The following is a 57671-nucleotide window of genomic DNA, read 5'->3' as shown; positions in this document are numbered from 1 at the left end:
TCTACAAGGGCGGTCTCAATCGCGCGCTGTTCCTGCCGTTCATCGCGCAGATCTCCGACCACATGGACGTGCTGCGGCTCGATGCGCGCACCGACTTCCGGCTGGAGAAACTCGTCGGCGTCAAGATGTGGCTGGTGCCCGCGGATGAGGCGGCCGATGCCGCGCTCAACGCGGCCTGGCGCAAGATGACCGGCAATGCCCCGTGCAAGGCGCGCCTCATTCCGATCAAGGGACGCATCCTGAACGTGCCCTGCTCGGCGCACGGCGTCGCGCGCTTCAGCTTCATGGACATCTGCGAGAAGCCGCTGGCCGCGTCCGACTATCTCAGGCTCGCGCACGACTACCATACGATCCTGATCGACCACATTCCGGTGATGGACTACGCCGAGCGCAATGCCGCCAAGCGCTTCATCTCGCTGATCGACACGCTCTATGACAATGCCGTGAAGCTGATGGCCTCGGCCGAGGCCGATCCGGTGTCGCTGTACCTTGCGACCGACGGCGTCGAAGCGATGGAGTTCAAGCGCACGTCCTCGCGCCTGATCGAGATGAGTTCGGAATCCTACCTGGCGCTGCCGCACGGTCGGAAGGACTCCTCCGCGAGCGGCGCGTCGACCGGCCTGGTCGAGACCTGAAATTTCAGCCTCGAAATTTCGTCTTGCGCGCGGTCCGGTTCGGAGCAACTTTTCGTGTCTCCGGGGCGGATGTTGCTGGCATGCCTGATCGAATTCCAGGCAGGGCCCGCAATCGGGCAGGCCGCGACTTGAATGGATCATTCGAAAGGGATAACCACCCTTGCAACCGACTTCCCTCCCTCCCGTACACAGTTCAAAGGACTGATTTCCCATGGCACGCGACAAGATTGCTCTGATTGGCTCCGGACAGATCGGCGGAACGCTGGCGCACCTCGTCGGCCTTAAGGAACTCGGAGACGTCGTGCTGTTCGATATTGCCGAGGGCGTGCCGCAGGGCAAAGCGCTCGACATCGCGCAGTCGTCGCCGGTCGACGGTTTCGATTCCAATCTGGTCGGCGCAAATTCCTATGAAGCGCTCGACGGCGCCAAGGTCTGCATCGTCACCGCCGGCGTGCCGCGCAAGCCCGGCATGAGCCGCGACGATCTCCTCTCCATCAACCTCAAGGTCATGGAGCAGGTCGGCGCCGGCATCAAGAAGTACGCGCCCGACGCGTTCGTCATCTGCATCACCAACCCGCTCGACGCCATGGTGTGGGCGCTGCAGAAGGCCTCGGGCCTGCCGCACAAGAAGGTGGTCGGCATGGCCGGCGTGCTCGACTCCGCGCGTTTCCGCTATTTCCTGGCCGACGAATTCAACGTCTCGGTCGAGGACGTCACCGCTTTCGTGCTCGGCGGCCATGGCGACACCATGGTGCCGCTGACCCGCTACTCGACTGTCGCCGGCATTCCGCTGCCCGACCTCGTCAAGATGGGCTGGACCTCGCAGACGCGCATCGATGAGATCGTCGATCGCACCCGCAACGGCGGCGCCGAGATCGTCAACCTGCTCAAGACCGGCTCCGCATTCTACGCGCCGGCCGCGTCCGCGATCGCGATGGCCGAGAGCTATCTGAAGGACAAGAAGCGCGTGCTGCCCTGCGCCGCCTATCTCAACGGCGAGTACGGCGTGAAGGACATGTATGTCGGCGTGCCGGTCGTGGTCGGCGCCAAGGGTGTCGAGCGCATCGTCGAGATCGAACTGGCGGGCAAGGACCGCGAGGCTTTCGACAAGTCGGTCGGTGCGGTGCAGGGCCTGGTCGACGCCTGCAAGAAGATCGCGCCCGATCTGCTCGGCAAGTAATCTCGAATGGCAATGACCCGATAGGCGGTTTCAATCGTCTATCGGGTGCAAGGCGATGAAATTCCGGCGGATTTTTTAGTTGCGCGAGCTTTGGTATATGGTATGCCAGTCTCAAGGCTGACGTAAAAGGTCGCCGCACGAGGGTTTGGGAGCGTCTTTCCATGAATATCCACGAATACCAGGCCAAGGCTTTGCTGCATGAATTCGGCGTGCCGATCTCGCGCGGCGTGCCGGTGCTGAAGCCGGAAGAGGCCGACGCCGCGGCCAAGCAGCTGCCCGGCCCGATCTGGGTGGTGAAGAGCCAGATCCATGCCGGCGGCCGCGGCAAGGGCAAGTTCAAGGAAGCATCGGCCGGCGACAAGGGCGGCGTCCGCATCGCCAAGTCGGCCGCCGAGGTCGGCGAATTCGCCAAGCAGATGCTCGGCGCGACGCTGGTCACGGTGCAGACCGGTCCGCACGGCAAGCAGGTCAACCGCCTCTACATCGAGGAAGGCTCCGACATCGACAAGGAGTTCTACCTCTCGATCCTGGTCAATCGCGAGACCTCCGAAATCTCCTTCGTGGTGTCGACCGAAGGCGGCGTGAATATCGAAGAGGTCGCGCATTCGACCCCGGAAAAGATCGTCTCGTTCTCGGTCGATCCCGCGACCGGCATCATGCCGCATCACGGCCGCACGGTTGCCAAGGCGCTGAAGCTGACCGGCGATCTCGCCAAGCAGGCCGAGAAGCTGACCGGCCAGCTCTATGCCGCCTTCGCCGCCAAGGACATGGCGATGCTCGAGATCAATCCGCTCGTCGTCACCAAGCAGGGCCAGCTGCGCGTGCTCGACGCCAAGGTGTCGTTCGACAGCAACGCGCTCTATCGTCATCCGGACGTGGTCGCGCTGCGCGACGAGACCGAGGAAGACGCCAAGGAGATCGAGGCGTCGAAATACGACCTCAACTACGTCGCGCTCGACGGCACGATCGGCTGCATGGTCAACGGCGCCGGCCTCGCCATGGCGACCATGGACATCATCAAGCTGTACGGCATGGAGCCGGCGAACTTCCTCGACGTCGGCGGCGGCGCCAGCGTGGAGAAGGTCGCGGCCGCGTTCAAGATCATCACCGCCGATCCGAACGTGAAGGGCATCCTGGTCAACATCTTCGGCGGCATCATGAAGTGCGACGTGATCGCCGAGGGCGTGGTCGCCGCGGTGAAGCAGGTCGGCCTCAAGGTGCCGCTAGTGGTGCGCCTTGAAGGCACCAATGTCGAGCAGGGCAAGAAGATCATCCGCGAGAGTGGCCTCAACGTCCTGCCCGCCGACAACCTCGATGACGCTGCACAGAAGATCGTGAAAGCCGTCAAGGGAGGCTAACGATGGCCGATCATCTCGACGCTCCGACACCGCTGGACGAACACCGCAAGCTCGCGGCGTTTGCGGGCGAGTGGAGCGGCGAAGAGATGGTCTATCCGTCGCGCTGGACCGCCGGCGGTCCGGCCACCTCGCATGTCGTTGCGCGCATCGCGCTCAACGGCTTCTACCTGATCCAGGACAGCGTGCAGACCCGCGACGGCAAGGAGAGCTTCGCCACCCACGGCGTGTTCACCTACGACCGCGACGATCGGGCCTACAAGTTGTTCTGGCACGACTCGCTCGGCTACTACCCGCCGTCGCCGGCGTCCGGTGGCTGGGCGGGCAAGTCGCTGATCCTGGTGCGCGGCTCGCTGCGCGGCAATGCCCGTCACGTCTACGAGGTCGTCGACGACAACACCTACAACATGAAAATCCAGTTCTCGCCTGATGCGGAAGGGTGGGCCGACGTGCTCACCGGCGTGTACCGGCGTGTTCACTGAAACCCTTCACCGATCGTCTCGCGAAAGCATCTCGAACCATGTCCATTCTGATCGACAAGAACACCAAGGTCATCTGCCAGGGCTTCACCGGCAAGAACGGCACGTTCCATTCGGAAGCGGCGATCGCTTACGGCACCAAGATGGTCGGCGGCGTGGCGCCGGGCAAAGGCGGCTCGACGCATCTCAACCTGCCGGTGTTCGACACCGTCGCCGAAGCGCGCGAGAAGACCGGCGCCGACGCCAGCGTGGTCTATGTCCCGCCGCCGGGCGCGGCGGACGCGATCTGCGAGGCGATCGACGCGGAGATCCCGCTGATCGTCTGCATCACCGAGGGCATCCCGGTGCTCGACATGGTGCGCGTGAAGCGCTCGCTGTCGGGCTCGAAGTCGCGGCTGATCGGGCCGAACTGCCCCGGCGTGATGACCGCCGGCGAATGCAAGATCGGCATCATGCCGGCCAACATCTTCAAGCCCGGCTCGGTCGGCATCGTCTCCCGCTCCGGCACCCTGACCTATGAGGCAGTGTTCCAGACCACCCAGGAGGGCCTCGGCCAGACCACCGCGGTCGGCATCGGCGGCGACCCGGTCAAGGGCACCGAGTTCATCGACATGCTGGAGATGTTCCTGGCCGACGAGAAGACCAAGTCGATCGTGATGATCGGCGAGATCGGCGGCTCGGCCGAGGAAGACGCCGCCCAGTTCCTCAAGGACGAGGCCAAGCGCGGCCGCAAGAAACCGATGGTCGGCTTTATTGCCGGTGTCACCGCACCTCCCGGCCGCCGCATGGGCCATGCCGGCGCGATCATCTCGGGCGGCAAGGGCGACGCCGGTTCCAAGACCGCGGCGATGGAAGCCGCCGGCATCAGGGTGTCGCCGTCGCCGGCGCGCCTCGGGCACACGCTCGCGGAGATGCTGAAGTAACCGCCGTCCGGCGAAGTTCCCTTCCAGATTTGGCGTGTTTCGGGCGGGTTCTCCTTGGGGAACCCGCTTTTTTATTGCGTTTTGTCGCCAGAATACCGATCACTAAAAAATGAAAACAAGTTCATTTCTTAGTTCTTTTAGGCAGGAATATCTGTCCTAGATAGGGTAAAGGGTATCAATCCAGCCGGCGCACTTCCAGACCGGCATCAGCGCCGTCTCCTACGCGCGAACCGAAAAAATCACCAGGACTGCCCATGTCTCGCCAAGACGCGAACGCCGCTTTTGCACTCTCATCATTCCTGCAGGGCACCAACGCCGCCTACATCGACGACCTCTACGCCCGCTACGAGCAGGACCCGTCGTCGGTCGACGCCGAATGGCAGGATTTCTTCAAAAGCCTGAAGGACGCCCCGGCCGACGTCCAGAAGAACGCCGAGGGCGCCTCGTGGGGCCGCGACAACTGGCCGGTGACGCCGCGCGACGAGCTGACCTCCGCGCTCGACGGCAACTGGGCCCAGGTCGAGAAGGCGGTCGGCACCAAGCTCGCGGCCAGGGCGCAGGCCAAGGGCGCCGAGCTGTCCGATGCCGACGTCCATCAGGCCACCCGCGATTCGGTTCGCGCGCTGATGCTGATCCGCGCCTACCGCATGCGCGGCCATTTCCACGCCAAGCTCGATCCGCTCGGCATCGAGGCGCCGCGCGACCGCGAGGAGCTCGATCCGCGCTCCTACGGCTTCACCGAGGCGGACTTCGATCGCAAGATCTTCCTCGACCATGTGCTCGGCCTCGAATACGGCACGCTGCGCGAGATCGTGCAGATTTGCGAGCGCACCTACTGCCAGACGCTCGGCGTCGAGTTCATGCATATCTCCAACGCCGCCCAGAAGGCGTGGATCCAGGAGCGCATCGAGGGGCCGGACAAGGAGATCTCGTTCACGCCCGAGGGACGCCGCGCGATCCTCAACAAGCTGATCGAGGCGGACGGCTTCGAGAAGTTCTGCGACACCAAGTTCACCGGCACCAAGCGCTTCGGCCTCGACGGCGGTGAATCGCTGATCCCGGCGCTCGAGCAGATCATCAAGCGCGGCGGCAATCTCGGCGTAAAGGAGATCGTGGTCGGCATGCCGCATCGCGGCCGCCTCAACGTGCTGACCCAGGTGATGGGCAAGCCGCACCGTGCGCTGTTTCATGAATTCAAGGGCGGTTCGGCCAATCCGGATTCGGTCGAAGGCTCCGGCGACGTCAAGTATCACCTCGGCGCCTCCTCGGACCGCGAGTTCGACGGCAACAACATCCATCTGTCGCTGACCGCAAATCCGTCGCATCTGGAAATCGTCGATCCGGTCGTGATGGGGAAGGTGCGCGCCAAGCAGGACCAGCACGGCGATCCGCCGGATATGCGCATCTCGGTCCTGCCGCTTTTGATGCATGGCGACGCGGCCTTCGCGGGCCAGGGCGTGGTGGCGGAATGCTTCAGCCTGTCGGATCTGAAGGGCTACCGCACCGGCGGCTCGCTGCACTTCATCGTCAACAACCAGATCGGCTTCACCACCTATCCGCGCTACTCGCGTTCGTCGCCCTATCCGTCCGACGTGGCGAAGATGATCGATGCGCCGATCTTCCACGTGAATGGCGACGATCCGGAGGCCGTGGTGTTCGCGGCCAAGGTCGCGATCGAATTCCGGCAAAAATTCCACAAGCCGGTCGTCATCGACATGTTCTGCTACCGGCGCCACGGCCACAACGAGGGCGACGAGCCGGCGTTCACCCAGCCGGTGATGTACAAGAAGATCGCGTCTCACCCGTCAACGCTGGAGATCTACGCCAAGCGGCTGGTCGCTGACGGCGTGTTGACCGAGGGCGAGGTCGAGAAGGCCAAGGCCGACTGGCGCGCGCGGCTCGACGCCGAGCTCGAAGCCGGCGCCGGCTACAAGCCGAACAAGGCCGACTGGCTCGACGGCAAGTGGGCGGGCTTCAAGATCGCCGACCAGGAAGAAGACGCCCGCCGCGGCGTCACCGGCGTCGACCTTACGGTGCTCAAGGACATCGGCCGCAAGATCACCAGGGTGCCGGACGGCTTCCGCGTCCACCGCACCATCCAGCGCTTCCTCGACAATCGCGCCAAGGCGATCGACAGCGGTGTCGGGATCGACTGGGCCACCGGTGAGGCCTTGGCGTTCTGCACGCTGCTGCAGGAAGGCCATCATGTGCGCCTGTCCGGGCAGGATTCCGAGCGCGGCACCTTCTCGCAGCGCCATTCGGTGCTGATCGACCAGGAGGACGAGAGCCGCTACACGCCGTTCAACCATCTCGGCGGCGAAGACACCGGCCACTACGAGGTCATCAACTCGCTGCTGTCGGAAGAGGCGGTGCTCGGCTTCGAATACGGTTACTCGCTGGCCGAGCCGAACGCGCTGGCGCTCTGGGAAGCGCAGTTCGGCGACTTTGCCAACGGCGCGCAGGTGGTGTTCGACCAGTTCATCTCGTCGGGCGAACGCAAGTGGCTGCGCATGTCGGGCCTCGTCTGCCTGCTGCCGCACGGCTACGAAGGGCAGGGACCGGAGCACTCCTCCGCGCGCCTCGAGCGTTACCTGCAGATGTGCGCCGAAGACAACATGCAGGTGGTCAATCCGACCACGCCGGCGAACTACTTCCACGTGCTGCGGCGCCAGCTGCATCGCGAAATCCGCAAGCCGCTGATCTTGATGACGCCGAAGTCGCTGCTGCGCCACAAGCGCGCCGTGTCGCAGCTCGAGGAGCTCGGCAAGAACGCCACGTTCCACCGCATCCTGTACGATGACGCGCAGATGCTGCCGGACGAGAAGATCAAGCTGGTGCCGGACGACAAGATCCGCCGCGTCGTGCTGTGCTCCGGCAAGGTCTATTACGATCTCTACGAGGAGCGTGAGAAGCGCGACATCGACGACATCTATCTGATGCGCGTCGAGCAACTCTATCCGGTGCCGCTGAAGGCGCTGGTGCAGGAGCTCGGCCGCTTCAAGAACGCCGAAGTGGTCTGGTGCCAGGAGGAGCCGCGCAATATGGGCTCCTGGCACTTCATCGAGCCCTATCTGGAATGGGTGCTCAACCAGATCCACGCACCCAACAGGCGTCCGCGCTATGCCGGCCGTCCGGCATCGGCGGCAACCGCGACTGGCCTAATGTCGAAACATCTGGCGCAGCTCAAGGCGCTGCTCGACGACGCACTGAACTAACGACCTTCATTGACCATGCCCCGCGAAAGCGGGGCATCCGGTATCCCGCGTCATCCAGCAGAAGTGCTGTCGTCACGGAGTACCGGATCGCTCGCTTTGGCGGGCGGTGGTGGACAGTTTCACGACTGCCAATTTTGCGACCGCAAGGTTATCGAGGAAAAGACCATGACTGAAATTCGCGTTCCAACGCTCGGCGAATCCGTGACCGAGGCCACGATCGGCCGCTGGTTCAAGAAGGCCGGTGAAGCCGTCGCGGTGGACGAGCCGTTGGTGGAGCTGGAGACCGACAAGGTCACGATTGAGGTGCCCGCGCCGGTCGCCGGCACGCTCGGCGAGATCATCGCCAATGACGGCGAGACCGTCGCCGTCGGCGCGCTGCTCGGCCAGATCAATGACGGCGCGGCCGCGGCCAAGCCCGCTGCCGCCGCTGCTGCTGCTCCCGCCAAGGCCGCTGCGCCGGCTGCTGCCGCCGCGCCGAAGGCGCCGCCGGCGGATGCGCCGCTGGCACCCTCGGTCCGCAAGCTGTCCGCCGAAAGCGGCATCGATGCGTCCACCGTACCCGGTTCGGGCAAGGACGGCCGCGTGACCAAGGGCGACATGCTGGCCGCGATCGAGAAGGCCGCCTCGGCGCCGACCCCGGTCAACCAGCCGGCCGCCGCCGTGCAGGTTCGTGCGCCCTCGCCGGCCGACGATGCCGCGCGCGAGGAGCGCGTGAAGATGACGCGGCTGCGCCAGACCATCGCGCGCCGCCTCAAGGACGTGCAGAACACCGCCGCGATGCTGACCACCTTCAACGAGGTCGACATGACCGAGGTGATGAAGCTGCGGGCCCTCTACAAGGACACGTTCGAGAAGAAGCACGGCTCGAAGCTCGGCTTCATGGGCTTCTTCACCAAGGCGGTGGTGCAGGGGCTGAAGGACATTCCGGCGGTCAACGCCGAAATCGACGGCAGCGACCTGATCTACAAGAACTACTATCACATCGGCGTTGCGGTCGGCACCGACCGCGGCCTCGTGGTGCCTGTGGTGCGCGACTGCGACCACAAGTCGATCGCCGAGATCGAGAAGTCGATCGCCGACTACGGCCGCCGCGCCCGTGACGGCCAGCTCAAGATCGACGAGATGCAGGGCGGCACCTTCACCATCACCAATGGCGGCATCTACGGTTCGCTGATGTCGACGCCGATCCTGAATGCGCCGCAGTCCGGCATCCTCGGCATGCACAAGATCCAGGAGCGGCCGATGGTGGTCGGCGGCAAGATCGAGGTGCGGCCGATGATGTATCTGGCGCTGTCCTACGACCACCGCGTCATCGACGGCAAGGAAGCGGTGACCTTCCTGGTGCGCGTCAAGGAGAGCCTGGAGGATCCGGCCCGCCTGGTGCTGGACCTCTAAGGTCGTATCGCGCGCGGCGTCCGATTGGGCGCCGCGATCTGTTGGGTGCTCACATTTGGGGATCAAAGTGACGGATAAGGTCGTTGTCATCACCGGCGGCAGCCGCGGCATCGGCCGCGCCACCGCGCTCGCTGCCGCCGCGCGCGGCTATCGCATCGTGGTCGGCTATGCATCCAACAAGACCGCGGCGGACGAGGTCGTCGCCGCGATCGAGGCCAAAAACGGCAAGGCGATCGCGGTGAAATGCGATGTCGGCAGCGAGCAGGACATCCTGGCGCTGTTCAAGGCGGCCGACGGCTTCGGCACGCTCGGCGCGCTCGTCAACAATGCCGGCATCGTCGGCAAGAGCGGCGTGCGCGTCGACGAGATGTCGGCCGAGCGCATCCAGCAGATGATGGCGGTGAATGTCACCGGCAGCATCCTGTGTGCGCGCGAGGCGGTGAAGCGCATGTCGACCAGGCATGGCGGCAAGGGCGGCGTCATCGTCAACCTGTCCTCGGTCGCGGCAAAGCTCGGCGCGCCCAACACCTATGTCGACTATGCCGCCTCCAAGGGCGCGATCGATTCCTTCACGATCGGCCTCGGCTACGAAGTCGCGAATGAGGGCATCCGCGTCGCCGGCATCCGGCCCGGACTGATCGACACCGACATCCACGCCGCGGGCGGCGAGCCCGATCGCGCGCATCGGCTTGCCCATATGGTGCCGATGAAGCGTGTCGGCACGGCCGATGAAATCGCCAACGCCATCGTCTGGCTGATCTCGGACGAGGCTTCCTATGTCACCAGCGCGATCCTCGACGTGTCGGGCGGTCGCTAGCACACGATCAAGAGCGGGCGGCGGTCTGCCGTCACGATCGCGCCCGCGTAATTGTCACAGAGCTTAGCTACAGGACCTTCTATCATGGCTTCTTACGATCTCGTCGTCATCGGCACCGGCCCGGGCGGATATGTCTGCGCGATCCGCGCGGCGCAACTCGGCATGAAGGTCGCCGTCGTCGAGAAGGACGCGACGCTGGGCGGCACCTGCCTCAATGTCGGCTGCATGCCGTCGAAGGCGCTGCTGCACGCCTCCGAGATGTTCGAGGAAGCCGCGCACTCCTTCGCCAAGATGGGCGTCAGCGTCTCGGCGCCGAAGCTCGATCTGCCCTCGATGATGAATTTCAAGCAGCAGGGCATCGACGGCAACGTCAAGGGCGTCGAGTTCTTGATGAAGAAGAACAAGATCGACGTGCTCAAGGGGACCGGCAAGATCCTCGGTGCCGGCAAGGTCGAGGTCTCCGGCGGCGGCAAGTCCGAGACCGTCGAGACCAGGAACATCGTGATCGCCACCGGCTCCGATATCGCCCGCCTGAAGGGCATCGACATCGACGAGAAGCGCATCGTGTCGTCGACCGGCGCGCTGTCGCTGGAGAAGGTGCCGGAGAAATTGTTGATCATCGGCGCGGGGGTGATCGGCCTCGAGCTTGGCTCGGTCTGGCGGCGTCTCGGTGCGGACGTCATGGTCGTGGAATTCCTCGACCGCATCCTGCCCGGCATGGATGGCGAGGTGGCAAAGCAATTTCAGCGCATGCTCGAGAAGCAGGGCTTCGTCTTCAAGCTCGGCGCCAAGGTCACCGCGGTCGATACCTCCGGCAAGACGCTGCAGGTCAAGGTCGAGCCGGCCGCCGGCGGCGCTGCGGAAACTATCGAAGCCGACGTCGCGCTCGTCTGCATCGGCCGCGTGCCCTACACCGAGGGCCTCGGGCTGAAGGAGGCCGGCGTCGCGCTCGACAATCGCGGCCGCGTCGAGATCGACGCGCACTTCTCGACCAACGTGAAGGGCATCTATGCGATCGGCGACGTCGTGGCCGGGCCGATGCTCGCGCACAAGGCGGAAGACGAAGGCGTTGCTTGCGCGGAGATCATCGCGGGCCAGGCCGGCCACGTGAACTACGACGTCATCCCAGGTGTTGTGTATACCACGCCGGAAGTGTCGTCGGTCGGCAAGACCGAGGAAGACCTCAAGCAGGCTGGCGTCGCATACACCGTCGGCAAATTCCCGTTCACGGCGAACGGCCGGTCCAAGGTCAATCAGACCACCGATGGCTTCGTGAAAATTCTCGCAGATGCGAAGACGGATCGGGTGCTTGGCGTCCACATCGTCGGCCGCGAAGCCGGCGAAATGATCCATGAAGCCTGCGTTCTGATGGAATTCGGCGGATCGGCCGAGGATCTGGCACGCACCTGCCACGCGCACCCGACCCGTTCGGAGGCGATCAAGGAAGCCGCGCTTGCGGTGGGCAAGCGCGCCATCCATATGTGATGATCGAACGTCCGGCGTCAGCCGGGTTGAGATCATAGCGATGCTGCGCCGCCTGCTTCAGCCGTTCTGGGTCCTGCTTGCGATCGTCTTCCTGGTCGAGGCTTGGCTATGGGACCACCTCGAGCCGATCGTGGCGCGGGTGGTCGCGTGGATTCCGCTCCGCGCGCTCAAGCAATGGCTTGCCGACCGGGTCGATTCGCTGTCGCCGGCGATGACGCTGATCGTCTTCGTCGTGCCGGTCATCCCGCTGTTTCCGCTCAAGCTGATCGGGCTCTGGCTGCTGGCGAACCAATACTGGTTCAGTGCGGTCTCGCTGATCCTGTTCGCCAAGTTCGTCGGTGTCGGCGTGACGGCCTTCCTGTTCGACGTGACGCGGCCGAAACTGCTGGAGATGCCCTGGTTCGAGGCGCTCTATAATTTCGTGATGGCACTGCGGGCCAAGGCCACCGCGCTGGTCGAGCCGACCAAGCGACGCATTCGCGAGATGATCCGTGGCGACGGCGAGGGCTGGGCGGCCCGCACGCTGCGCGTGATCGCGCGCTTCCGCAAAAGCGTGCATCAGACCAGCAAGCCTCTTTGATCAAAACTTTCTATTCCGTCATCCTGAGGAGCGCGTAGCGCGTCTCGAAGGATGCACGGCCCGGCCGGTGGCCGTCGATCCTTCGAGACGCGCGCAAGGGCGCTCTCCTCAGGATGACGGTTCGAAAGCGGCGCGCTGCACTCAATGCAGATGAAGCAAGTGCGGCTGGAACAGGCCGAGCGCCGTCATCACGATGCCGGCGAGCGTCACCAGGCCGGACACCCAGGCCAGCGCGAGGATGCCCGTGATGATGGTCGCCGATGCCAGCACGATGGCGATCTGGAACGCAGCAGAGGCAAGCTCGAAATGATGATATTTCGCGGTGGCCTCGTCGCGCTCATGCTCGGCGTGCTTGGCGCGTTCGGAGAGCTGCTCTGAACCCTCGCCGGTTTCCGGCTCTGAGCGGTAGCGCGCCGCGGTCTTCTGCCAGTCGTCGATCTGCTTCTGCAGCGCAGCCCTGGCCGCCTCGTCGGTGGTGGTCGCGAGGTTCAGCTTGCCCTGTTCGGCCGCGGTCTGCACCGCGGTCCGGCGGATGCTCTTGGCCTGGAAGAAGGCCCACAGGTTGGAGGCCTCGACATTCTTGCTGATCGATTCGGTCTGGGCGCCCTTGCCGAGCGTTTCCGACAGCGCCAGGCACAGGGCGATCACGGCGATCAGGAGCGCGATCTTCTTGTTCTCGCCCGAAGCATGCTCGGCATGCTCCGCGTGCTCCATACTTTCATGTGCGCTCATGATTCCCCTCCAGATGCGACTGCGCCACGATTGCCGAATGCGGTGCACAAGGCAAGGGGCGGGCGGCTTGGAGTAGCCGTCTGAAGATGAACGGCGCATGACGGCGGGCCAAAGCTCGCGCTTTATTTTGAATCCAGACCTGGGTGCTCAGCCGCGCGGATGCGCGGAGCGATAGACTTCGAGCAGGCGCTCGCTGTCGATGCCGGTGTAGATCTGCGTGGTCGACAGCGATGCGTGGCCGAGCAATTCCTGGATCGCGCGCAGATCGCCGCCACGGCTGAGCAGATGCGTGGCGAAGGAGTGCCGCAGCGCATGCGGCGTTGCGCTGTCGGGCAGGCCGAGCGCGCCGCGCAGCCGTTCCATGGTGAGCTGGATGATGCGCGGGCTCAAGGGGCCGCCGCGCGCGCCGACGAACATCGGCCCCGCGGGGCTGAGCTGATGCGGGCAGATCGCCGCATAGTCCGCGATCAATTGCAGCACGTTCTGCAGCACCGGCACCATGCGGGTCTTGTTGCCCTTGCCGGTCACCACGAGCACGTCGCCTTCGCCGGGCTTCGGCACGTCGCGGCGCTTCAGCCCCAGTGCCTCGGAGATGCGCAGGCCCGAACCATAGAGCAGCGCCATGACGGCGGCGTCACGCACCAGGATCCAGGTCTCGCGGGTCTCGTCCGCGCGCTCGTCGGCATCGGCAAAGCGTTTCGCTGCTTCCATGTGAATCGGCTTCGGCAGGCTCTTCGCCACCTTGGGCGCGCGGATCGCCGAGAGCGCGCCGACTTTGCCCTTGCCTTCGCGTTCCAGGAAGCGTCCGAACGAGCGCAGGCCCGCCAGTGCCCGCATCAGCGATCGCCCGCCGATCTCCTCGGTTCGGCGCATCGCCATGAAGGCGCGCACATCGCTTGCCTCGAGCGCGGAGAATGCCTTAAGCGTCACCCGCGCGCCCCAGTGCCCGGCCAGGAAGGCGAGGCATTGGCGCACGTCGCGGGCATAGGCCTCGAGCGTCTTCGGCGACAGCCGCCGCTCGGCACGCAGATGCGACAGCCAGCGCGTCATCTCCTGCGTGACCGATGCGTCGGCGCAGTCGAGTTCGAGCGGTGGGATGGGCTGATCGGTCCGGGCCATCTCTTAAGGGCTATTGGCGCTGCGATTCTCCTGATTATATCGCACTGCCTTCGTTTACCGATCGCTAAGACCGCAAGGCGGTGCTAGCCCGGTGCAACGTTCGGACTCCAAGGCTCTGATTCAATGGACCATACCACGCGCCCCGGCCCAGCCTCCGCATCGACGACTCGTGTCGTCGACGTGCTGGTGCCTGTCGCGCTGAACCAGACCTATTCCTACCGCGTTCCGCGCGGCATGGAGCTTGTGCCGGGCGACGTGATCGGCGTTCCGCTCGGGCCGCGCGAGGTCGTTGCGGTGGTGTGGGCGGAAAACGCCAATCCGGATCCGCGGCTGCACAACCGGCTCAAGGACGTCAGCGAGAAACTCGATGTCCCGCCGCTGAAGCCGGAGCTGCGCCAGCTGGTCGACTGGGTCTCCAATTACACTTTGTCGGCACGCGGCATGGTGCTGCGGATGACGCTGCGGATGGGTGACAATCTCGGGCCGGAGCGGACGCGGCTCGGCGTGCGGCTGGTCGGCGAGCCGCCGCGGCGCCTGACGCCGGCGCGCCGGCGGGTGATCGAGGTGCTGTCGGACCGGTTGCTGCACGGCAAGTCGGAGGCGGCGCGGGAGGCCGGCGTCAGTTCCGGCGTGATCGACGGCCTGGTCGACGAAGGCACTCTCACGGTCGAGGCGATGCCGCCGCCGGCACCGCCGCCCGTTCCGGATCCCTCCTACGCGCAGCCGGATTTTTCGCGCGAGCAGCGCAGTGCCGTCGACGTGATGCGGACGCTGGCTGCGAGCGGCAGCTTTCACGTCGCGCTGCTCGACGGCGTCACCGGTTCCGGCAAGACCGAAGTCTATTTCGAGGCGATCGCCGAAAATATCCGTCGCGGCAAGCAGACGCTGATCCTGATGCCGGAGATCGCGCTGACCGGCCAGTTCCTCGACCGTTTCGCGCAGCGCTTCGGCGTGCGGCCACTGGAATGGCATTCGGAGCTGACGCCGCGCACGCGCGCGCGCAACTGGGCCGCGATCGCCGAGGGCAAGGCGCCGGTCGTGGTCGGCGCCCGCTCCGCGCTGTTCCTGCCCTATGCCGATCTCGGCCTCATCATCGTCGATGAGGAGCACGACCAGGCCTACAAGCAGGACGACGGCGCGCATTATCACGCCCGCGACATGGCGGTGGTCCGCGCCCATATCGCCAGGATCCCGATCGTGCTGGCCTCAGCCACGCCGTCGGTCGAGAGCGAGGTCAATGCGCGCAAGGGGCGCTACCAGCGCGTGGCGCTGCCGTCGCGGTTCGGCGGTCAGCACATGCCGCATATCGAGGCGATCGACATGCGCCGCGCGCCGCCGCCGCGCGGCCGCTTCATTTCGCCGGTGCTGGCCGAGCAAATTCGCCATGCGATCGAGCGCCGCGAGCAGGCGCTGCTGTTCCTCAACCGCCGCGGTTACGCGCCGCTGACGCTGTGCCGCGCCTGCGGCCACCGCTTCGCCTGCACGATCTGCGATGCGTGGCTGGTCGATCACCGGTTCCGGCAGCGGCTGGTCTGTCATCACTGCGGCTTCTCGATGCCGCGCCCGAATATCTGCCCGCATTGCGCGGCCGAGGAATCGCTGGCCGCGGTCGGTCCCGGCGTCGAGCGCCTGCAGGAGGAGGCCGCCCACATCTTCCCCGAGGCCCGGACGATGGTGCTGTCGAGCGATCTCATCACCTCGATCGAGACCATGCGAAGCGAGCTCAACGAGATCGCCGAGGGCCGCGTCGACATCATCATCGGCACCCAGCTGGTGGCGAAGGGCCACAACTTCCCGCGGCTCAATCTGGTCGGCGTCATCGATGCCGATCTCGGCCTGAGCAATGGCGATCCGCGCGCCGCCGAGCGGACGTTCCAACTGCTGAACCAGGTGGTCGGCCGCGCCGGCCGCGAGCAGGGCCGCGGCGTCGGCTTTCTGCAGACCCACCAGCCGGAGCATCCGGTGATCAAGGCCCTGATCGCCAATGACCGCGAGGCGTTCTATGCCAGCGAGATCGAGATTCGCGAGCGCACCGGCTACCCGCCGTTCGGCCGGCTGGCGAGCCTGATCGTCTCCGCCGGCGACCGTCCGACTGCGGAAGGTTTTGCCCGCAAGCTCGCCGGGGTGGCGCCGCTCGATGAGCGGGTCCAGGTGCTCGGCCCCGCCGAGGCGCCGCTCGCCGTCATCAAGGGCCGCTACCGCTTCCGCCTGCTGGTGAAGTCGCTGCGCAATGTCGACCTGTCGCAATATCTGCGCGAATGGCTGGCGGCGGGTCCCAAGACCAAGGGCAATCTGAAGCTCGAGGTCGACGTCGATCCGCAGAGCTTTTTGTAGTTTCACCACCGTCATTCCGGGATGGTCCGCAGGACCAGACCCGGAATCTCGAGATTCCGGGTTCGTCGCTTCGCTCCGCCCCGGAATGACGAGGGAGAGGTGGCAAAAGAAAAAGCCTGCCGTCATTTGCGACGGCAGGCCTTTTTGGCGCGAAGCAGGCCTCGCGGCCGTTACGCAACGCAACGCTTACTGAACGCGCTTACGAGACGACCTCAGCGGTGACGCGGCCGACGCCGGCACCAGTCAGGCCGATGGCGCGGGCTGCGCCGGTGGAGAGGTCGAGCACGCGGCCGCGGATGAACGGGCCACGATCGTTGATGGTGACGACGACGCTGCGGCCGCCATGGGTGACGCGGAGCTTGGTGCCGAACGGCAGCGAGCGGTGGGCCGCGGTCATGGCGTTCTGGTTGAAGCGCTGGCCGGAAGCGGTGCGGCTGCCCGACTCATTGCCGTAGAAGGAGGCCATCCCCGAGAACGAGTGACCGCCGGACGGCTGGATCGATGCATTGGCGTCGCGCCAGGACGAGCCTTCGGCGCGGGCGTGGTGATGATGGTGGTGGCGATGATGGTGGTGCCTGGACTTCGCGGACGCCTCGGTCACGCTGCCCCCGACCAGGATAGTTGCGGCTACAAATGCAAGCGCCGTGCGCGAGCGGGTTAGATTGCCCGCCGCCTTCTTGATATTCAGCATTGATAAGACCCTCAGACAGTATTGCCGCTAACACGGCAAGTGGAACCCCCGTCCCTTCGTTGACCAAGGCCGTTTGGTTTCCCAATGAGGCACGAATTGGGCAGTAAATCCGGATTATCTCGTGCTGAAATATCTTGTTACCGCCTTGGGGTAGTCGGTCGAGGTTCCGTAATCTTGCTATTTAACCAATTTTTAACGAGCAATATACTTGCCAATACGGATTATCGAGGCGACGGTAAGTTTTCGGTAAGTAATCGCCAAATGAAACCGCAGCCTGCCCGGAGTTCCCTGCGCGCTCGGCCATAGGCCTATGCAAATTTCGATGGAACAAAATCGCGGCGGCGCGAATCGCACCCGGTGCGCCGAATTTCCGCGCGCCAAATTTTCCCGATTTGGCCGCCGGCTGCGGTCGCCAAAAAGCGCATGCGACAAGGCGGCACTCACGATGCCGTCATGTTGCACCTGCGCGATTGCTATGTTAGCAAAGCCGCGATTTTAACGGTCCCGGCACGTCCTGTGCCGGTCGAAAATCGAAGTCCCGCTTGAATTCCAAGGGCTTGGATCGCTAGGCGCTGCTTTGGTGGCGACGGTTTTTCCCTTGCGAATTTGACAGCAAAAAAGAGCGAGCTCGTGGCTGCTGAAGATCCGTCCGTTTCGGGAGTGTCCGGTCGTTACGCAACGGCCCTGTTCGAGTTGGCGCGCGACGAGCAATCCGTCGATCAAGTCCGGGCCGACCTCGACAAGTTCGAGGCCATGCTCAACGAGAGTGCCGATCTCAAGCGCCTCGTCCGCAGCCCGGTGTTCGCCGCCGACGCCCAGCTGAAGGCCCTGACCGCGGTGCTCGACAAGGCCGGCATCGCCGGCACGTCGGCCAAATTCCTCAAGGTGCTCACCGCCAATCGCCGGCTGTTCGCCGTTGCCGATGTGATCCGCGCCTATCGCGCGCTGGTGGCGAAGTTCAAGGGCGAGGCGACTGCGGAAGTCACCGTCGCCGAGCAGCTCAGTGACAAGAATCTCGACGCGCTGAAGGCCGCACTGAAATCAGTGACGGGCAAGGACGTCGCGCTCAACGTGAAGGTCGATCCCTCCATTATTGGTGGCCTGGTGGTCAAGCTCGGCAGCCGCATGGTGGATAGTTCGCTTCGCACCAAACTCAATTCGATCAAGAACGCGATGAAAGAGGCAGGCTGATGGACATCCGCGCCGCAGAAATTTCTGCGATCCTCAAGGACCAGATCAAGAATTTCGGCCAGGAAGCCGAGGTCACCGAAGTTGGCCAGGTGCTGTCGGTCGGTGACGGTATCGCCCGCGTCTACGGTCTCGACAACGTTCAGGCCGGTGAAATGGTCGAGTTCGAGAACGGTACGCGCGGCATGGCGCTCAACCTCGAAACCGACAACGTCGGTATCGTGATTTTCGGCGCCGACCGCGAGATCAAGGAAGGCCAGACCGTCAAGCGCACCCGCGCGATCGTGGACGCGCCGGTCGGCAAGGGCCTGCTCGGCCGCGTCGTCGACGCGCTCGGCAACCCGATCGACGGCAAGGGTCCGATCCAGGCCACCGAACGCAAGCGCGTCGACGTCAAGGCGCCCGGCATCATTCCGCGCAAGTCGGTGAACGAGCCGATGGCCACCGGCCTCAAGGCGATCGATGCGCTGATCCCGATCGGCCGCGGCCAGCGTGAGCTGATCATCGGCGACCGTCAGACCGGCAAGACCGCGATCGCGCTCGATACCATCCTGAACCAGAAGCCGCTCAACGCCCAGCCGGACGAGAACCTCAAGCTGTATTGCGTCTACGTCGCGATCGGCCAGAAGCGCTCCACCGTCGCGCAGTTCGTGAAAGTGCTCGAAGAGCAGGGCGCGCTGGAATACTCGATCATCGTCGCGGCCACCGCGTCCGATCCGGCGCCGATGCAGTACATCGCGCCGTTCACCGCCTGCACCATGGGCGAATACTTCCGCGACAACGGCATGCACGCCGTGATCATCTATGACGACTTGTCGAAGCAGGCCGTCGCCTATCGCCAGATGTCGCTGCTGCTGCGCCGTCCGCCGGGCCGCGAAGCCTATCCGGGCGACGTGTTCTACCTGCATTCCCGCCTGCTCGAGCGCGCCGCCAAGCTCAACAAGGAACATGGCTTGGGCTCGCTGACGGCGCTGCCGGTCATCGAAACCCAGGCCAACGACGTGTCGGCCTACATTCCGACCAACGTGATTTCGATCACCGACGGTCAGATCTTCCTGGAAACCGACCTGTTCTTCCAGGGCATCCGTCCCGCCGTGAACGTCGGTCTGTCGGTGTCGCGCGTCGGTTCGTCGGCGCAGACCAAGGCGACCAAGAAGGTTGCCGGCAAGATCAAGGGCGAGCTCGCGCAGTACCGCGAAATGGCGGCGTTCGCGCAGTTCGGTTCGGACCTTGACGCCTCGACCCAGCGCCTGCTCAACCGCGGCTCGCGCCTGACCGAGCTCCTGAAGCAGCCGCAATTCTCGCCGCTGAAGATGGAAGAGCAGGTCTGCGTGATCTGGGCCGGCACCAACGGCTATCTCGATCCGCTGCCGCTCAACAAGGTGAAGGCGTTCGAGGACGGCCTGCTGTCGCTGCTGCGCGGCAAGAACGCCGACATCCTCGATGCGATCCGCACCAGCCGCGATCTGTCCGACGACACCGCCGCCAAGCTCAAGACGGCCGTCGAGGGCTTCGCCAAGACGTTTGCATAACGAATGGGGCGTCGCCCGGCTCGCCGCCGGGCGTGACGAACGGAGGCTTGCGATCTGACCGTTGTGGTCGGATCGCCGGGGTGAACGAAGAATGGCGTCACTAAAAGACATGCGGGTCCGCATCGCCTCGACCAAGGCGACGCAGAAGATCACCAAGGCCATGCAGATGGTCGCAGCCTCGAAGCTGCGCCGCGCGCAGAACGCCGCCGAAGCGGCGCGGCCCTATGCCACCAAGATGGATGCGGTGATTTCCAACATCGCCGCGGCAGCCAACGGCACGCCCGGCGCGCCGGCGCTGCTTGCCGGCACCGGCAACGATCAGGTGCACCTGCTTCTGGTCTGCACCGGCGAACGCGGCCTGTCCGGCGCGTTCAATTCCGCCATCGTGCGCCTGGCGCGCGAGCGGGCGAACGCGCTGCTCGCGCAGGGCAAGGAAGTCAAATTCTTCTGCGTCGGCCGCAAGGGCTACGAGCAGCTGCGGCGGACGTTCGAGAAGCGCATCGTCGAGCACCTCGACCTGCGTTCGGTGCGCCAGATCGGCTTCGCCAATGCCGAGGACATCGCCAACAAGGTGCTGGCTCGGTTCGAGGCCGGCGAGTTCGATGTCTGCACATTGTTCTACTCGCGCTTCCAGTCGGTGATCGCGCAGATCCCGACCGCGCAGCAGATCATCCCGCTGGAGGTGACTGCACCCGCGGCCAATGCGGCGCCCTCCACGTCCTACGAATACGAGCCTGAAGAGGACCAGATCCTCGGCAGCCTGCTGCCGCGCAACCTCGCGGTGCAGATCTTCCGCGCGCTGCTCGAGAACAACGCCTCGTTCTATGGCGCGCAGATGAGCGCGATGGACAGCGCGACCCGCAATGCCGGCGAGATGATTCGCAAGCAAACCCTGATTTACAACAGAACCCGTCAGGCCCAGATCACGAAGGAGCTGATCGAGATCATCTCCGGCGCTGAGGCGGTCTAAGGCAGATTTCGAAGGAGAACAGTCCATGGCTACAGCAGCCAATCAGATCGGTCGCGTTACCCAGGTTACGGGCGCCGTGGTCGACGTGCAGTTCGAAGGCCACCTTCCGGCGATTCTGAACGCGCTCGAGACCAAGAACGGCGGTAACCGCCTGGTGCTCGAAGTCGCGCAGCATCTCGGCGAATCGACCGTCCGCACCATCGCGATGGACATCACCGAGGGCCTCGTGCGCGGCCAGGAAGTGACCGACACCGGCGAACCGATCCGGGTGCCGGTCGGCGAAGGCACGCTGGGCCGCATCATCAACGTCATCGGCGAGCCGATCGATGAAGCCGGCCCGATCAAGTCCGACGGCCTGCGCGCCATCCATCAGGAAGCGCCGACCTATACCGACCAGTCGACCGAAGCCGAAATTCTCGTCACCGGCATCAAGGTCGTCGATCTTCTTGCTCCGTACGCGAAGGGCGGCAAGATCGGTCTGTTCGGCGGCGCCGGCGTCGGCAAGACGGTGCTGATTCAGGAGCTGATCAACAACGTCGCTAAGGCGCACGGCGGTTACTCCGTGTTCGCCGGCGTCGGCGAGCGCACCCGCGAGGGCAACGACCTCTATCACGAGTTCATCGAATCGAAGGTCAACGCCGATCCGCACAATCCGGATCCGAGCGTGAAGTCGAAGTGCGCACTGGTGTTCGGTCAGATGAACGAACCGCCGGGCGCCCGCGCCCGCGTCGGTCTGACCGGTCTGACGGTCGCCGAGCACTTCCGCGACCAGGGTCAGGACGTGCTGTTCTTCGTCGACAACATCTTCCGCTTCACCCAGGCGGGCTCGGAAGTGTCGGCGCTGCTCGGCCGTATTCCTTCGGCGGTGGGTTATCAGCCGACGCTCGCGACCGATATGGGCGCGCTGCAGGAGCGCATCACCACCACCCAGAAGGGCTCGATCACCTCGGTGCAGGCGATCTACGTGCCGGCCGACGACTTGACCGACCCGGCGCCCGCCACCTCGTTCGCGCACTTGGACGCCACCACGGTGCTGTCGCGCGCGATCTCGGAAAAGGGCATCTATCCGGCGGTGGATCCGCTCGACTCGACCTCGCGCATGCTGTCGGCGCTCGTCGTCGGCGATGAGCACTACAACACCGCGCGCATGGTCCAGCAGATCCTGCAACGCTACAAGTCGCTGCAGGACATCATCGCCATTCTCGGCATGGACGAATTGTCGGAAGAGGACAAGCTGACGGTGGCCCGCGCCCGCAAGGTCGAGCGCTTCCTGTCGCAGCCGTTCCACGTCGCCGAAGTGTTCACCGGCTCGCCGGGCAAGTTCGTCGACCTCGCCGACACCATCAAGGGCTTCCGCGATCTCTGCCAGGGCAAGTACGACCATCTGCCGGAAGCGGCGTTCTACATGGTCGGCACCATCGAAGAAGCCGTCGAGAAGGGTAAGAAGCTGGCGGCTGAAGCCGCCTAAGCTTTGGGATGTCGTCATCGCCGGACTTGATCCGGCGATCCATCGCACGCGAAGTATTTTGACTGATGGACCCGCGGGTTGAGCCCGCGGGTGAGCGCGCAAAGAACGGAAAGACCATGGCCACCTTCCACTTCGATCTCGTCTCTCCCGAAAAGCTCGCCTTCTCCGGCGAGGTCGATCAGGTTGACGTCCCCGGCGTGGAGGGTGATTTCGGTGTGCTCGCCGGACACGCTCCGGTCATCGCCACGGTTCGTCCGGGCATCCTGACGATCACGGCGGCCGGCAAGCGCGAGAAGGTGATCGTGCTCGGCGGCCTTGCCGAGGTCTCGGACAAGGCCCTCACCGTGCTTGCCGACGTCGCGACCGCGCTTGCGGACATCGATCGCGCGAAGTTCGCCGAGACGATCAACGAGATGCAGGAGAAGCTCGCCGAGAAGGAGGGCTCCGAGCTCGACCACGCGATCGAGCGGCTCGACCACTTCAAGAGCATCCAGCAAGAGCTCAACACGACGGCTATGCACTAGGGCGCGGTTGCTGACCGGCGATCGCGCCTTTGCGTCGAGTGAGCCGACCCCCTTAGTGGAATAGCTCACACTTTTTTCGATCATCGCCTGCGAAGGCTTGAATCATTCAACGCTCGCCACGCCCTGGCGAGCGTTCAATGCTTGTTGCGCGCGGGATCGTCTGGCGGCATTCTCCCCGGCATATCTGGGTTCCGGGGCTGGTATTCATGAAGCGCAGGTCGCAGCGATCCTCGCGGCCGATATTGCAAGTCAGAGCCGATTGGTTGCCGACGATGAGGAAGAGACGCTGCGGCGGCTCGCCTCTTCCCGACAAGTCGGCATCTTCGCGGTCGGCCCGAACGAACGACCTGCAAATATGTGAAGCAGCTTACAGCAGTGATCGTGCACAAATGACAAGCTGCAGCGCGACGACGATTTGGCCCGACCGCTTCGCGACTTCATTCCCGGCATAACGGACAAGCTGCCGTGCTGACTTTCTCCACCGATGCTCTCCGCCCGCAGGACCGTTTCGAGCACTGGTGCGAGGTGCGGGGCAAGAGCCTGTTCGGGGTCACGATCGAACTCGAGCGCGACAAGAGGGCCGATTTCCGCGGGCGCTTCTCCGCGACGCCGGTGGGCAGTGCCGTGCTGGCGCAAATGTCGGCCTCCTCTTATCGCGTCAGCCGGACCGCATCCGACATCGCGCGCGTTCCGAGCAATAGCCTGCATCTCGCCTGGCAGGTGCGCGGCCCCGGCCACATGAATATCGGCCGCGATCGCGTCCAGTTCGTCCGCAACGGCGACCTGGTGTTCGGCCATTCCAATCTTCCGTTCGCCTCGACACCCGAACGGACCGATGGCTTCGACTTCTTCAGCCTCAAGATCCCGGCCACCGACGAGCTCGTGCTCGGCGCGCGGATCGAGGACGCGCCGCCGGTCGCGCTGGCGCGTGATGCGAGCCTGACCCGGCTTGTCGGCGCCATGTTCCGCTCCATGACGCGAGATCTCGCGCAAGCCGGGCAGTTCGCCGACGATGTTGCGCATATGGTGCGCCTGGCGCTGCTCGCGCGCGGTCGCCTGCGGCCACGCCAGGACGAAATCCGTGCCGCGCTGCATGCGGGCTACCTGCATGCCGCCCGTGAAATTCTGCTCCGCGACCTGCATCGTGCCTCGCTCACGCCGGCCGCGGTCGCCGCCGAGCTCGGCATCTCACTGCGGCAATTGCATGCGCTGTTCGAGCCGACCGGCCTGTCATTTGCGCGGACGCTGACGGCGGCAAGGTTGAAGGCGGCGAGGCGTGCGCTCTACGCCATACGGGAGCGCAGCATCGACGAGATCGCGTTCTCGTGCGGCTTCGACAGCATCGCGACCTTCTATCGCGTCTTCCGTTCGACCTACGGCATGACGCCGGGCGACGCGCGGCGCATTCCGCCGCAGGATCAGCCGGCGAATGCCGCGAACCGGGTCGCGACCGCGCGATAGACGTCGCGGCGGAACGGCACCACGAGATCGGCAACGCGGTCGAGGCGCTCCCAGCGCCATCGATCGAATTCAGCCGGCTGGCCGTTGCGCGGCGTCAATGGATCGATCTCCTCGTCGCGTCCGGTGAAGCGCAGCGCAAACCATTTCTGCCGCTGGCCGCGGAATCTGGCCAGCCGGTGCGATGCCGGCCCGTCATAGGCGGGGAATTCGTAGGTCATCCAGTCGGTCTCGCCGAGATAGTCGGCGTTGACCGCCCCGGTCTCCTCCCACAATTCGCGCATCACGGCCTGGCGCGGATCCTCGCCGGCGTCGATGCCGCCCTGCGGCATCTGCCATTCGAGGCCGGGCAGCACGATCTCCGGACCGTCGTCCTTGATCCGGTGGCCGATCAGCACGCGTCCGTCGGCATTGAACAGCGCGATGCCCACGTTGGGGCGATAAGGCTTATCTGATGACATCTCGGTGGCTACGTCGCGCGTCTACCTGGCCGGCTACTTGGCTGCGAGACCGGCAAATTCCTTCACGACGCGCTCATAGACCGGACGCTTGAACGGCACAATCAGCTCCGGCAGATTCTTCATCGGCTCCCAGCGCCAGGTGATGAACTCGGCCTTATGGCCGCCGCCCGGATTGGCGACGTTGATTTCGTTCTCATCGCCGGTGAAGCGCAGCGCGAACCACTTTTGCCGCTGTCCGCGATAGCGGCCCTTCCAGGCGCGGCCCGCAACGGTGCGCGGGATATCGTAGATCAGCCAGTCCGAGACCTCGCCGAGCTTCTCCACGGACTTGATGCTGGTCTCCTCATAGAGCTCGCGCCGTGCGGCCTGAAACGTATCCTCGCCGGGATCGACGCCGCCTTGCGGCATCTGCCAGACATGCGCGTCGTCGACATGCTCGATGCCGCCCGCGCGGCGTCCGATGAAGACCAGCCCTGCTGTATTCAGCAGCATGATGCCGACGCAGGTTCGATAGGGCAGGTCTTCATAACGTGCCATGCTGCCGCTACCTCGCACAGTTCCGGCGCCGCCCCGACCCGGCCCCCCGGCAAGGTCTCGCGCAACACCAACGGATTGATCTTTAGCCCGATTTTGATTTCAGCATCGCCGTTGTCAATGGCACAAGCATAATGCCCTTGGAGTCCAGTGTCTTGAGCCAGGCGCCGAGCCGCTCGATCGAGACCGGCAACGCCGAGGCGACGCCCACCGCCGTGCCGCGTTCCTTGGCGATCGTTTCCAGCTTGACCAGCGCGCGGTCGATTTCCGCCGACGTCGGCACCGCGTCGATGGCGAAATCGGCCTTGGCGAACGGCAATGACTGGCCCGCGGAGAGGGTCTGCGCGACGCTACGCGGGGTGGAACCGTCGTCGAAATAGCTCAGGCCGCGCTTGGCCGCTTCGCGGACGATGGGTTGCATCACGGGATCGGCCGCGACGAACCGGCCTCCCATGAAATTGGCGATGCCGGCATAGCCTTGCAGGCGGCTCAGGTGCCAATAGAAGCGGTCGAGGTTCTGCTCGCTGCTCAGCGTGGTCAGCAGGGTTTGCGGCCCGGGATCGTTGTCGGGATAGTCGAACGGCTCCATCGGGATCTGCAGCAGGATCTCGTGGCGCTGGGTCCGCGCGCGTTCCGCAAGCTTGCCCGGATCGGAGCCATAGGGCGTGAAGGCCAGCGTCACCGCCGGCGGCAGCTTCATGATGGCGTCGGTGGTCTTGGCGGCGCCGACGCCGAGGCCCGCGACCACGATGGCGACCACGGGCATGCGGGCGGCCTTGGCGCGGTCAGCCTCGGCCGCGTAAACCGTAAACGGCTTCAGGCCGTCGGCGACCACCGGGATCATGCCATAGCGTGACTTTTCCAGCAGGCGCGGATCGATGCCGGTCATCGCGAGTGGCGGCGTATCGCCATCGGCCTTGTCGGCCGGATCGCCGGCGCCGATCACCACGTCCTGGCGCTTGCCGCTGGAGCCGTCGATGATGGTGACGGTTCTCGCGTCGCTGGCTGCGGCCGGCGCCTTGGCGGCGGATTTGGCCGCCGGTTCGGCCGCCGCCTGGGCAGCCGGAGCGTGCTTGTCGTCAGCGGCGGCGGGCGGGGGATTGCGGAGCGTGACACGGGCGATCGGCTCGCCGCCGAGCGGGTTGTCGTTGAACAGCGCGATGCCGACAAAGCCGACCAGCACGAGCCCGAGCAGCACGGCGAGCGCCTGCATCGCCGTGAATGGCAGGCGAAAACGGCGCGTCCTGCCCACGGTCTTCTGCCCAAGCGGCGTGCTCAGTTCGTCGGCCGCCTCTGCCATGACCCTCCCCGAATCAACAGCGCGAACGATAGCACGATGCGGTGCATTCCCGCGCGCCGGCCTGCCCGTCAAAGCACGGTTACGGGTGGACACACCGAAAGCAGAAAGGGCGGCCCGCGGGCCGCCCTGTTCGCCGAATCGATCGGATTAAATCAGTTCGCGGCCTTGTTGCCCGGCTTGTCGACCGCGGCCTTGTCGCGCGCAGCCTCCGGCGCCGCTGGCGCGCTCGAGGTCGACTTGATGCCGTGCAGAAGGTCATCGGCCATCTTCAGCGCCTTGTCGTCCTTGGCGTCCGGCGGGACATAGGACTGCGAGCCGGTCTTCTCGTCGCCGTCGTTCTTCAGATGGCCGCGCAGCGAGGCTTCGCCCTTGGTGTCGGTGCGCGCCTTCAGCTCTTCCGGCACGTCCTGCAGCACCTCGATATCGGGCACGATGCCCTTGGCCTGGATCGACTTGCCCGACGGCGTGTAGTAGCGCGCGGTGGTCAGGCGCAGCGCGCCATTGCCCGAGCCGAGCGGGATGATGGTCTGCACCGAGCCCTTGCCGAACGAACGGGTGCCGACCAGCGTCGCCCGCTTGTGGTCCTGCAGCGCGCCGGCGACGATTTCGGAGGCGGAGGCCGAGCCGCCGTTGATCAGCACGATCACCGGCTTGCCCTTGGTCAGGTCGCCCGGGTGGGCGGCGCGGCGCTGGGTTTCCTCGGCATTGCGTCCGCGGGTCGAGACGATCTCGCCACGCTCCAGGAAGGAGTCGGACACCGTGACCGCTTCTTCGAGTAGGCCGCCGGGGTTGTTGCGGAGATCGATGACGTAGCCCTTCAGCTTGTCGCCGATCTGGCCCTGCAGATTGGTGATCTCCTTCTTCAGGCCTTCGGTGGTCTGTTCGTTGAAGGTGGTGATGCGGATATAGGCGATGTCATCGGCCTCGACGCGCGCGCGCACCGAGCGGACGCGGATGTTGTCGCGCACCAGCGTGACGTCGATCGGATTGTCCTGGCCCTTGCGGATGATCTTGAGCTTGATCTTGGTGTTGACCGGACCGCGCATCTTCTCGACGGCCTGGTTCAAGGTCAGGCCCTGCACGGCCTCGTCGTCGAGCGTCGTGATGATGTCGTTGGCCATGATGCCGGCCTTCGAGGCCGGGGTGTCGTCGATCGGCGAGACCACCTTGATCAGGCCGTCTTCCATCGTGACTTCGATGCCGAGGCCGCCGAACTCGCCGCGGGTCTGCACCTGCATGTCGCGGAAGCTCTTGGCGTCCATGTAGCTCGAGTGCGGGTCGAGGCCGGACAGCATGCCGGAGATCGCGGATTCGACCAGCTTGCTGTCATCGGGCTTCTCGACATAATCGCTGCGCACCCGCTCGAACACGTCGCCGAACAGATTGAGCTGGCGATAGGTGTCCGACGTCGCGGCGCGCGCGCTCGATCCCATCAGCACAGCGCGGGGCTGCGTGACGAAAAGCGTCAGGGCCGCGCCGGTGGCGGCGCTAAGGAGAATTACCGAAGTCTTGCGCATCATCCGCGAACCTTTTCGCCTTCATTTGCGGCCCACCATGGACCTGGATCGATTGGAGTGCCGTCTTTCCGGAACTCGACATAGAGCACTGGCTGGCTCGCATTGGTGGCGAGAATGGATGCAACTTGGGACGTCGACCCCATGGTCGCAACCGGCTCCCCCGTAAGTACAAACTGGCCGATGTTTACCGAAATACGCTCCATCCCGGCGATCAGGACATGATACCCGCCCCCGGCATTGAGGATCAAGAGTTGTCCATAGCTGCGGAAAGGACCAGCGTAAACAACCCAGCCGTCACACGGGGTTGTGACCTGCGCGCCCGGCTTGGCTGCCAAAGAAATGCCTTTTTGTACGCCCCCCGCGCCGTCGGAACCGCCAAATTCGCGAATCTTGGTGCCATTCACGGGATAGGAGAACAGGCCCTTGGCCGAGGCGAAAGCGACCGCCGGGCTCATGCGGGCCGGGTCCTTCAGCGCCCCCAGATTCGGCTTGCCGTTAACGGTCGCCGGCGCTCCCTGGAGGCTGGCCGTGGCGGCGGCCTTGGCCGCGCTCTTGAGGTCCTGCTCCATCTTGGCGATCAGGCTCTGCAGATTGTCGGCCTGCTTGGACAGCGCGATGGCGCGGGCGCCTTCGGCCTCCATGTCCTTTTCGGCCGCGCTCTGCTGCCGCTGCCGTTCGTCGACCAGCGCCGCCAGGCGGGTCTGGTCTTCCCTCAGCTTGTCGCGGTCGGCCGCCAGCGCATCGCGTTCGGTCGAGATGGTCTTGCGCAGCGCCACCAGTTCGCCGAGATCGGCCGCAAGCTTCTCGGCGCGGACGCGCAATTCCGGCACCACGGCGCCGAGCAGCATCGCGGTGCGCAGCGATTGCAGCGCGTCCTCGGGCCGCACCAGCAGCGCCGGCGGCGTGCGCCGCCCGGCGCGCTGCAGCGCGGCCAGCACCTCGATTACCTCGGAGCGACGTGAATCGAGCGAGGCGCGGATTTCGCGCTCACGGCCGTCGAGCGGCTGCAGGCGCGCCTCGGCGTCCGCGGTCCGGGTCTCGACGCCGCGCACCTGGCCGGCAATGTCGATCAGCTGCTGATTGAGCTTGCTGCGGTCCTGGCCGATCGCGGCGATATCGGCCTTCAGCTTCTCCTGCAGCTCGGTCGCCTTGCGCTGCTGCTCGCGCGCGGCCTCGAGTTCCTGCTCGCGCTGCTTGATGGCGTCGGGCGATGTCTCTGCTGTCGCGGCCTGCTGTGCGGACGGCGCGGGCTGTTGTGCTGATGGTGTCGCTTGCGCATGCGCCGCGACCAGCGGATAGGCGGCGAACATCGCGATCGACAGCGGCAGCGATGCCGGCAGCCGGCGGCGGCGCGCGGTGCCGACATGCGAAGCCGAATACGAAGCTGTGTCCCGCTTGTGCTGCATTCGCGTGAGCTCAGCGCTTTCGACTGTCCGTCACCACGCCTTACGCGCGATGATAGGGGTGGCCGGCCAAAATGGTCGCGGCGCGATAAATCTGTTCCAAAAGCATGACGCGGACCATTTGATGCGGCCAGGTCGCGGAGCCGAATGCAATTCGCAACAAAGCCTTGCGCTGCAATTCAGGCGAAAGTCCGTCCGCGCCGCCGATCACGAAGACAGTATGTGCTGTTCCCTCGTCGCGCCAGCGGCCGAGCTGCCGGGCAAAGCTCGCACTGTCGATGCTCTTGCCGCGTTCGTCGAGCGCGACCAGCGCGTGCTTCTCAGGCAGCAGCGCGGAGATCGCCGCAGCTTCTTCGGCAATGCGCGCTGCGGTGTCACGCGCGCGGCTTTCCGCGATCTCGTGGATGTCGAGGCCGCGAAACCCGAGCTTGCGGCCGATATCCTCGAAGCGCTCGCGGTAACGCTCGGCGAGCTCCCGTTCAGGGCCCTGTTTCAGACGGCCGATGCAGATCACGACAAGGCGCATCAACGCAGACTAGCTGCGCTGCAGCCGATTCGCATCGGCTACGAACCCCCTTAGACCGCCGCGACCGCCGGGTTCTGAGTCCACAACCGCTCGAGATTGTAGAACTCGCGCACCTCAGGCCTGAACACATGCACGATCACGTCGCCGGAATCGATCAGCACCCAGTCGCAATTGGGCAAGCCCTCGACATGGATGTTCCTGATCCCGTTCTCCTTGAGGCTCTTCGTCACATTTTCCGCGATCGCGCCGACGTGCCGGTTAACGCGGCCCGTGGTGACGATCATGTAGTCGGAATATGCGGATTTGCCCCGAAGGTCGATGGTGACCGTCTCTTCCGCCTTCATGTCCTCGAGGCGGGAGAGGATCAGGCTCAGCGTCTTGTTGGCATCCGGTTTGTCGGCGTCCGGCTGCGCCTGCAAGGCCGCGGTTTTCGTCGATGTTTTACGCGCAGTCTTTGGAACCTTGGGTAAAACAGACTTTGACAATACAGATGTGGCCAGGGACCATTCCTTTCACTGTATCGCGGGTGCCGAATCCTCGGCCCCACGCGCCATACTACGCATGTGGGGTTAATGGTTTCAATATTCCAGTAACCCTTTTGCGCTTCATCCCGTTCTCCAGCTCCCGTCCGGGTTCCGAAGTCCGGTCGAAGACAGATTGGATTTCATTCCTGTCAGGAACACCCAGGCCGGCGCCTGCTGGTCGGCCAGCCGTGTCGCCTGATTTTCGGGCATGCGATAGCGCGCGAGCGCCTGCGCCGCCGGTGCGGCAAGGGCGCGGAAGCTTTGGGGCGGACGGTCGATCACGGCAATCGGCACATCGGACGCGATGCGCCGCCAATCTTTCCAGCGATGAAATTGCGCGAGATTGTCAGCGCCCATGATCCAGACGAAGTGCACGCCGGAGACACGGCGGCGCAAGTGGATGATCGTGTCCACAGTGTAGCTGACGCCAATGACAGCTTCGAGACAGCTGATGTCGATGCGCGGATCGTCGGCAACGCGGCGCGCGGCCTCGGCGCGCTCGGCGAGCGCGTGCAGGCCATCATGGTTCTTCAGCGGATTGCCCGGCGTCAGCAGCCACCACACGCGGTCGAGCTGCAGGCGCTTGAGCGCGAACAGGCTGATGGCGCGATGCGCGGCGTGCGGTGGATTGAACGAGCCGCCAAGCAGCCCGATGCGCATGCCGTTGGTATAGAACGGAAGCGCCTGGGCTGCGGATAACGACACGCTCGATGCTTGCTGCAAGGGCTTACCGTGCGCGTGCGACAATGATCACGGCCGCGTCTGCCCGGTGCCGTGGACGCGGTACTTGAAGCTCGTCAGCTGCTCGGCGCCGACAGGCCCGCGGGCGTGGAATTTGCCGGTGGCAATTCCGATCTCCGCGCCGAAGCCGAACTCGCCGCCGTCGGCGAACTGGGTCGAGGCGTTGTGCAGCACGATCGCCGAATCGACTTCGTTGAGAAATCTCTGCGCGGCAGCGGCATCCTCCGTCACGATCGCATCGGTGTGATGCGAGCCGTGATTCTGAATATGCGCAATCGCTTCGTCGAGACCGTCGACGATCTTCGCCGAGATGATCGCGTCCTCATATTCGGTGTCCCAGTCCTCGTCGGATGCGGGCTTCACCCTGGCATCGGCGCTTTGCACGACGTCGTCGCCGCGCACCTCGCAACCTGCATCGATCAACAGCTCGACCAGCGGCTTCAGCTGCGTTCCGGCAGCCTTGCGATCGACCAGCAGGGTCTCGACGGCGCCGCAGACGCCGGGACGGCGCATCTTGGCGTTCAGCACGACCGCCTTGGCCATATCGAGCCTGGCGCTGGCATCGACATAGATGTGGTTGACGCCCTCGAGATGCGCGAAGACCGGAACGCGTGCCTCCGCCTCGACGCGTGCGACGAGGCTCTTGCCGCCGCGCGGCACGATCACGTCGATGCCGCCGTTCAATCCGGTCAGCATCAGGCCGACGGCCGCGCGGTCGCGGGTCGGCACCAGGGTAATCGCGGCCTCGGGCAGGCCGGCTTCACGCAGGCCCTGTACCAGGCAAGCATGGATCGCGCGGCAGGAGCGGAAACTGTCCGAGCCGCCGCGCAGGATCACGGCGTTGCCGGACTTCAGGCACAGCACGCCGGCGTCGGCGGCGACGTTGGGGCGGCTCTCGAAGATCACGCCGATGACGCCGAGCGGCACGCGGACGCGCTCGATGGTCATGCCGTTCGGCCGCTGCCAGCTTTCGGTGACGGCGCCGACCGGATCGATGATCTCGCGCACGGTCGCGACGCCATCGGCCATGCCGGCGACGCGCGCCTGGGTCAGCGTCAGGCGGTCGACGAAGGCGGAGGTCATGCCGGCGGCGCGGGCCTCGGCGACATCCTCGGCATTGGCGGCAAGGATGGCCGGCGCGTTGGCGCGGATCGCGCGCTCGATCGCGGCGAGCGCCCGGTCCTTCTGCTCCGGCGGCGCCAGCGCCAGCACGCGCGCCGCGGCGCGCGCCTTGGCGGCGAGGTCGGTCATCAGGGCAGTAAGATCGGCGTTGCCGTCGATCGCCTTCAGGGGGGCGCTCATGAAACTACCAGCTTTGGACTAAGGCCATGTTCTAGCATGGCAATTGAAGGGTGGCGAGGCGCGGAACCGGCATGGCAGGTGGGCGGCAGGCCGCTCCGCTCGGCCAATGGCCTATCCAGTTGCTTTATTTGGGCGGGATCGTGCCGGCCGGGCCGATCACGAGGTCGTCGCGATGGATCATCTCGGACCGGCCGCTGATGCCCAGAATGGCCATCACGTCGGGCGAGGAGCGACCCTTGATCTTCTCGGCATTCTCGGCGTCGTAGGCGACCAGGCCGCGGCCGATCTCATGGGTGTCGGGGCCGCGCACCACCACGGCATCCCCGCGGGCGAACTGGCCGTCGACCCGGATCACGCCGGCCGGCAGCAGGCTTTTGCCGGCGCGCAGTGCCGCCACCGCGCCGGCATCGATGGTCAGCGTGCCCTTCGGCTCGAGCGAGCCCGCGATCCAGCGTTTTCGCGCGGTGACGGGATTGGCGGGGGTCAGGAACCAGGTGCAGCGGCCGCCATCGGCGATCGCAGCAAGCGGATGCTCGATCTTGCCGGACGCGATCAGCATATGGGTGCCGGCCGTGGTCGCGATCTTCGCGGCCTCGATCTTCGTGGTCATGCCGCCCCGCGACAGCTCCGAGCCGGCCGAGCCGGCCATGCCCTCGATCTCCGAGGTGATGCTTTCGACGACCGGGATCAGCTTGGCGTCGGGATCGACTGCGGGCGGCGCGGTGTAGAGGCCGTCGATATCGGACAGCAGGATCAGCAGATCCGCGCTCGCCATGGTGGCGACGCGGGCGGCGAGGCGATCATTGTCGCCGTAGCGGATCTCGGTGGTCGCGACCGTGTCGTTCTCGTTGATCACGGGCACCGCGCCCCATTCCAGCAGCTTTGCGATCGTCGAGCGCGCGTTGAGATAGCGGCGGCGCTCCTCGGTGTCCTGCAGCGTCACCAGGATCTGCCCGGCGCCGATGCCGTGATGGCCGAGCACCTCCGACCAGATTCGCGCCAGCGCGATCTGGCCGACCGCTGCGGCAGCCTGGCTCTCTTCGAGCTTCAGCGGGCCGCGCGGCAGCTTCAGGCGGCTGCGGCCGAGCGCGATCGAGCCCGACGACACCACCATGACTTCGCAGCCTCGCTTGTGCAGCTTTGCGATGTCCTCGACCAGTGCGGCGAGCCAGGACGCGCGCACTTCGCCGGCCTGCGAGTCGACCAGCAGCGACGAGCCGACCTTGACGACGATGCGGCGAAAGTTTTTGAGCGCGGGGCGTTTCATGGATTTGGTCTGGCAGGAAGGTGGAAGCAATAGACGCCACAATGTGGCTTGGGAAGTCCAGGCGTTGCGCGGCTCTTGCCGTTCAGCCCTGCGGCACCGGCGTCGCCCACGGCTCCGCCTGGCCCTTGGCCTTGTTGGACACCGGCGCCTCGCCGATCACATCGACCAGCGCGCGAAGCGCATCCTGCACGCCTTCGCCGGTCGCGCCTGACAGCAACAGCGGCGTCTTTTTCGCCGCCCGCTTGAGGCGGTCCTTCTGCTTCTTCAGTTCGTCGGGCGCGACCGCATCGATCTTGTTGAGCGCGACGATCTCGATCTTGTCGGCGAGGTGGCCTTCATAGGCCTCGAGCTCGGTACGCACCGTCTTGTAGGCCTTGCCGGCATGCTCGCAGGTCGCATCGACCAGATGCAGCAGCACGCGGCAGCGCTCGACATGGCCGAGGAAGCGGTCGCCGAGGCCTGCGCCTTCATGCGCGCCTTCGATCAGGCCGGGGATGTCGGCGAGCACGAATTCGCGGCCGCCGAAATTCACCACGCCAAGCTGCGGATGCAGCGTGGTGAAGGGATAGTCGGCGATTCTCGGCCGTGCCGCGCTGACCACCGAGAGGAAGGTCGATTTGCCGGCATTGGGCAGCCCGACCAGCCCGGCGTCGGCGATCAGCTTCAGCCGCAGCCAGATCCAGCGCTCTTCACCCGGCGCGCCGGGATTGGCGTTGCGCGGCGCGCGGTTGGTGGAGGATTTGAAATGCGCGTTGCCGAAGCCGCCATTGCCGCCCTTGGCCAGCACGAAGGTCTCGCCGAGCTCGGTGAAGTCGTGCAGCAGGGTCTCGCGGTCCTCGTCGAACACCTGGGTGCCGACCGGCACTTTCAGCACGATCGACTTGCCGTTGGCGCCATGGCGGTCCTTGCCCATGCCATTGCCGCCCTTCTGGGCCTTGAAGTGCTGCTGGTAGCGGTAGTCGATCAGCGTGTTCAGTCCGTCGACGGACTCGATGATGACGTCGCCGCCGCGGCCGCCATTGCCGCCGGACGGACCGCCGAACTCGATGAACTTCTCGCGCCGGAACGCGACGCAGCCGTTGCCGCCGTCGCCCGAGCGAATATAGACCTTGGCTTCATCGAGGAATTTCATGATCCGCTCTAGTTAGGGCAGGGTGGCCTTTGCGGCAACCCGGAAAGGCCCTGACTTCAGCGAAAAGCCTTAATTTTCGGGCCTTTTTGCGGCCCAGGCGGCTAAGCAGGCCGTCTCCGGACCAGGAATTTCTGCATCCCCTCCAGCACCAGCTCGCGGCGCTGGTTGTGCACGGTCGAGCGCAGCGTCACGACGCCGGTGGTCTTGCCCGGCGACAGCTCGATCACCTCCAGCGCGGGGTAGATGGTATCGCCGGCATAGACCGGTTTCAGGAACTTGCTCGATTGCTCGAGGAAGCCGATCAGCGATTCCTCCACGACATAGGGGAACAATCCGGCGCCGGGCGCGGTGTGCACCAGGGTCTGGAAGCCGTGGGCGAGCAAATCAGGCATGCCGCGCGCGCGGCAATATTCGACGTCGTAATGGATCGGATGGGTATCGCCGCTGGCGGTCTGGAACGCGGCGAACACGGCCGAGGTCTGGGTCCGGCTCGGAATCACGAAGCGCTCGCCGAGCACGAAATCCTCGAACCAGCGCTGCGCGGGGACCATGCGATGCTGGGTGGGGTCGAAGTCGCTCATGCGGCGTTTCCTGCTCTTTTTGTTGCCGGGATCAGCTACCGGTATCGCAGCGACGCAGGTGCGGCAATCCGTTCAATTCGTCATGCCCGGGCTTGTCCCGGGCATCCACGTCATTAAAACCGGACGACTCCGGAACAAAAGCGCAAGTCTGCTCATGAGCCTGTTCGCAAAACTGTCCTCCTACGACGATCGATCGGCGCGGCTCGCCGGCATCGGGTTGATGCTGCTGTCGATCTTCATGTTCTCGTTCGGCGACGCGATGGGCAAATTCATCGTCGCCACCTATTCGGTCGGGCAATTGCTGTGGCTGCGCGCCTGCGCGGCACTGCTCGTGCTGCTGCCGATCGTATGGCAGCGGCGCGCGGATTTCCTGCATCTGGAGCGGCCGTGGCTGCAATTGCTGCGCGTCACGCTGTCGACGGTGGAGGTTGCGGCATTCTTCCTGGCGACCGTCTATCTGCCGCTCGCCGACGTCATCACCTACTATCTGGCCGGACCGATCTTCGTCACCGCGATGTCGGGCCTCGTGCTCGGCGAGCATATCGGCTGGCGGCGCTGGACGGCGATCCTGGTCGGCTTCTGCGGGGTGCTGATCGCGCTCCGGCCGTCGGCGCAGACGATCAGCTGGCCGGCGATGATCGCGCTTGGCGGCAGCCTGTCATTTGCGGTGCTGATGCTGATCACGCGCTCGCTGCGCGCGACGCCCGATATCGTGCTGGCGACGTCGCAGTTCGGCGGCACGTTCATCCTGGGCCTCGTGCTCTCGCCGTTCGGCTGGGTGACGCCGTCAGCCGGCAGCCTCGTGCTGTTCTTCACCGCCGGCATCATCTCGGTCGCGGCGCTGCTTTGCGTCAATCGTTCGCTGAAGCTCGCGCCGGCGAGCGTGGTGGTGCCGTACCAATATTCGATGATCGTCTGGGCGGTGATCTTCGGCTTCGTGGTGTTCGGCGACGTGCCGTCCTGGGCCACGATCATCGGCGCCGCCATTATCATCGCGGCCGGCCTCTACATCTTCGTGCGCGAGCAGCAGCTCGGACGCCCGGACTCCGCGATCAATCCGCCGGCGTAAGGTTGTTCGACAAATTCCGTCATTGCGAGCGAAGCGAAGCAATCCATGGCGCCACAAGCGGAAAGATGGATTGCTTCGTCGCTTTGCTCCTCGCAATGACGGGGGCTAGCTCTCCCGCCGGGTCGAGTTGTTCCAGCTCTTCAGCGACGCCCAGACGCCGCGCGACAGGCGGAAGCAGTCGACCGGGCTCGATGAGCCCAGCGCCTCGAAGCGGTGCAGCTCGACGCCGCCCCACTGGAAGCCGCACTTCTCGAGGATGTTGCGCGACGACGGATTGACGACGCGGGCGCCCGAGATCAGCTGGTCGAGATCGAATTCCTCGAAGAAGTAATCGATCACCGCGCGCGCGGCCTCGGTGCCGAAGCCCTGGCCCCAATAGTCGACGCCGAGCCAGTAGCCGAGTTCGGCCGATGTCTCCTCGCGCCAGTCGATGCCGACCATGCCGATCGGCGTGTGATTGTTCTCGATCAGGAAAACGGTTTCGCGTCCGCCGGCGCCGAGCGCGCGCACGAAGTCGATGGCGTCGTCGTGGGTATAGGGATGCGGCAGGCGGCGGGTGTTCTCCGCGATGCGGCGATCATTGGCGAGGCGTGCGATTGCTTTTACGTCCGCGAGTGTCGGCTTGCGCAATGTCAGCCGTTCGGTCTCGAGGACGCATGCTCTTGCCTCGCGCAAGGTCGGCGTCGGGATGTCCTGCAACATGTCGAGCTCCTGTGATGCGAAAAATCGTTACGCAACGCTTGGAACGTCACGCGCGGTCGAAGTCGAACGCGCGCAACAAAAAGGGGAGGCCGGTCATCCCGCCTCCCCTTGGAGCCCTTTGCGACTCCGCCGGTTCAACAGGACCCGGCGGACTCATGTGTGTCCACCGTCTACTCGGCCGCCTCTGCCATCGGAATAACCGATACGAATGTGCGGCCGTTGGCTTTGGCACGGAACTCGACATGACCCTCGACCTTGGCGAAGAGAGTATGATCGGTGCCCATGCCGACATTAAGGCCAGGATGCCAGGTGGTGCCGCGCTGACGCGCGATGATGTTTCCGGGGATCACGCGCTCGCCACCGAACGCCTTGATGCCAAGGCGCTTGCCTTTGGAATCACGCCCGTTGCGCGATGAACCGCCTGCTTTTTTGTGAGCCATGGCTCGTCTCCGACTTCGCTTTGATCTCTAGATCAATTCCTTGACGGAATCATTTCACGTTTTGTCACGCTTCACATCTGAAAGCGCGACGATCACTTCTTCTCAAGCCTTGGCTGCGGCCTTCTTGGCCGGAGCCTTCTTGGCGGCCGGAGCCTTTGCGGGCGCCTTCTTCTTGGCCGCCTTCGGCGCGGCGTCCTCGCCATCGGCGGGCGCTGCGACCTTTTCCTTCTTCGGCCGCGGGCCGACGGTCGGCTTGGCGTTATCGGCGAGGATCTCGGTGATGCGAAGCACCGTGAGCTCGTCGCGATAGCCGCGCTTGCGGCGTGAATTCTTGCGGCGACGCTTCTTGAACGCGATCACCTTGGCGCCGCGCTTGTGCTGCAGCACTTCGGCTGCAACGGACGCGCCTGCGACGGTGGGCGTTCCCAGCACCGGCGTATCACCGCCGAGCACCAGAACTTCGCCAAGCTGCACGATCGTGCCGACATCGCCGGCGATCTTGCCTATCTCGAGTACATCATTCGGAACGACACGGTACTGCCGGCCGCCGGTTTTGATGACTGCGAACATCGTTTGATTCCTTCGTGTTCGGTTCCGGCCTCGGACGGTTCGCCCGGGTCGGCTTTTTGTTCAGTCGCTATGGGTTATGTGTTTCGCGCGAAGGGAATGAATTCCCAAACTGGATCGCACAAAAACGATCGGCGCGAGAAATCCCCGCGCCGGATGGGCGGACTTATAGCCGCAATCGACCGAGAGTCAAGGTAAAGCAGGGCAAAAACCGGCCAAAAATGAAGGGTTTGGCTTGGTTTTGGTCCCGGATCGGCCCTCAGGCCGCGGTTTGCGCGGCGGCCCGCGCGTGGCGGCGGATGGTCTGGGGCGGCTGGCCCAGCACCCGCAGGAACGCCCGCCGCATCCGTTCGCGGTCGGCAAAGCCGGTCTCACCAGCAATTTCGTCCATCGAATGGCGGCCGTCTCCGATCAGTTCGCGCGCCGCCTCGACCCTAAGATGCTCGATCGCCTTGGCCGGCGACTGACCGGTCTCCGAACGGAAGGCGCGGCTGAACTGGCGCGGGCTGAGCCGTGCGACGGCGGCCAACTCCTCGACCGAGAGCTCGTTGCGCAGATGCGCCTTGGCGTAGTTGAGCGCGTTCTGGATACGATCGGATTTCGGGTCGAGCTCGAGCAGCGCCGAAAACTGTGACTGTCCGCCGGTGCGACGGTGATAGACGACGAGCTTGCGCGCCACCGAACGGGCGACCTCGACGCCGAGGTCATGCTCGACCATCGCCAGCGCCAGATCGATCGTCGCGGTCATGCCGGCCGAGGTCCAGATCGGTCCGTCGACGATATAGATGCGATCCTGCTCGACCTTGAGCCCGGGGAATCGTGCCTGCAATTCGGGGGCGAATTGCCAGTGCGTGGAGACGCGCCGGCCGTCGAGCAGGCCGGCTTCAGCCAGCGAGAAGGCACCGATGCAGGGCGCGGCGATCCGCTGCGATGTCCTCATGGCGCGTCGCATGTAGTCGATCAACTTCGCCGACGCCGGATGAAGCTCGTGGCCGGCGCCGATGAACACCGTGTCGAAGCTGCGATCGCCAAAGGCTTCGGTTTCGACATTGAAGCCGGCGGATGACCGCACCGGGCCGCCAGTCTCCGACAGCAGCGTGACCTCATAGAACGGCTCGCCTGCGATCAGGTTGGCGACCTCGAAGGCAGTGATGGCGGTGAAGCCCATCACCTGGAATTCCGGGAAGACGACGAAGCCGATGTGCTGCATGGAACCCTCCGGCCGTAGTTCTTGTCCTAAAAAGGTGTATATATGACATTTGAGACATGCAAGGGGGCCTGTACAACCTGACCAGCGGCCAAGACCGGCCGCCCCGGTCAAACAGGAGACCAACATGACCAAGTCAGCCAAAGGAACGGCGCTCGTTACCGGTGCGTCGTCCGGAATCGGTGCCCTCTACGCGGACCGGCTCGCACGGCGTGGCTACGATCTGATCCTCGTCGCACGCAACCGCGAGCGCCTCGATGGGCTTGCCAGGCGTCTGTCGGCGGAGACGGGCCGATCGATCGAGATCGTTGCCGCCGACCTCAGCAAGCGCGGCGATGTATCGCGGATCGAATCCATTCTGCGCAGCAATACCGGCATCAGCGTGCTGGTGAACAATGCGGGCGTCGGTGCGACCGCGCCGCTGCTCGCATCCGATGTCGACAAGATGAGCGACTTGATCGCGCTCAATGTCGACGCGCTGATGCGCCTGACCTATGCGGCGGTGCCGGGATTCGTGGCGCGCGGCGGCGGTACCGTCGTCAACATCGCCTCGGTGGTCGGCGTCGCGCCGGAGATGCTCAACGGCGTCTACGGCGGCAGCAAGGCCTTCGTGCTCGCGCTGACGCAGTCGCTGCAGCACGAGCTGAAGGACAAGAACATCCGGGTCCAGGCAGTGCTGCCGGGCGCCACCGCGACCGAGTTCTGGGACGTGGCCGGTACGCCGGTCGAGCATCTGCCCGGCGAGATCGTGATGAAGGCCGAGGACATGGTCGACGCCGCGCTCGCCGGTCTCGACCAGGGCGAAGTCATCACCGTGCCGTCGCTGCCGGAGGCTGCCGATTGGCAGGCCTATGAAACGGCCCGCCAGAAGCTGATGCCGAACCTGTCACGCAGTGCGCCCGCGGCGCGCTACGGGGTGAAAGCCGCCTGAGGCACGCGAAATGCGTCCCGCGCACGGCCGAAGGGCCGCAGCGCGGGACGCAACCATTTGAGTTCCCGGCCGTTAGAGCATGATCCGGAAAAGTGTGAAGCGGTTTTCCGAAAAGATCATGCTCCAACAATAGCGTTGGGAACCTCAAGCGGGCAGGCACGGGCGAATGGCCGAAGACGCAGGATTGACCACGGGCATCGCGCACCACGGTGCCGCGCGGCTGCCGTCTGTCGACATCGACAGCTTCAACATCGAGCTGAAGGACGACGAGGGCTTTCTCGGCGATCGCGCCTCCAAGGGCGCCTTCCGCAAGATCCTCGACCGCTGGCGCAAGCCGTTGCGCAAGTCGGACGAGGATCCGTTCGGCGACGAGCCGTCGGACAAGATCAGCAAGAAGAAGCTCGATGAGCTGCTGGTCGGCGACGACACCGAGGCCTCGGCGGTCGTGCACAGCGCGATCGAGGAGTTTGCCCAGGAGCTCGCCTATGTGACGCGGCGCTTCCTCAACACCAAGGCCTGGGCCAAGACCGAGCGCATCGTGGTCGGCGGCGGCTTCCGCGACTCCAGGCTCGGTGAGCTCGCCATCGCGCGCACCGAGATCATCCTGAAGTCGGAGGATTTCAAGGTCGATTTGCTGCCGATCCGCTTTCACCCCGACGATGCCGGGCTGATCGGCACGCTGCACCTCGCGCCATCGTGGATCTTCGAGGCCCATGACGGCGTCCTCGCCGTCGACATCGGTGGCACCAATATCCGCTGCGGCGTTGTCGAGACGCGCTGGAAGAAGGCGCCCGATCTCTCCAAGGCCGCAGTCTGGAAATCGGAGCTGTGGCGCCACGCCGATGACGAGCCGACGCGCGAAGGCGCGGTGAAGCGGCTGGTGAAGATGCTGAAGGAGTTGATCGCCGCCGCCGAGAAGGAGAATCTCAAGCTCGCGCCGTTCATCGGCATCGCCTGTCCCGGCGTCATCAATGAGGACGGATCGATCGAAAAGGGGGCGCAGAACCTGCCCGGCAATTGGGAGAGCAGCAAGTTCAACTTGCCGGCGAGCCTGGTCGAGGCGATCCCGCAGATCGGCGATCATGACACCGCGATCGTGATGCATAATGACGGCGTGGTGCAGGGGCTGGCCGAGGTCCCGTTCATGCAGGATGTCGCGCGCTGGGGCGTACTGACGATCGGAACCGGGCTTGGCAATGCCCGCTACACCAATCGCAAGCGGGAGAACGGCAAGGACGAGAAGAAGGCCGAGAAAAAAGACAAGGACGACGAGAACGAAAAGAGCGAGAAAAAGGCCAAAAAGGCCAAGAAGGCCGATGCGTGAGCCGCGCAGGCTGCAGCGATCGCGCGCGCTCCATCCGGGCTACTGTCTGGCTTCTCCTTCCCCCTGAAAGGGGCAAGGTCGGGATGGGGGTCAGCCGCAGGCGATGCTGCTTACGGAGAGAGCAGATCCCCACCCGCTTTGCCCTGGCGAGCAAAGCGACCTCCCCTTTCCAAGGGGAGGTAAGCATGTGTAGCCCGGATGCAGCGAAGCGAAATCCGGGGCACCTTCATCCGCAGATCCAGCGGCCCCGGATTACGCGCGGTAAGGTTGATCGGTTAGGTTAAGATCGGGTTCGCGTTGCCGATCCAGCGCCGGCCGCTACCGTGGCCCGTGTCGCTCCCGCCGACCGGCGAAGCCGCACTTCCCGGCCAGCAATATTAAGAAGCGGCACGGGACCGCCAGTTTTTGTCGCGTCCTGGCGGTCCCACCACTTCTACTTCCAATTGATCCGCTCGAAGAAGCCGGCGATCTCGGCGGCCGCGCGGTCGGGGTCCTCGCGATGCGGGAAATGCCCGACATCGGGAAACATCTCGAGGTCCAGATCGGAGAAGGTCTCGCCCAGCCGGTCGGTCCAGGCATAGGGAAACAGCGGGTCGTGCTCGGCCCAGCGGATGCAGGTCGGAACATCGATCCGCGGCAGCGCCGGGGCTTCGCCCTGCATCATCCTCACGCGCCCCGCATGTGACGCGCGATAATGCGCAAAGCCGCCGGCGAGGTTGCCGGGCTTGAAGAAATTGTCGGCGAAATCCTCGATGACGTCGTCGAACGCAGCCTTGCGGTGCGACCAGTTGTGCAGGAAATGACCGATATAGGTGCGGCAGCTGTCTCTGTTGGCGCCGACCAGCGCGGGCGCCATCTCCATCTGGTGGAACGACTGGTACCAGATGTGGTTCAGCCGGTCGGGCGCGGCCATCCGCGGCCCGATGCCGGGATAGACGAAATCGAAGAAAAACAATCCGGCGATGCGCTCGGGCGCCTTGCGGGCGAGTGGCTGCATCACGGCGCCACCGACGTCGTGGCCGACAACGCCGGCCTTGTCGACGCCGAGCGCGTCCAGCAGCGCCAGCATGTCGTCGGTATGCTGATCGGGGCCATAGGCGCCGTGCGGCTTGTCGCTGTCGCCGAAGCCGCGCAGGTCGGGGGCGATCAGGGTGTAGCGGCCGGCGAGGCGCGCCATCACCGGCTTCCAGGTCAGCCAGAATTCCGGCCAGCCGTGCAACAGCAGCAGCGGCCTCCCAGTGCCGGTCCGCGCGACGTGGAACGCCGCACCATTGGCTCGAATCGTCACATGCTCCATGGCCCGCTCCTGCTCCGGCTGGTTCGCTCGCGCGCCGATCGAACCAGAACCGTTCCGCTAGCGCTTTGTTTCCGCGCGCTTTCTCCCGCCGCTCCGGTGCTTTGACGGGACGAGGCGGCAGTGACGGAAATATTATTGCAGCGCCTTGTCTGTCCCGCCATCCTCGCCTAGAACACGCCCCGACCGCGGGTGGCGCAAATCACCCGGGCCACTGGAGAGGTGGCAGAGTGGTTGAATGCACCGCACTCGAAATGCGGCATAGGTGCAAGCCTATCGGGGGTTCGAATCCCTCCCTCTCCGCCACCCTTCGCCTGCCGGGCTTCGGGTGGCAGGCTACCCTTTCGGACCAGGGCGAAGGGTGTCTCCCGAAGCTTCGGAGAAGCGTAGGCAATGCCCCCTGACATTCCAACGATCTCGACCGCTCGCCTGATGCTTCGTGCGCAGGTTGTCCATGACTTCCCCGCCTGCCAGGCGTTCATGGCTTCGTCCCGGTCCGCCGGCACGGGCGGTCCGTTCCGGGTATTGGACGTGTTGGAGCTCTCTCAACCCGAGATAACCGCTACCCGGCCTCTGGACAGTGATGCAACCTGCCCTTCGCGGTCGTCCCTCGGGAGTGCGCCCTCGAGGCCGAACGTTGTGGCAAGTCCTCTAACACCAGCAGGCGTCACGACGAGCGCGCGGCTATCCCGGACATGCTCAACCCAATCGTGCTCGAGAGCGTGATGAAGGATGGCAGCGCCGAGCGCCCCGGCCAGATGCGGCCGGCGCTCGCTCCAGTCGAGACAGGGGCGACAGAACACCCGGCGCTTGGAGGCGAGGCGAAGATCGACGCCTAACTCATCGAAGAATGACCGACCGGCATCGGTGAGTTGTCCGCCATCCTCGTCGAGCAGAATGAACGACTGCTGGACCAGCCGGTCGGCGATTGCGACGGCGATGCGGCCGGCCATGTGGTCATAGCACGTCCGCGCGTGTCGGAGCGTCTCTCCGCCGCGCCAGAGATTGCGCTGCCGGGCGGGGCCGTCCTGCGCCACCACCATGAGACCTTCCAGCACGCGCGCGACGTGCGGAGAGGCCAAGCGAAAATATCGTCGTCGGCCCTGCTTTGCGAGCGCAAGCAATCCGGCGTCGCTGAGTTTCGCAAGATGGCCACTCGCTGTCTGCGGCGCCACGCCAGACACATAGGCGAGCTCCGAGGCGGTCAACGTTCGGCCATCCATCAGCGCACTGAGCATGTTGGCGCGCGCCGGATCGCCGATGAGTGCCGCGACTTGGGCGATTTTGGGTCCCGTATCCATGTCTTTCTCGTACGCCGATGAGGCCGCAGTGCCAAGCACGAATACTTCGGCCAAGATCGTAGTGTTTCTGCAAGACCGATTCAATCGCGGGACATAGGTTGTCTGGACACCACTAAGCCCCAGCGAAAGGCATCGCCGCGATGGGACGAAAGTCTCGCGGCTCCAAATATTCGATTGGCATCGAATGATAATCGCAAAGCGGGCTGGTCTGAGCCATCAAAATCTCACAGACAACCGAGTGTGATCAATGCAAACAACTTCGCTCAACACAAGGCAGCCGGAACAAGCCGGCTCTGACAGCACGTCATCCCGTTCGCCTCTCGCCGCGGTGCTGGCGCTTGCCGCCACGAGCCTCGGCCTCGGCGTCGTGCAGCTGGACATCACCATCGTGAATACCGCGCTGAGCAGCATCAGCACCTCGCTCGGCGGCAGCGTGGCCGAGCTGCAATGGGTGGTGACCGCCTATACCATCGCATTCGCTGCCTTCATTTTGACCGCTGGTGCGCTCGGTGATCGCGTTGGCGCCAAACGGATATTTATAGGGGGCTTCGCAATCTTCACGTTGGCTTCGCTCGCCTGCGCATTGGCTCCGTCGGCGATGTTCCTGATCGTTGCTCGCTCCGTGCAGGGCCTGGCGGCGGCAATCCTGGTGCCGAACTCGCTGACGCTACTCAATCACGCCTATACCGATCCGAAGGCGCGCGGCCGCGCGGTCGGCTTCTGGGCCGCAGGTGCGAGCGTCGCACTGACTGCGGGGCCGCTAGTTGGCGGCGCGCTGATCGCGCTGGTCAGCTGGCGTGCGATCTTTCTTGTCAACTTGCCGATCGGCGCCGCCGGCCTCTGGCTCGCCTGGCGTTACGCCGAGGAGACGCCGCGGCTCGCGCAGCGTGAGATCGATCTGCCGGGACAGATCGCGGCGATTGCAACCCTCGGCACGCTGGCCGGCGCCCTGATCGAGGGCGGCGCGCTGGGCTGGAGCCATCCGCTCGTCATCACGGGCTTCGCGGGGGCGGCCGTAATCGGACTCCTGTTCGTATGGCGCGAGGCGCGCGCGCCGCAACCGATGCTGCCGCTGTCGCTGTTCCGCCATCACATGTTCGCGCTGACCGCTCTGGTCGGGCTTCTCTTCAACATCGCCTTCTACGGCCTGATCTTCGTACTCAGTCTCTACTTCCAGAACGTCAATGGCTGGTCGCCGTTCGCAACGGGCCTCGCCTTCGTGCCCATGATGGCCATGGTGCTGCCCGCCAACCTGATCACCGCGTCGGTCAGCGAGCGCCTCGGCGCGCCGCAAACCATTGCGCTCGCTTGTGTGATCACCGCCGCGGGCTGCGTTGCGCTGCTGCCTATGGCCTCAGGCACCAGCTACGGGGCGATCGGCGCTCAGCTCCTCGTCCTCGGCGGCGGGCTCGGCCTGCTCGTGCCGTCCTTGACCTCGACGCTGCTCGGCAGTGTCGAGAAGTCGCGATCCGGCATCGCCGCCGGTGTGTTGAACGCGACGCGGCAGACCGGCAGCGTGCTTGGCGTTGCCCTGTTCGGCTCGCTGGTCGCGGGGAACAACGCGTTCATGGCAGGCGTGCATGCCTCGCTCGTGATATCGGCCGCTGTGTTGCTCGCAGGTGCGGTCGCGATCTGGCAGGGCCGAGCAAAGGAGGGACGATGACAGGGGAGGTCGAGCTCATGCGGTGCCCCTGGTGGAGCGGTCTAGATCTGCTCACGCTGAGTTCTTCTCAGTTTGGCGCGAAGCGCTCGATCCGTCAGCGCCGCAAGGCGACCCTCGCGATCTGGTCTATCGCTATCGGCCGCGCTGAGCGGGGACGCGCGAGGCACGCTCAATTCCGCCATCCCGTCACATCAGGCACGTTGTGCAGCTTGTCGGGATTGCGGGTCACATAGATCGCGACAATCCGTTCGTTCTCGATATGCAAGGCTGTCGTTTGAACGAGGTCGTCCTCGATGGTGATGAAGCCCGGCAATCCGTTGATAGTCGCGTAGCGGATCAATCGTGAGGGATGCACGGTGAAGAGCCGGGCGAGCCCCGCGAAGCGCTCCATCGCGCTTTCGAGTCCGACCAGAGGCTCTGTCGGTGCCGGGACCTGGCCGCCACCATCCGCATAGACCACGACATCTTCGGCGAGCATGGCGCGGAGCGCAGCAAGGTCGCCGGTCCGCGTTGCCGTGAAAAAGGCATTTGCGAGCCGCAAGCCTTCTTCGTTCCCGACGACGAACCTGGGTTTGGCAGCGTGGATATGCGCGCGGGCGCGGCTGGCAAGCTTGCGACAGGTCGCAGCCTCACGCCCGATCGTCTCGGATACGGCATCGAACCCCAATCCGAACACGTCATGCAGCAGAAAGGCCGCCCGTTCCAACGGCGACAGGCGTTCCAGCGCGATCATCAACGGCAGGATCAGATCGTCGGCCGCTTCCGTTTCTTCGGGGTCGAAAAACGGTTCGGGGAGCCACGGTCCGACATAGGCGGCACGCCGGCGCCGAGCGGATTTCAATTCGTTGAGGGACAATCGGGTGACGATGGTGTGTAAGACTGCCTTGGGATCGCGCATCTGGTCGCGATCGGCGGCGAGCCAGCGCACCCAGGCGCTGTGCACGACATCCTCTGCGTCGGCGACCGAGCCCAGCATCCGATAGGCCAGCCGGATCAGGCGCGGCCGCAGCTCGGCGAAGATTTCGGCCGCCGTCGCGTCTTCAGCCGCGTCGGTCATGACGCGGTCCGAACGGCCGCTGAGGCCGCGTCACGGCCGCGCACAAACTGAAGCGCCGTCTTCGCCACCCGCTGCCCGAGGTGGCGGGCGGTTGCGAGATCGGATGCCGGCGGCGCGGTATCCGGCCCCTCGTCGGTGTTCGATTGCGCCCCGGCTCCGAGCCAGAACCCCAGCCTGTTCGGATCGGCTTCCGATCCCGATGCGGAGTTGTTCCCCGGAGGCAGATCGAGATTGACCCAATGCATCCCATGCTGTGCGGCGAACAACGCAAGCTGGATCAATGTGGACAGCTTGTCGCCGGCGTGCGCCCCCGAATTGGTGAAGCCTGCGGCGAGCTTGTCTTTCCAGCGATAGCCCTTGGACATCACCGCTCGTGATGTTGCTTCCTGAAAGGCTTTGAAGGCCGCGGAGGCGGCGCCCATGTAGGTGGGCGTGCCGAAGATCAGCGCTTCCGCATCCATCAGCCGATCCCAGTTCTGTTCCACGTCCTCGACAGGCACCAGCAGCGCCTCCGCGCCATCGACAACCTGGACGCCGGACTCGACGGCCTCCGCTTGCCGCCGGGTATGGCCGTAGGCGCTATGATAGACGATGGCGATCAGGGTACGGCCGCCGCCGGTTCCGAGTGTGTGCATGGTGTCCTCTGCTGCTGCCATTGCAGAAGCTAAGACAAGGCAGCGCGTCGAAACGTGACATGCCCTTCGAATTTTCGTCCGGAGGATGTTGCTCTGATTGACCGCCGCTCAGGCCGGAGCGGCGCCCGCCGGCTACTTTGCATGGGGTTGTTTTCGATATTTTGGTGGGAGCCGGCCTTCGGGCCGGCTCGGTAACCTTAATTTTCCGTTTCGATTGTCGATAAAGTTTTATCGATTATCCTCGTGGCCATTGAGCGGTGTGACGAACCGCACGATGAGCGGCAACAGCCGAGTGGCTGGACGACCTCTCTGAAATCGAAGGGTGGGCAGAGCGCAGTGCCAGCCACCTTTCGGGCTGTCCGGCGGCGGCCGGCGGGGCAAATCAATTTTGAAGTGCTTTTGATTGCCAGGTTGCGGCGCATATCGCTCCGCATGAAGCCTTTCAATTGGGATGTTCCAAGATGACGCTCGCGCATTTCCTGATCGCGGCCGGTGGCGGCTTTTTGTTGCTCGCTGGCTTCGTCGCATTTGCCCTCTGGAGAAACGCGCTCCATTCGACGGCGCGGATTTAGCGACAGACCAGATTCAGCTCCGACGGCCTCGTGCTTGGGGACAAGCGAGGCTGGCGGGATGGCCGCACCGCCGCGCGGCCTGACAGCCGAGCACCGCGCCTTACGCCCTACCCCAAGGCGACGCGTGCTCGGCTGTTCAATTCCTGACTAATCTTCGTCGTTTGAAACATTGATTGCGTAAGGGCGATTCCTCCGCTCTCCGCGTCACCGCCACGAAGCGAGATCCAGCCTGCGCGTGATCGCGATGGCCTCGAGGAAAGCCTCGTCGTGGCTGACGACCAGCAGCGCGCCGTCATAGGCGCGCAAGCCGGCCTCGACCGCTTCCAAGGATTCGATATCCAGGTGATTGGTCGGCTCGTCGAGGATCAGGAGCGGCGGCGGCATTGGGCCGCCCAGCACACAGGCGAGACCGGCGCGAAGCAACTGGCCGCCGCTGAGGCTCGCGACGGCCTGCAGCGCGGCATCGGCGCGGAACATGAATCGCGCCAGCGCCGCGCGACAGGCGTTCTCGTCGGCATCCGGATTGATGCGCCGGAAATTCTCCAGGATGGAAGCCGACGCATCGAGCAGGCTGACTGCCTGATCGAACATGGCAAACCGGGTCATCACCTCGACGGTGCCGCGCGCCGCGGTCAGGTCGCCGCTGACGAGCTTGAGCAACGTCGTCTTGCCGGCGCCGTTGGGGCCAGTGAGCGCGACACGCTCCGGACCCGACATGGAGAAGGTGAGATCACGCAGGATCGGCGCGTCGGTGCTGTAGCCGACATCGGCCGCGTCGATTCGCAGCACCATTCTGCTCGCCGGCAGATGCGTCGATGGCAATTGCACCGAGAATGGTTGCAGCACCTCGATGCGCTGCCGCGCCGCGGTGGCAAGTTCGAACGCTTGCGTCCGCCGTCGTTCGGCGAGACGGGCGTTCTCGCCGCCGCTGTCTTCGCTGCGGTCCTTGCGCAGCCCGGCGGCGATGCGCGGCAGATCGCCCTTGGCGCGCTTCCTTGCACCTGCGCCGTCCTTGCGCGCCTTCCGCTCGTTGGCTTCTCTTGCGTTGCGATCGATCTCGGCGACGCGCTTTTCGGCATCCGCCACATCGTGCCGTGCTGACGACAGCTCGATCGCCTTGCGTGCGCGATACGCGCTCCAATTGCCGCCGTAGCGCCTGGCTTCCAGCGAGGTCAGTTCGACGATCGTATCCATCGTCTCCAGCAATTCGCGGTCGTGGCTGACGATGATAGCGCCGTGCCGCCAGTCGGCGAGCAGGTCGATCACCGCCTTGCGTCCCGCACGGTCGAGATTGTTGGTGGGCTCGTCGAGCAGCAGAAAGTCGGGTTGCGCGAAGGTCAGCGCCGCGAGCCGCGCCCGGGTGGCCTGGCCGCCGGATAGCGTCGCCAGCGGCGCGTCGGGTGCATCGCTCAGTCCGACGCGCTCGAGCGCGGCCGCGATGCGTGTGTCGAGCGTCCAGTCGACGTCGGCAATCTCTTCGGTGCTCGCAAGGCCCTGTTCGGCACGGCGCAGCGCGGCCAATGCGCGGCGCGCGCCGAATAGGTCGACGACGCGTTCATCCGGCTTCAGCTGAACCGTCTGATGCAGCATCGCGACGCGTCCCTGAACCGAGACCGTGCCGGATTGCGGCATGCGCACCCTCGCGATCAGGCCGAGCAGCGTCGTCTTGCCGACGCCGTTCCTGCCGACAAGGCCGGTGCGTTCGGGTCCGAAATTCAGATCGATATTGGAAAGCAGAACCCGGCCGTCAGGCGCGGACAGGGTCAGATGAGAGAGCGCGATCGATGCAGGCATGGATATCCCCGAGGGCAAGGCTGATGGGCGTTGCTGTCAGGGTGAAATCCATGGTCGTCGGCATCCTCAGGGATTGATGATCGGCGTGATGTAGTCGTCTATTGAGCCGGGATCAAGGCGCGAAGCGCATCGTCACGCGGCTTCGGCGAAGGTCCAGCGGTCGGGATCGGGCGTGTGGCCGATCAAAGCGAGGCCGTAGGCGATCGATTCGAATTGATCCGCCGAGGTCAGCCGCGCTTCACCAAAGCGCTCTGCAAACAGCCGCTGCACGGCCGGCACGAACGAGGTGCCGCCGGTCAAAAACACCTTCTCGACGTCGCGCGCAGTGATGCCTGACTTGGCCAGCGCCTCGTCCACCGTCGTGCCCAGCCGTTCGATGTCGTCGGCGATCCAGGATTCGAAATCGTCGCGCGTCACGGTCGCGCCGATGTCGATGCCTTCGCGGGCGAAGCGGAACTCGACACGGTCGCGGCTCGACAGCGCGACCTTGGTGTCGGACACGGCGCGATAAAGCGCGAAGCCGAGGTCGTGGTCGACGATGGTGATGAAATCGTGCAGCGGCGCCGGATCGAGCGCGGTGCGCGCGAGCTGCTGCAATTCGCGCAAATCGCCGTTGCCCCGCATCATCGCCAGCTGATGCCAGCGGGCGAGGCTCGAATAATAGTGATTGGGGATCGGCAGCACCTTGTCGAACGAGCGGTAGTTGGTGCCCTTGCCGAGCCGCGGCGAGACGATGTGATCGACGATGCGGTAATCGAAGGTGTCGCCGGCGATGCCGATGCCGGCATGTCCCAGCGGCTCGGCGCGCAGCACGCCGCCCTTGCGCGAGAACCGCATCACCGAGAAGTCGCTGGTGCCGCCGCCGAAATCGGCGACCAGCACGGTGGCGTCGTGATCCAGTGTGCGCGCGAAGGAGAACGCCGCGCCGACCGGCTCGTAGACATAGCGCGCATGTCCGGCGCCGAGCCGTTCGAACGCGGCGCGGTAGCGCTGCATCGCGAGCTCGTCATTGGGATTGCCGCCGGCAAACTTCACCGGACGACCGACCATGATGGTCGGCGCGCCGAGATCGAAACCGTCGCCGGCATGGCGCGTCAGCGTGCGCAGGAACGCCGCGAGCAGGTCCTCGAACTTGTAGCGCTGCCGGAAGATCTGGGTGGTGTTGAAGGCCGAGCTTGCCGCGAAGGTCTTGAACGACTGGATGAAGCGATGGATCGTGCGTCCCTCGAGGAACTGCTCGATCGCCCACGGGCCGCCCTCGGCGCGCGGATGCAGGCCGGCGCCGGGCCGTTCCTCCCAGAAGCACAGCGCGGACACATAGACGCTATGCGTGCGGCCGCCGTGGTCGAAGCGAACAGCCTCGACGCGGCCGTCGCCGTCGGACAGCGCGACCACGGTGTTGCTGGTGCCAAAATCGACGCCAATCGAGACGGCGGGCGGGGCGCTCGACATGTCATGCTCGGATTGTCTGTGAAAGGGGGCGGACCTTTAGCGGCTTTGGCCGGATTTGCCAACCCGTCTGGACGCTATCCGGTTGGGCCAGTTCCACCTCCCCTTGGAAAGGGGAGGTCGCTTTGCTCGCCAGAGCAAAGCGGGTGGGGATCCGCTCCCTCCGCGGAGAGTATCGCCTGCGGCTGCCCCCTATCCCGACCTTCCCCCTTTCGGGGGGAAGGAGAACGAAGATGACGGCCCCGATGAAGCGGCTCAATCCTTCAATGCGTAGGCGATGACGTAGTCGCCGCGCTTGGTGCCGAACGAGCCGTGGCCGCCGGCCGCGGTGACGACGTATTGCTTGCCGCCAGCCTCGTAGCTCATCGGCGTCGATTGGGCGCCGGCCGGCAGGCGATCCTCCCAGAGCACCTTGCCGTTGCGCACATCGTAGGCCCGGATCGTGTACTCATAGGTCCCGGTGTAGAACGCAACGCCGCCGGCGGTGGTGATCGGCCCGCCCAGCATCGGCACGCCCATCTTGAATGGAAGCGGCAGCGGCGTGGTGTCCCGGATCGTGCCGTTGGGATGCTGCCAGACGATCTTCATCGTCTTCAGGTCGATCGCGGCCATCGAGCCCCAAGGCGGCCGGTAGCACGGCACGGACAGCGGCGAGAGGAAGCTCGAGATATCGACGCCGAAGGGCGTGCCATACATCGGCTGCACCCCGACCTCGCTGCCGACCGGTTTCTCGGCTGTCGGCGCCGGAGGATTCTGCGGGCCGCGCGGAATGAGTCTTGAGGCGAAGGGCAACGACATCGGATTGGCGATCGCGATCTGCCTGACAGGATCGACAGCGATGCCGCCCCATTCGAACATGCCGAGATTGCCCGGGAAGACCAGCGTGCCCTGCAACGACGGCGGCGTGAAGGTGCCTTCGTAGCGTAAGCGGTGGAACATGATCCGGCACAGCAGCTGGTCGAAGATCGTGCCGCCCCACATGTCGGCGCCGGTCAGCTTCGCCTCGGGGCGGAAGGTCAGTTCGGAGAACGGCTGGGTCGGTGCTGAGCGGTCGCCGGGCGCTGCGCCTTGCGGCACCGCGCGTTCCGGCGCCGGCACGATCAGCTCGCCGGTCCTGCGGTCGAGCACGAAGATGTTGCCCACCTTGGTCGGCTGGATGATCGCGGGGATGACGCCCTTCGCCGTCGTCACATCGACCAGGCTCGGTTGCGAGGGAACGTCCATGTCCCAGAGATCATGATGCACGGTCTGGTACGACCAGGCGCGCTTGCCGGTGTCGACATCAAGCGCGACGATGGCGCTGGAATAGCGCTCGACCAGCGTGTCGCGATTGCCGCCCCAGATGTCAGGTCCGTTGTTGCCGGTCGGGATGTAGACCAGATTCAATTTCGGATCGAACGAGGCCGTAATCCAGGAATTCGGTGACCCGTTGGTGTAATGCCGCGTCGGCGACGGCAGTGCGTTCTCGTCGGCCGCGCCGGAGTCCCAGGCCCAGACCAGCTTGCCGGTAATGACATCGAAGCCGCGGATCACGCCCGACGGCACGTCGACCGCATAATTGTCGATCACCGCGGCGGCCACGACCAGGATCTTGTCGCTGACGACCGGCGGCGATGTCGGCTCGAAGAAGCCCGCGGTCTTGATCCCCATCCCCTGCTGCAGGTCGAGGCTGCCGTGATCGGCGAAACCATCGCAGAGCTTGCCGCTGTCGGCATCGAGCGCGATCATGCGGCCGTCATTGACGGGCAGGAAGATCCGCCGCGGGCATTCGGCCGGCGCCGGATTGCCGCTGCTGTCGACGGCGCCCTGCGCGGTCGTGGTAGGAGACCCCGCGGCAGGTCATGTGCTGGAACGTCTTGTTGTGCACAAGCTTGGGGTCGTAGCGCCAGCGCTCGGTGCCGGTCTTGGCGTCGAGCGCGAACAGCACCTGGTGCTGCGAGCAGAGATAGAGCGTATCGCGCACCTTGATCGGAGTGACCTCGAAGGTCGTCTCGCCCGAATCGTCTGGCGTCTTCACGTCGCCGGTGCGGAAGGTCCAGGCGACCTTGAGGTTAGCGACATTGTCGGGCGTGATCTGCTTCAGCGGCGAATAGCGCTGTCCGAATTGCGTGCGTCCATAGGCGCGCCAGTCGCCGTCCGGCTGCGGGTCGGCTTCGCTTTGCGGCACGGCGGAGCCGGACTCGGCAATCGTGCCGTTGATGTCGTGATAGCTGGACAGCAGCCCGGCGATCAGCACCGCCGCCGCAGCGACGACGCCGATCCAGAGTGGCGCCGTCGCGCGCATGTAAGGCACCGGCCCGCTTCGTGTCAGGGCGCGAACGATCACCGGCGTGAGCGGCCAGAGCGCCATCGGGAAGACGACGTCGCCACGCGCCGCGAGCGGCCACCAGTCGCACCGCACCTCATAGACGGCCCACGCCAGCGTGCCGAGCAGCACGATCGCAAACAGCCATAGCGCCTGATGGCGCTGCGCCAGCAGCAGCATAGCCGTGGCGAGAATGCCGACGCCGAGGACCGTGTAGAAGATCGATCCCCCCAATGCGGCGAGCCAAATGCCGCCGCCGGCGAGGACCAAGCCGATCAAGGCGTAGACGATGGCCGTGACGAGGACTGCCCTGGATCGCTGCATGGTCGCTCCGGTGCGGGGCGGGATCGGGCTTGTCCCGCACAAGCGCCGCGAACTGTCGTTCAGTCGACCGCAACTTGCAACCTGGAACTGCGACGTTGATACAACACAAGCACGTAAGGTCCATGCGAAACCCGCCGAAGCAAATCATTCAAAATGCGCGCACCTTCAACAGGCAGCAGCAGCAGAGTTGCGGCGCTGACGCAAAGGTGAGAGGTTTTCAGCGGATTTTGAATCGACGCGCTCTTCCAGCCCTGTGCAGGCGCTGCTCTATACCGTTCCACAGATCGCACCGCGGACGGTTGGCACGCAAGAGAAGCAACAATGACACTGAACCCCACTGCCGAGAATTATCGTGTCGCGGTCGCCGCCTACGAGGCGGGCCGACCGAGCTACCCCGCGGAGATTGTCGCCGCGCTGCCGCTTGCGGCCGCGCGCTGTGTCGTCGATCTCGGTGCCGGAACCGGCAAGTTCACCCGCCTTCTGCTGCAGCATTTGCCCGCGACTGCGCGCCTCGTCGCGGTCGAGCCCGTTGCCGAGATGTCGGCCAGGCTGGCGAAGGAGGCCGGGGTGGAGGTCATCAACACGCGCGCCGATGCGATCAATCTCGAAACCGGCAGCGTCGACCTCGTCACCTGCGCCCAGGCGTTTCACTGGTTCGACAACGAGCCGTCGGTTGCCGAGATCGCGCGACTGCTGCATCCCGGCGGAACGCTTGCGCTGGTCTGGAACAACCGGGATGACCGCACGCCGTGGGTCGACGCGTTGTCCGTCATGATCGAAGGCTATGCGGGCGACACGCCCCGGCAACGGACCGGACGCTGGCGCTGGATCCTGGAGGACCCGCGCTTCGTGCTCGAGAGGGAAATCGTGCAGGACCATCCGCACCGGATGAAGCGACGGGACGTGTTCGAGCGCATCGCATCGACGAGCTACGTCGCCAATCTTCCCGATGCGGAGAAGGCGATCCTGCGCGAGAAGACCGGCAGCATCCTGCGTGAGGCCGGTCTCGGCGACGCCGACGAAGTGGTGTTCCCCTATGTCACGCAGCTCTTCTTGCTGAAGCGGACCTAGACCACGCTATTGCGCGGGGCATCGTTGTTCGACGGTCTGCTTCAGGCGCGGCAGCGTCATGCGCCAGTAGAAGGCAACGTGCTTGGCGCCTGAGTCGGGTCCGATTTCCCAGCCGCTTCCGCGGCGGATCGGCGAAGGCGGCACCTGCTGGACGACGGTCAGCACCGTCTCGCCGCCGTCAGGCACGAGCGTCATCGTGATCGTCGCATAGGATTGCGGAACATCCGGCAGGTCGGAGACCTGCGACCAATAGGAGTATGCGAGCCGCATCGGCGGCTCCACATGGAGGACGCGGCCCCTGTCGCGATAGCGCTTTGCGCCGATCTCCGCCTCGATCTCGATCGGCGTGCCGATCCGCCAATCGGTCCTGAAATGCGCGTTGCGCCATCTCTCGCCCGCCTTGGGGTCCATGATCGCGTCCCACACCTGCGTTGCCTCCGCAGCGATCCGGATCGACTCGGTGACAGCCTGGAAGGCCAGGAGTTCGTGCGTCATCGAATGCTCACTTGTCGCCCACCACTTTCCATTTTCCATCGGCACCGCGCCGCAGCGAGGGATCGTCGATGCGGATGTGTTGCGCAAGAAAATCGATGAAAGCGCGGACCCGCGCCGGCAGCGGGCCGGCGTGGCCGACATAGACCGCATGGATGTCCTCGCGGTCGCCGGGATTGAGATTTTGCAGCACCGGCACCAGACGCCCGGCCTCGATATCGGGTCCGATGTGAAACAACGCCAGCCGTGCTACCCCGATGCCGCCGAGGGTGAGCTGGCGTGCGGTTTCGCCATCGCTGGCGCGCGCCACCGGTGGCGGCAGGGCCTCTTCGATCTTTTCGGCGCGGCGGAATGGCCAGCCGCGGATGCTGCGCGGAAAGGTCCAGCCGATGCCGCGATGGGCGGCGAGATCGGCCGGATGCTTCGGCGTACCGAAGCGAGCGAGATAGGACGGCGCGGCCACCACCGCCATGCGGCTGGTGCCGAGCTTGCGCGCGATCAGCCGCGAGGCGCCGAGCGGGCCGGCGCGGATCGCGACATCGGCGCGCGCCTGCATCAGATCGACCAGCGTGTCGGTCAGAACGATGTCGAGCGTGATGTCGGGATGCTCGCGCATGAAGCGCGGCAGCAGCGGCATCACATGCAGCATGCCGAACGGGATGTTGCTGTTCACGGTGAGATGGCCGCGCGGCACGCATGAGGCGGCCTCGCGTTCGGCCTCGTCGATATCGGCGAGGATGCGCTGGGCGCGCTGGTAGAAGGCCTGGCCTTCCTCGGTGAGCTGCAGCTTGCGCGTGGTGCGGTTGACCAGCCGCGTGCCGAGCCGGGTCTCGAGCCGGGAGACCAGCTTGCTGACGCCGGACGGTGTCTGGCGCAGGCTGTTCGCGGCAGCGGTGAAGCCGCCGAGATCGACGACGCGGACGAATACGTCCATCTCGCCGGAGCGGTTGGTATCGGTGCGGGCCATCTTGAATTCAAGTCACAAATGATTGGATTGCGGCCATTCTAATCCTTCCTCGCGCGGACCGCTATCTCGCTTTGCGGAATCCTTTTGTCCGGAGCGACACATGCCTGCTGCAGTTCTTGCCTTGACCGCCGGTGCCTTTGGCATCGGCACCACCGAATTCCTCATCATGGGACTGCTGCTGCAGGTCGCCGCCGACATGCAGGTATCCGTATCCGCGGCGGGCCTGCTGATCTCCGGCTATGCGCTCGGCGTATTCGTCGGTGCGCCGATCCTGACGCTGGCAACGCGGCGGATGCCGCGCAAGGCGGTCTTGCTGGCGCTGATGGCGATCTTCACGCTCGGCAATGCGGCGTGTGCGCTGGCGCCGAGCTACGGGCTTTTGATGGCGGCGCGTATTCTCACCTCGCTGGCGCACGGCACCTTCTTCGGCGTTGGCTCCGTGGTGGCGACAAGCCTCGTACCGGAAGACAAACGCGCGTCGGCAATCGCCACGATGTTCATCGGCCTCACGGTCGCGACCCTGCTCGGCGTTCCCTTCGGCGCCTGGTTCGGCCTGATGCTCGGCTGGCGCGCGGCATTCTGGGCGGTGGCGGCGATCGGCGTGATCGCATTCATTGTGCTGGTGGTGCTGGTCCCCGGCCATGTCGGAGCCAACGACAAGCCTGCGCCGCTGCGCGAGGAGCTCGCCGTGCTCGGCCGCCCGCAGGTTCTGCTTGGGCTCGCCATGACAGTGTTCGGCTTCGGCGGGCTGTTCGCGGTCTTCACCTATGTGCAGCCGATCCTGACGCGGCTCACCGGCTTCTCCGACGCCGCGGTGTCGCCGATCCTGCTGGTGTTCGGTGCCGGCCTTGCGATCGGCAACGTCGCGGGCGGACGGCTCGCCGACAAGGGACTTGCGCGGGCGCTGCTGGTATCGCTCGGCGGCCTCGCCGCCGTGCTCGTCGCGCTGACGGCGGTCGTCTCGATCAAGGCATTGGCGGTCGTGCTGCTGTTCATCCTCGGCATCGCCGCGTTCGCGACCGTGGCGCCGCTGCAGCTCCGCGTGCTCGAAGCCGCGGGCGTCGAAGGGCGGACGCTGGCCTCCAGCCTGAACATCGCGGCGTTCAATTTGGGCAACGCGCTCGGCGCCTGGGCCGGCG

51 protein-coding genes, 1 tRNA gene and 1 pseudogene (2 of these 53 cut by a window edge) are annotated in these 57671 nt (G+C 65.1%); 25 read left to right on the top strand and 28 right to left on the bottom strand.

Annotated features, from left to right (window positions below):
• The 10 genes from zapE to IF803_RS12415 form a co-directional block, all read left to right on the top strand.
• Positions 1-635, top strand: the 3' portion of a protein-coding gene (zapE, locus tag IF803_RS12460) for a cell division protein ZapE (RefSeq protein WP_461192320.1). The gene continues 553 nt to the left of window position 1, outside the view; the window shows 635 of its 1188 coding nt (coding positions 554-1188); the start codon falls outside the window, past its left edge; the stop codon is at positions 633-635.
• A 211-nt stretch (positions 636-846) separates the two neighbouring features.
• The gene (mdh, locus tag IF803_RS12455) at positions 847-1815 is read left to right on the top strand and encodes a malate dehydrogenase (protein WP_038384693.1); all 969 of its coding nucleotides are present in this window, start codon (positions 847-849) and stop codon (positions 1813-1815) included.
• 161 nt (positions 1816-1976) lie between these two features.
• Positions 1977-3173: an ADP-forming succinate--CoA ligase subunit beta gene (gene sucC / locus IF803_RS12450; RefSeq protein ID WP_028340816.1), complete on the top strand. Its 1197-nt coding sequence runs from the start codon at positions 1977-1979 to the stop codon at positions 3171-3173.
• Positions 3174-3175: 2 nt separating this feature from the next.
• Complete coding sequence (locus IF803_RS12445; RefSeq protein WP_304498127.1) at positions 3176-3652, top strand: DUF1579 family protein; 477 nt, start codon at positions 3176-3178, stop codon at positions 3650-3652.
• 38 nt (positions 3653-3690) lie between these two features.
• Positions 3691-4572 (top strand): succinate--CoA ligase subunit alpha, encoded by an 882-nt coding sequence (gene sucD, locus IF803_RS12440; protein ID WP_028340814.1) that lies wholly within the window; start codon positions 3691-3693, stop codon positions 4570-4572.
• A 254-nt stretch (positions 4573-4826) separates the two neighbouring features.
• Entirely contained in the window at positions 4827-7787 is a 2961-nt protein-coding gene (locus IF803_RS12435; protein ID WP_028340813.1) for a 2-oxoglutarate dehydrogenase E1 component, read from the top strand.
• Between the two features lie 165 nt (positions 7788-7952).
• The gene (gene odhB, locus IF803_RS12430; protein WP_304498129.1) at positions 7953-9182 is read left to right on the top strand and encodes a 2-oxoglutarate dehydrogenase complex dihydrolipoyllysine-residue succinyltransferase; all 1230 of its coding nucleotides are present in this window, start codon (positions 7953-7955) and stop codon (positions 9180-9182) included.
• 67 nt (positions 9183-9249) lie between these two features.
• Positions 9250-9999 carry an SDR family oxidoreductase gene (locus IF803_RS12425; protein ID WP_028340811.1) on the top strand — a complete coding sequence of 250 codons (750 nt, stop codon included), beginning with the start codon at positions 9250-9252 and terminating at the stop codon, positions 9997-9999.
• Positions 10000-10083: 84 nt separating this feature from the next.
• Positions 10084-11484: a dihydrolipoyl dehydrogenase gene (gene lpdA / locus IF803_RS12420; RefSeq protein WP_411779136.1), complete on the top strand. Its 1401-nt coding sequence runs from the start codon at positions 10084-10086 to the stop codon at positions 11482-11484.
• Between the two features lie 40 nt (positions 11485-11524).
• Positions 11525-12064 (top strand): hypothetical protein, encoded by a 540-nt coding sequence (locus IF803_RS12415; RefSeq protein WP_461192319.1) that lies wholly within the window; start codon positions 11525-11527, stop codon positions 12062-12064.
• Positions 12065-12205: 141 nt separating this feature from the next.
• Here the strand turns inward: IF803_RS12415 and IF803_RS12410 are convergent, their stop codons facing one another.
• A complete protein-coding gene (locus IF803_RS12410) occupies positions 12206-12796 on the bottom strand; it encodes a DUF4337 domain-containing protein (RefSeq protein WP_026192099.1) in 591 nt (196 codons plus the stop codon).
• 147 nt (positions 12797-12943) lie between these two features.
• A complete protein-coding gene (locus IF803_RS12405) occupies positions 12944-13915 on the bottom strand; it encodes a tyrosine recombinase XerC (protein WP_411779138.1) in 972 nt (323 codons plus the stop codon).
• Positions 13916-14038: 123 nt separating this feature from the next.
• On the opposite strand from IF803_RS12405, the gene IF803_RS12400 reads away from it, so the two are divergent.
• Positions 14039-16249, top strand: coding sequence for a primosomal protein N' (locus IF803_RS12400; protein ID WP_461192318.1), 2211 nt, complete (start codon positions 14039-14041; stop codon positions 16247-16249).
• Positions 16250-16448: 199 nt separating this feature from the next.
• Here IF803_RS12400 and IF803_RS12395 read toward each other — a convergent pair whose 3' ends face one another.
• Positions 16449-16940, bottom strand: a complete 492-nt coding sequence (locus IF803_RS12395) for a septal ring lytic transglycosylase RlpA family protein (protein WP_461192317.1) — start codon at positions 16938-16940, stop codon at positions 16449-16451.
• A gap of 630 nt (positions 16941-17570) precedes the next feature.
• Between IF803_RS12395 and IF803_RS12390 the strand changes: the two genes are divergently transcribed.
• The 7 genes from IF803_RS12390 to IF803_RS12360 all read left to right on the top strand — a co-directional run bounded on the left by IF803_RS12390 (position 17571) and on the right by IF803_RS12360 (position 24083).
• Positions 17571-18131 (top strand): F0F1 ATP synthase subunit delta, encoded by a 561-nt coding sequence (locus IF803_RS12390; RefSeq protein ID WP_028336317.1) that lies wholly within the window; start codon positions 17571-17573, stop codon positions 18129-18131.
• Positions 18131-19660, top strand: a complete 1530-nt coding sequence (gene atpA / locus IF803_RS12385; RefSeq protein ID WP_028340804.1) for a F0F1 ATP synthase subunit alpha — start codon at positions 18131-18133, stop codon at positions 19658-19660. Before IF803_RS12390 ends, atpA begins: the two co-directional genes overlap by 1 nt.
• A gap of 91 nt (positions 19661-19751) precedes the next feature.
• Positions 19752-20630, top strand: coding sequence for a F0F1 ATP synthase subunit gamma (locus IF803_RS12380; RefSeq protein WP_028340803.1), 879 nt, complete (start codon positions 19752-19754; stop codon positions 20628-20630).
• A 25-nt stretch (positions 20631-20655) separates the two neighbouring features.
• The gene (atpD, locus tag IF803_RS12375; RefSeq protein WP_016843821.1) at positions 20656-22098 is read left to right on the top strand and encodes a F0F1 ATP synthase subunit beta; all 1443 of its coding nucleotides are present in this window, start codon (positions 20656-20658) and stop codon (positions 22096-22098) included.
• Positions 22099-22214: 116 nt separating this feature from the next.
• A complete protein-coding gene (locus tag IF803_RS12370; RefSeq protein WP_461192316.1) occupies positions 22215-22622 on the top strand; it encodes a F0F1 ATP synthase subunit epsilon in 408 nt (135 codons plus the stop codon).
• 97 nt (positions 22623-22719) lie between these two features.
• Positions 22720-22983, top strand: a complete 264-nt coding sequence (locus IF803_RS12365; RefSeq protein WP_461192362.1) for a hypothetical protein — start codon at positions 22720-22722, stop codon at positions 22981-22983.
• Positions 22984-23087: 104 nt separating this feature from the next.
• On the top strand, positions 23088-24083 hold the full coding sequence (locus IF803_RS12360; protein ID WP_461192315.1) for a helix-turn-helix domain-containing protein: 996 nt from the start codon (positions 23088-23090) through the stop codon (positions 24081-24083).
• Here IF803_RS12360 and IF803_RS12355 read toward each other — a convergent pair.
• The 12 genes from IF803_RS12355 to IF803_RS12300 all read right to left on the bottom strand — a co-directional run bounded on the left by IF803_RS12355 (position 24041) and on the right by IF803_RS12300 (position 35368).
• On the bottom strand, positions 24041-24541 hold the full coding sequence (locus IF803_RS12355; RefSeq protein ID WP_461192314.1) for an RNA pyrophosphohydrolase: 501 nt from the start codon (positions 24539-24541) through the stop codon (positions 24041-24043). The genes IF803_RS12360 and IF803_RS12355 overlap by 43 nt on opposite strands.
• Positions 24542-24574: 33 nt before the next feature.
• Entirely contained in the window at positions 24575-25078 is a 504-nt protein-coding gene (locus tag IF803_RS12350; RefSeq protein WP_016843816.1) for an RNA pyrophosphohydrolase, read from the bottom strand.
• Between the two features lie 82 nt (positions 25079-25160).
• Positions 25161-26375: a divergent polysaccharide deacetylase family protein gene (locus tag IF803_RS12345; RefSeq protein WP_461192313.1), complete on the bottom strand. Its 1215-nt coding sequence runs from the start codon at positions 26373-26375 to the stop codon at positions 25161-25163.
• A gap of 152 nt (positions 26376-26527) precedes the next feature.
• A complete protein-coding gene (locus IF803_RS12340; protein WP_018269401.1) occupies positions 26528-27895 on the bottom strand; it encodes a S41 family peptidase in 1368 nt (455 codons plus the stop codon).
• Entirely contained in the window at positions 27892-29298 is a 1407-nt protein-coding gene (locus IF803_RS12335; protein ID WP_461192312.1) for a murein hydrolase activator EnvC family protein, read from the bottom strand. Before IF803_RS12335 ends, IF803_RS12340 begins: the two co-directional genes overlap by 4 nt.
• Before the next feature lie 40 nt (positions 29299-29338).
• The gene (rlmH, locus tag IF803_RS12330) at positions 29339-29821 is read right to left on the bottom strand and encodes a 23S rRNA (pseudouridine(1915)-N(3))-methyltransferase RlmH (protein WP_092087094.1); all 483 of its coding nucleotides are present in this window, start codon (positions 29819-29821) and stop codon (positions 29339-29341) included.
• 50 nt (positions 29822-29871) lie between these two features.
• Positions 29872-30240, bottom strand: coding sequence for a ribosome silencing factor (rsfS, locus tag IF803_RS12325; RefSeq protein ID WP_028340796.1), 369 nt, complete (start codon positions 30238-30240; stop codon positions 29872-29874).
• Between the two features lie 186 nt (positions 30241-30426).
• The gene (locus tag IF803_RS12320) at positions 30427-31050 is read right to left on the bottom strand and encodes a nicotinate-nucleotide adenylyltransferase (protein WP_028340795.1); all 624 of its coding nucleotides are present in this window, start codon (positions 31048-31050) and stop codon (positions 30427-30429) included.
• Between the two features lie 45 nt (positions 31051-31095).
• A complete protein-coding gene (locus tag IF803_RS12315; protein WP_461192311.1) occupies positions 31096-32388 on the bottom strand; it encodes a glutamate-5-semialdehyde dehydrogenase in 1293 nt (430 codons plus the stop codon).
• Positions 32389-32512: 124 nt separating this feature from the next.
• The gene (proB, locus tag IF803_RS12310; protein WP_038384669.1) at positions 32513-33655 is read right to left on the bottom strand and encodes a glutamate 5-kinase; all 1143 of its coding nucleotides are present in this window, start codon (positions 33653-33655) and stop codon (positions 32513-32515) included.
• Positions 33656-33737: 82 nt separating this feature from the next.
• On the bottom strand, positions 33738-34787 hold the full coding sequence (gene obgE, locus IF803_RS12305) for a GTPase ObgE (protein ID WP_461192310.1): 1050 nt from the start codon (positions 34785-34787) through the stop codon (positions 33738-33740).
• Between the two features lie 101 nt (positions 34788-34888).
• Complete coding sequence (locus IF803_RS12300; protein ID WP_137484028.1) at positions 34889-35368, bottom strand: MaoC family dehydratase; 480 nt, start codon at positions 35366-35368, stop codon at positions 34889-34891.
• A gap of 154 nt (positions 35369-35522) precedes the next feature.
• Here IF803_RS12300 and IF803_RS12295 point away from each other — a divergent pair, with 154 nt between their 5' ends.
• Positions 35523-36437 carry a DMT family transporter gene (locus IF803_RS12295; protein ID WP_461192309.1) on the top strand — a complete coding sequence of 305 codons (915 nt, stop codon included), beginning with the start codon at positions 35523-35525 and terminating at the stop codon, positions 36435-36437.
• Between the two features lie 105 nt (positions 36438-36542).
• Here IF803_RS12295 and IF803_RS12290 read toward each other — a convergent pair whose 3' ends face one another.
• From IF803_RS12290 to IF803_RS12275, 4 genes are all read right to left on the bottom strand, one after another.
• Positions 36543-37139, bottom strand: coding sequence for a GNAT family N-acetyltransferase (locus IF803_RS12290; protein WP_016847847.1), 597 nt, complete (start codon positions 37137-37139; stop codon positions 36543-36545).
• Between the two features lie 170 nt (positions 37140-37309).
• On the bottom strand, positions 37310-37579 hold the full coding sequence (gene rpmA, locus IF803_RS12285) for a 50S ribosomal protein L27 (protein ID WP_016847848.1): 270 nt from the start codon (positions 37577-37579) through the stop codon (positions 37310-37312).
• A 102-nt stretch (positions 37580-37681) separates the two neighbouring features.
• Positions 37682-38149, bottom strand: coding sequence for a 50S ribosomal protein L21 (gene rplU / locus IF803_RS12280; protein WP_016847849.1), 468 nt, complete (start codon positions 38147-38149; stop codon positions 37682-37684).
• A 256-nt stretch (positions 38150-38405) separates the two neighbouring features.
• The gene (locus IF803_RS12275) at positions 38406-39356 is read right to left on the bottom strand and encodes a GlxA family transcriptional regulator (protein WP_461192308.1); all 951 of its coding nucleotides are present in this window, start codon (positions 39354-39356) and stop codon (positions 38406-38408) included.
• Positions 39357-39480: 124 nt separating this feature from the next.
• Here IF803_RS12275 and IF803_RS12270 point away from each other — a divergent pair, with 124 nt between their 5' ends.
• Positions 39481-40284, top strand: coding sequence for an SDR family NAD(P)-dependent oxidoreductase (locus tag IF803_RS12270; protein WP_461192307.1), 804 nt, complete (start codon positions 39481-39483; stop codon positions 40282-40284).
• A gap of 166 nt (positions 40285-40450) precedes the next feature.
• On the top strand, positions 40451-41608 hold the full coding sequence (locus IF803_RS12265; RefSeq protein WP_461192306.1) for an ROK family protein: 1158 nt from the start codon (positions 40451-40453) through the stop codon (positions 41606-41608).
• A gap of 433 nt (positions 41609-42041) precedes the next feature.
• On the opposite strand, the gene IF803_RS12260 is transcribed toward IF803_RS12265, so the two are convergent.
• Positions 42042-42905, bottom strand: coding sequence for an alpha/beta fold hydrolase (locus tag IF803_RS12260; RefSeq protein ID WP_028340784.1), 864 nt, complete (start codon positions 42903-42905; stop codon positions 42042-42044).
• A 213-nt stretch (positions 42906-43118) separates the two neighbouring features.
• Here IF803_RS12260 and IF803_RS12255 point away from each other — a divergent pair.
• Positions 43119-43208 (top strand) — tRNA-Ser (locus IF803_RS12255).
• A 239-nt stretch (positions 43209-43447) separates the two neighbouring features.
• Here the strand turns inward: IF803_RS12255 and IF803_RS12250 are convergent.
• The gene (locus tag IF803_RS12250) at positions 43448-44203 is read right to left on the bottom strand and encodes an ArsR/SmtB family transcription factor (protein WP_035632987.1); all 756 of its coding nucleotides are present in this window, start codon (positions 44201-44203) and stop codon (positions 43448-43450) included.
• A 247-nt stretch (positions 44204-44450) separates the two neighbouring features.
• Here IF803_RS12250 and IF803_RS12245 point away from each other — a divergent pair, with 247 nt between their 5' ends.
• Complete coding sequence (locus tag IF803_RS12245) at positions 44451-45866, top strand: MFS transporter (protein WP_411779230.1); 1416 nt, start codon at positions 44451-44453, stop codon at positions 45864-45866.
• Between the two features lie 169 nt (positions 45867-46035).
• On the opposite strand, the gene IF803_RS12240 is transcribed toward IF803_RS12245, so the two are convergent.
• The 5 genes and pseudogenes from IF803_RS12240 to IF803_RS12220 form a co-directional block, all read right to left on the bottom strand.
• Positions 46036-46923: a sigma-70 family RNA polymerase sigma factor gene (locus IF803_RS12240; RefSeq protein ID WP_411779231.1), complete on the bottom strand. Its 888-nt coding sequence runs from the start codon at positions 46921-46923 to the stop codon at positions 46036-46038.
• Positions 46920-47579, bottom strand: a complete 660-nt coding sequence (locus IF803_RS12235) for a flavodoxin family protein (RefSeq protein ID WP_461192305.1) — start codon at positions 47577-47579, stop codon at positions 46920-46922. The genes IF803_RS12240 and IF803_RS12235 overlap by 4 nt, the downstream gene beginning before the upstream one ends.
• Before the next feature lie 755 nt (positions 47580-48334).
• Positions 48335-49924 carry an ABC-F family ATP-binding cassette domain-containing protein gene (locus tag IF803_RS12230; protein WP_461192304.1) on the bottom strand — a complete coding sequence of 530 codons (1590 nt, stop codon included), beginning with the start codon at positions 49922-49924 and terminating at the stop codon, positions 48335-48337.
• A gap of 132 nt (positions 49925-50056) precedes the next feature.
• Positions 50057-51376: an Hsp70 family protein gene (locus IF803_RS12225; protein WP_461192303.1), complete on the bottom strand. Its 1320-nt coding sequence runs from the start codon at positions 51374-51376 to the stop codon at positions 50057-50059.
• 252 nt (positions 51377-51628) lie between these two features.
• Positions 51629-54002: pseudogene (locus IF803_RS12220) on the bottom strand (glucose/quinate/shikimate family membrane-bound PQQ-dependent dehydrogenase).
• A gap of 321 nt (positions 54003-54323) precedes the next feature.
• Between IF803_RS12220 and IF803_RS12215 the strand changes: the two are divergent.
• Positions 54324-55073: a class I SAM-dependent methyltransferase gene (locus tag IF803_RS12215; RefSeq protein ID WP_461192302.1), complete on the top strand. Its 750-nt coding sequence runs from the start codon at positions 54324-54326 to the stop codon at positions 55071-55073.
• 6 nt (positions 55074-55079) lie between these two features.
• Here the strand turns inward: IF803_RS12215 and IF803_RS12210 are convergent, their stop codons facing one another.
• Together IF803_RS12210 and IF803_RS12205 are read right to left on the bottom strand one after the other, a co-directional pair.
• A complete protein-coding gene (locus IF803_RS12210) occupies positions 55080-55568 on the bottom strand; it encodes an SRPBCC domain-containing protein (RefSeq protein ID WP_461192301.1) in 489 nt (162 codons plus the stop codon).
• A gap of 7 nt (positions 55569-55575) precedes the next feature.
• A complete protein-coding gene (locus IF803_RS12205; protein ID WP_461192300.1) occupies positions 55576-56532 on the bottom strand; it encodes a LysR family transcriptional regulator in 957 nt (318 codons plus the stop codon).
• A 100-nt stretch (positions 56533-56632) separates the two neighbouring features.
• Between IF803_RS12205 and IF803_RS12200 the strand changes: the two genes are divergently transcribed.
• Positions 56633-57671, top strand: the 5' portion of a protein-coding gene (locus IF803_RS12200; protein WP_461192299.1) for an MFS transporter. The gene runs 143 nt beyond the window's last position; only the first 1039 of its 1182 coding nucleotides appear in the window; the start codon lies at positions 56633-56635; its stop codon lies off the right edge, out of view.

It is taken from the genome of Bradyrhizobium sp. UFLA06-06, from assembly GCF_054820065.1.
This window is presented reverse-complemented; position numbering and strand designations above follow the sequence as displayed.

Excerpts from the sequence above, each read along its gene's own strand:
- rplU (WP_016847849.1), bottom strand. The coding sequence starts at position 38,149 with ATGTTCGCAGTCATCAAAACCGGCGGCCGGCAGTACCGTGTCGTTCCG.
- IF803_RS12205 (WP_461192300.1), bottom strand. The coding sequence starts at position 56,532 with ATGGCCCGCACCGATACCAACCGCTCCGGCGAGATGGACGTATTCGTC.
- IF803_RS12405 (WP_411779138.1), bottom strand. The coding sequence starts at position 13,915 with ATGGCCCGGACCGATCAGCCCATCCCACCGCTCGAACTCGACTGCGCC.
- IF803_RS12245 (WP_411779230.1), top strand. The coding sequence starts at position 44,451 with ATGCAAACAACTTCGCTCAACACAAGGCAGCCGGAACAAGCCGGCTCT.
- IF803_RS12370 (WP_461192316.1), top strand. The coding sequence starts at position 22,215 with ATGGCCACCTTCCACTTCGATCTCGTCTCTCCCGAAAAGCTCGCCTTC.
- obgE (WP_461192310.1), bottom strand. The coding sequence starts at position 34,787 with ATGAAATTCCTCGATGAAGCCAAGGTCTATATTCGCTCGGGCGACGGC.
- IF803_RS12400 (WP_461192318.1), top strand. The coding sequence starts at position 14,039 with ATGGACCATACCACGCGCCCCGGCCCAGCCTCCGCATCGACGACTCGT.
- IF803_RS12395 (WP_461192317.1), bottom strand. The coding sequence starts at position 16,940 with ATGCTGAATATCAAGAAGGCGGCGGGCAATCTAACCCGCTCGCGCACG.
- atpD (WP_016843821.1), top strand. The coding sequence starts at position 20,656 with ATGGCTACAGCAGCCAATCAGATCGGTCGCGTTACCCAGGTTACGGGC.
- sucC (WP_028340816.1), top strand. The coding sequence starts at position 1,977 with ATGAATATCCACGAATACCAGGCCAAGGCTTTGCTGCATGAATTCGGC.
- IF803_RS12250 (WP_035632987.1), bottom strand. The coding sequence starts at position 44,203 with ATGGATACGGGACCCAAAATCGCCCAAGTCGCGGCACTCATCGGCGAT.
- IF803_RS12290 (WP_016847847.1), bottom strand. The coding sequence starts at position 37,139 with ATGTTGCAGGACATCCCGACGCCGACCTTGCGCGAGGCAAGAGCATGC.
- IF803_RS12260 (WP_028340784.1), bottom strand. The coding sequence starts at position 42,905 with ATGGAGCATGTGACGATTCGAGCCAATGGTGCGGCGTTCCACGTCGCG.
- IF803_RS12380 (WP_028340803.1), top strand. The coding sequence starts at position 19,752 with ATGGCGTCACTAAAAGACATGCGGGTCCGCATCGCCTCGACCAAGGCG.
- sucD (WP_028340814.1), top strand. The coding sequence starts at position 3,691 with ATGTCCATTCTGATCGACAAGAACACCAAGGTCATCTGCCAGGGCTTC.
- lpdA (WP_411779136.1), top strand. The coding sequence starts at position 10,084 with ATGGCTTCTTACGATCTCGTCGTCATCGGCACCGGCCCGGGCGGATAT.
- odhB (WP_304498129.1), top strand. The coding sequence starts at position 7,953 with ATGACTGAAATTCGCGTTCCAACGCTCGGCGAATCCGTGACCGAGGCC.
- atpA (WP_028340804.1), top strand. The coding sequence starts at position 18,131 with ATGGACATCCGCGCCGCAGAAATTTCTGCGATCCTCAAGGACCAGATC.
- IF803_RS12215 (WP_461192302.1), top strand. The coding sequence starts at position 54,324 with ATGACACTGAACCCCACTGCCGAGAATTATCGTGTCGCGGTCGCCGCC.
- IF803_RS12230 (WP_461192304.1), bottom strand. The coding sequence starts at position 49,924 with ATGCCTGCATCGATCGCGCTCTCTCATCTGACCCTGTCCGCGCCTGAC.
- IF803_RS12350 (WP_016843816.1), bottom strand. The coding sequence starts at position 25,078 with ATGGCACGTTATGAAGACCTGCCCTATCGAACCTGCGTCGGCATCATG.
- IF803_RS12340 (WP_018269401.1), bottom strand. The coding sequence starts at position 27,895 with ATGATGCGCAAGACTTCGGTAATTCTCCTTAGCGCCGCCACCGGCGCG.
- IF803_RS12295 (WP_461192309.1), top strand. The coding sequence starts at position 35,523 with ATGAGCCTGTTCGCAAAACTGTCCTCCTACGACGATCGATCGGCGCGG.
- IF803_RS12240 (WP_411779231.1), bottom strand. The coding sequence starts at position 46,923 with ATGACCGACGCGGCTGAAGACGCGACGGCGGCCGAAATCTTCGCCGAG.
- IF803_RS12210 (WP_461192301.1), bottom strand. The coding sequence starts at position 55,568 with ATGACGCACGAACTCCTGGCCTTCCAGGCTGTCACCGAGTCGATCCGG.
- IF803_RS12275 (WP_461192308.1), bottom strand. The coding sequence starts at position 39,356 with ATGCAGCACATCGGCTTCGTCGTCTTCCCGGAATTCCAGGTGATGGGC.
- IF803_RS12265 (WP_461192306.1), top strand. The coding sequence starts at position 40,451 with ATGGCCGAAGACGCAGGATTGACCACGGGCATCGCGCACCACGGTGCC.
- IF803_RS12355 (WP_461192314.1), bottom strand. The coding sequence starts at position 24,541 with ATGTCATCAGATAAGCCTTATCGCCCCAACGTGGGCATCGCGCTGTTC.
- rpmA (WP_016847848.1), bottom strand. The coding sequence starts at position 37,579 with ATGGCTCACAAAAAAGCAGGCGGTTCATCGCGCAACGGGCGTGATTCC.
- IF803_RS12300 (WP_137484028.1), bottom strand. The coding sequence starts at position 35,368 with ATGAGCGACTTCGACCCCACCCAGCATCGCATGGTCCCCGCGCAGCGC.
- proB (WP_038384669.1), bottom strand. The coding sequence starts at position 33,655 with ATGAAACGCCCCGCGCTCAAAAACTTTCGCCGCATCGTCGTCAAGGTC.
- mdh (WP_038384693.1), top strand. The coding sequence starts at position 847 with ATGGCACGCGACAAGATTGCTCTGATTGGCTCCGGACAGATCGGCGGA.
- IF803_RS12235 (WP_461192305.1), bottom strand. The coding sequence starts at position 47,579 with ATGGCAGCAGCAGAGGACACCATGCACACACTCGGAACCGGCGGCGGC.
- IF803_RS12410 (WP_026192099.1), bottom strand. The coding sequence starts at position 12,796 with ATGAGCGCACATGAAAGTATGGAGCACGCGGAGCATGCCGAGCATGCT.
- IF803_RS12415 (WP_461192319.1), top strand. The coding sequence starts at position 11,525 with ATGCTGCGCCGCCTGCTTCAGCCGTTCTGGGTCCTGCTTGCGATCGTC.
- IF803_RS12270 (WP_461192307.1), top strand. The coding sequence starts at position 39,481 with ATGACCAAGTCAGCCAAAGGAACGGCGCTCGTTACCGGTGCGTCGTCC.
- IF803_RS12435 (WP_028340813.1), top strand. The coding sequence starts at position 4,827 with ATGTCTCGCCAAGACGCGAACGCCGCTTTTGCACTCTCATCATTCCTG.
- IF803_RS12445 (WP_304498127.1), top strand. The coding sequence starts at position 3,176 with ATGGCCGATCATCTCGACGCTCCGACACCGCTGGACGAACACCGCAAG.
- IF803_RS12335 (WP_461192312.1), bottom strand. The coding sequence starts at position 29,298 with ATGCAGCACAAGCGGGACACAGCTTCGTATTCGGCTTCGCATGTCGGC.
- IF803_RS12315 (WP_461192311.1), bottom strand. The coding sequence starts at position 32,388 with ATGAGCGCCCCCCTGAAGGCGATCGACGGCAACGCCGATCTTACTGCC.
- IF803_RS12345 (WP_461192313.1), bottom strand. The coding sequence starts at position 26,375 with ATGGCAGAGGCGGCCGACGAACTGAGCACGCCGCTTGGGCAGAAGACC.
- IF803_RS12225 (WP_461192303.1), bottom strand. The coding sequence starts at position 51,376 with ATGTCGAGCGCCCCGCCCGCCGTCTCGATTGGCGTCGATTTTGGCACC.
- rlmH (WP_092087094.1), bottom strand. The coding sequence starts at position 29,821 with ATGCGCCTTGTCGTGATCTGCATCGGCCGTCTGAAACAGGGCCCTGAA.